Origin of the sequence: Thauera sedimentorum, assembly GCF_014489115.1 — a bacterium.
In the GTDB taxonomy this organism is placed as follows: domain Bacteria; phylum Pseudomonadota; class Gammaproteobacteria; order Burkholderiales; family Rhodocyclaceae; genus Pseudothauera; species Pseudothauera sedimentorum.
Map to the genome: position 1 here is coordinate 510,654 of NZ_JACTAH010000001.1, position 55,912 is coordinate 566,565.

54 protein-coding genes (2 of these 54 only partly in view) are annotated in these 55,912 nt (G+C 64.7%); 21 read left to right on the plus strand and 33 right to left on the minus strand.

What is annotated here, in order from left to right; genetic code table 11:
- Positions 1–415: the 5' portion of a flagellar basal body P-ring formation chaperone FlgA gene (flgA, locus tag IAI53_RS02305; protein ID WP_187716536.1), read on the minus strand. Its footprint begins 278 nt before the window's first position; 415 of the gene's 693 nt are visible here — the first part of the coding sequence; it begins with the start codon at positions 413–415; its stop codon lies off the left edge, out of view.
- A gap of 259 nt (positions 416–674) precedes the next feature.
- On the opposite strand from flgA, the gene flgB reads away from it, so the two are divergent.
- The 12 genes from flgB (at position 675) to IAI53_RS02365 (ending at position 11,883) form a co-directional block, all read left to right on the plus strand.
- Entirely contained in the window at positions 675–1,079 is a 405-nt protein-coding gene (gene flgB, locus IAI53_RS02310) for a flagellar basal body rod protein FlgB (protein ID WP_187716537.1), read from the plus strand.
- Between the two features lie 19 nt (positions 1,080–1,098).
- Complete coding sequence (gene flgC / locus IAI53_RS02315) at positions 1,099–1,512, plus strand: flagellar basal body rod protein FlgC (protein WP_187716538.1); 414 nt, start codon at positions 1,099–1,101, stop codon at positions 1,510–1,512.
- A gap of 57 nt (positions 1,513–1,569) precedes the next feature.
- Entirely contained in the window at positions 1,570–2,232 is a 663-nt protein-coding gene (locus tag IAI53_RS02320; protein ID WP_187716539.1) for a flagellar hook assembly protein FlgD, read from the plus strand.
- Positions 2,233–2,247: 15 nt separating this feature from the next.
- Positions 2,248–3,531 (plus strand): flagellar hook protein FlgE, encoded by a 1,284-nt coding sequence (flgE, locus tag IAI53_RS02325; protein ID WP_187716540.1) that lies wholly within the window; start codon positions 2,248–2,250, stop codon positions 3,529–3,531.
- Between the two features lie 50 nt (positions 3,532–3,581).
- A complete protein-coding gene (gene flgF / locus IAI53_RS02330; RefSeq protein ID WP_187716541.1) occupies positions 3,582–4,319 on the plus strand; it encodes a flagellar basal-body rod protein FlgF in 738 nt (245 codons plus the stop codon).
- Between the two features lie 159 nt (positions 4,320–4,478).
- Positions 4,479–5,261 carry a flagellar basal-body rod protein FlgG gene (gene flgG / locus IAI53_RS02335; protein WP_187716542.1) on the plus strand — a complete coding sequence of 261 codons (783 nt, stop codon included), beginning with the start codon at positions 4,479–4,481 and terminating at the stop codon, positions 5,259–5,261.
- A 12-nt stretch (positions 5,262–5,273) separates the two neighbouring features.
- Positions 5,274–5,948: a flagellar basal body L-ring protein FlgH gene (locus tag IAI53_RS02340; protein WP_187716543.1), complete on the plus strand. Its 675-nt coding sequence runs from the start codon at positions 5,274–5,276 to the stop codon at positions 5,946–5,948.
- A 31-nt stretch (positions 5,949–5,979) separates the two neighbouring features.
- Positions 5,980–7,098 (plus strand): flagellar basal body P-ring protein FlgI, encoded by a 1,119-nt coding sequence (locus IAI53_RS02345; RefSeq protein WP_187716544.1) that lies wholly within the window; start codon positions 5,980–5,982, stop codon positions 7,096–7,098.
- A 2-nt stretch (positions 7,099–7,100) separates the two neighbouring features.
- Positions 7,101–8,126, plus strand: a complete 1,026-nt coding sequence (gene flgJ / locus IAI53_RS02350; RefSeq protein ID WP_187716545.1) for a flagellar assembly peptidoglycan hydrolase FlgJ — start codon at positions 7,101–7,103, stop codon at positions 8,124–8,126.
- 75 nt (positions 8,127–8,201) lie between these two features.
- A complete protein-coding gene (gene flgK / locus IAI53_RS02355) occupies positions 8,202–10,127 on the plus strand; it encodes a flagellar hook-associated protein FlgK (protein WP_187716546.1) in 1,926 nt (641 codons plus the stop codon).
- A 17-nt stretch (positions 10,128–10,144) separates the two neighbouring features.
- Positions 10,145–11,332: a flagellar hook-associated protein FlgL gene (gene flgL, locus IAI53_RS02360; protein WP_187716547.1), complete on the plus strand. Its 1,188-nt coding sequence runs from the start codon at positions 10,145–10,147 to the stop codon at positions 11,330–11,332.
- Positions 11,333–11,337: 5 nt separating this feature from the next.
- Positions 11,338–11,883, plus strand: a complete 546-nt coding sequence (locus IAI53_RS02365; RefSeq protein ID WP_187716548.1) for a hypothetical protein — start codon at positions 11,338–11,340, stop codon at positions 11,881–11,883.
- A gap of 14 nt (positions 11,884–11,897) precedes the next feature.
- Here the strand turns inward: IAI53_RS02365 and fliR are convergent, their stop codons facing one another.
- From fliR to fliF, 13 genes are all read right to left on the minus strand, one after another.
- A complete protein-coding gene (gene fliR, locus IAI53_RS02370; protein WP_187716549.1) occupies positions 11,898–12,680 on the minus strand; it encodes a flagellar biosynthetic protein FliR in 783 nt (260 codons plus the stop codon).
- 9 nt (positions 12,681–12,689) lie between these two features.
- A complete protein-coding gene (gene fliQ, locus IAI53_RS02375) occupies positions 12,690–12,959 on the minus strand; it encodes a flagellar biosynthesis protein FliQ (RefSeq protein ID WP_187716550.1) in 270 nt (89 codons plus the stop codon).
- 16 nt (positions 12,960–12,975) lie between these two features.
- On the minus strand, positions 12,976–13,728 hold the full coding sequence (gene fliP, locus IAI53_RS02380; RefSeq protein WP_187716551.1) for a flagellar type III secretion system pore protein FliP: 753 nt from the start codon (positions 13,726–13,728) through the stop codon (positions 12,976–12,978).
- A complete protein-coding gene (fliO, locus tag IAI53_RS02385) occupies positions 13,718–14,134 on the minus strand; it encodes a flagellar biosynthetic protein FliO (RefSeq protein WP_349771879.1) in 417 nt (138 codons plus the stop codon). The genes fliP and fliO overlap by 11 nt, the downstream gene beginning before the upstream one ends.
- A 216-nt stretch (positions 14,135–14,350) precedes the next feature.
- Entirely contained in the window at positions 14,351–14,836 is a 486-nt protein-coding gene (fliN, locus tag IAI53_RS02390; protein WP_187716552.1) for a flagellar motor switch protein FliN, read from the minus strand.
- Entirely contained in the window at positions 14,829–15,842 is a 1,014-nt protein-coding gene (gene fliM / locus IAI53_RS02395; RefSeq protein WP_187716553.1) for a flagellar motor switch protein FliM, read from the minus strand. Before fliM ends, fliN begins: the two co-directional genes overlap by 8 nt.
- A 14-nt stretch (positions 15,843–15,856) precedes the next feature.
- Complete coding sequence (locus IAI53_RS02400) at positions 15,857–16,414, minus strand: flagellar basal body-associated FliL family protein (protein WP_187716554.1); 558 nt, start codon at positions 16,412–16,414, stop codon at positions 15,857–15,859.
- Positions 16,415–16,507: 93 nt separating this feature from the next.
- Positions 16,508–17,788 carry a flagellar hook-length control protein FliK gene (locus tag IAI53_RS02405; RefSeq protein ID WP_187716555.1) on the minus strand — a complete coding sequence of 427 codons (1,281 nt, stop codon included), beginning with the start codon at positions 17,786–17,788 and terminating at the stop codon, positions 16,508–16,510.
- Between the two features lie 67 nt (positions 17,789–17,855).
- Positions 17,856–18,302, minus strand: coding sequence for a flagellar export protein FliJ (fliJ, locus tag IAI53_RS02410; protein ID WP_187716556.1), 447 nt, complete (start codon positions 18,300–18,302; stop codon positions 17,856–17,858).
- Positions 18,303–18,395: 93 nt separating this feature from the next.
- On the minus strand, positions 18,396–19,802 hold the full coding sequence (fliI, locus tag IAI53_RS02415; protein WP_187716557.1) for a flagellar protein export ATPase FliI: 1,407 nt from the start codon (positions 19,800–19,802) through the stop codon (positions 18,396–18,398).
- On the minus strand, positions 19,799–20,515 hold the full coding sequence (locus IAI53_RS02420) for a flagellar assembly protein FliH (RefSeq protein ID WP_187716558.1): 717 nt from the start codon (positions 20,513–20,515) through the stop codon (positions 19,799–19,801). Before IAI53_RS02420 ends, fliI begins: the two co-directional genes overlap by 4 nt.
- Before the next feature lie 18 nt (positions 20,516–20,533).
- Entirely contained in the window at positions 20,534–21,538 is a 1,005-nt protein-coding gene (fliG, locus tag IAI53_RS02425) for a flagellar motor switch protein FliG (protein ID WP_187716559.1), read from the minus strand.
- Positions 21,535–23,193, minus strand: a complete 1,659-nt coding sequence (fliF, locus tag IAI53_RS02430) for a flagellar basal-body MS-ring/collar protein FliF (RefSeq protein ID WP_187716560.1) — start codon at positions 23,191–23,193, stop codon at positions 21,535–21,537. The genes fliG and fliF overlap by 4 nt, the downstream gene beginning before the upstream one ends.
- Before the next feature lie 167 nt (positions 23,194–23,360).
- Here fliF and IAI53_RS02435 point away from each other — a divergent pair, with 167 nt between their 5' ends.
- From IAI53_RS02435 to IAI53_RS02460, 6 genes are all read left to right on the plus strand, one after another.
- On the plus strand, positions 23,361–24,542 hold the full coding sequence (locus IAI53_RS02435; RefSeq protein WP_187716561.1) for a sensor histidine kinase: 1,182 nt from the start codon (positions 23,361–23,363) through the stop codon (positions 24,540–24,542).
- Positions 24,539–25,972 (plus strand): sigma-54-dependent transcriptional regulator, encoded by a 1,434-nt coding sequence (locus IAI53_RS02440; RefSeq protein ID WP_187716562.1) that lies wholly within the window; start codon positions 24,539–24,541, stop codon positions 25,970–25,972. Before IAI53_RS02435 ends, IAI53_RS02440 begins: the two co-directional genes overlap by 4 nt.
- A gap of 148 nt (positions 25,973–26,120) precedes the next feature.
- On the plus strand, positions 26,121–26,447 hold the full coding sequence (gene fliE / locus IAI53_RS02445; RefSeq protein ID WP_187717922.1) for a flagellar hook-basal body complex protein FliE: 327 nt from the start codon (positions 26,121–26,123) through the stop codon (positions 26,445–26,447).
- A gap of 161 nt (positions 26,448–26,608) precedes the next feature.
- Positions 26,609–27,910 carry a tyrosine-type recombinase/integrase gene (locus tag IAI53_RS02450; protein WP_187716563.1) on the plus strand — a complete coding sequence of 434 codons (1,302 nt, stop codon included), beginning with the start codon at positions 26,609–26,611 and terminating at the stop codon, positions 27,908–27,910.
- A 489-nt stretch (positions 27,911–28,399) separates the two neighbouring features.
- Positions 28,400–28,585 carry an AlpA family phage regulatory protein gene (locus IAI53_RS18765; protein ID WP_187716564.1) on the plus strand — a complete coding sequence of 62 codons (186 nt, stop codon included), beginning with the start codon at positions 28,400–28,402 and terminating at the stop codon, positions 28,583–28,585.
- A 297-nt stretch (positions 28,586–28,882) separates the two neighbouring features.
- Positions 28,883–29,395 carry a hypothetical protein gene (locus tag IAI53_RS02460; protein WP_187716565.1) on the plus strand — a complete coding sequence of 171 codons (513 nt, stop codon included), beginning with the start codon at positions 28,883–28,885 and terminating at the stop codon, positions 29,393–29,395.
- Between the two features lie 628 nt (positions 29,396–30,023).
- On the opposite strand, the gene IAI53_RS02465 is transcribed toward IAI53_RS02460, so the two are convergent.
- Genes IAI53_RS02465 through IAI53_RS02480 form a run of 4 tightly spaced genes read right to left on the minus strand, consistent with a single transcriptional unit; the run spans position 30,024 to position 32,000 of the window.
- A complete protein-coding gene (locus IAI53_RS02465) occupies positions 30,024–30,977 on the minus strand; it encodes a metallophosphoesterase (RefSeq protein ID WP_187716566.1) in 954 nt (317 codons plus the stop codon).
- 35 nt (positions 30,978–31,012) lie between these two features.
- On the minus strand, positions 31,013–31,255 hold the full coding sequence (locus IAI53_RS02470) for a hypothetical protein (protein WP_187716567.1): 243 nt from the start codon (positions 31,253–31,255) through the stop codon (positions 31,013–31,015).
- Positions 31,252–31,716, minus strand: coding sequence for a hypothetical protein (locus IAI53_RS02475; RefSeq protein ID WP_187716568.1), 465 nt, complete (start codon positions 31,714–31,716; stop codon positions 31,252–31,254). Before IAI53_RS02475 ends, IAI53_RS02470 begins: the two co-directional genes overlap by 4 nt.
- Before the next feature lie 26 nt (positions 31,717–31,742).
- Positions 31,743–32,000, minus strand: a complete 258-nt coding sequence (locus tag IAI53_RS02480; protein ID WP_187716569.1) for a hypothetical protein — start codon at positions 31,998–32,000, stop codon at positions 31,743–31,745.
- Between the two features lie 121 nt (positions 32,001–32,121).
- On the opposite strand from IAI53_RS02480, the gene IAI53_RS02485 reads away from it, so the two are divergent.
- The 3 genes from IAI53_RS02485 (at position 32,122) to IAI53_RS02495 (ending at position 38,984) form a co-directional block, all read left to right on the plus strand.
- Positions 32,122–33,165, plus strand: a complete 1,044-nt coding sequence (locus IAI53_RS02485) for a helix-turn-helix transcriptional regulator (RefSeq protein WP_222948138.1) — start codon at positions 32,122–32,124, stop codon at positions 33,163–33,165.
- Positions 33,166–33,293: 128 nt separating this feature from the next.
- Positions 33,294–38,234 carry a DEAD/DEAH box helicase gene (locus IAI53_RS02490; protein ID WP_187716571.1) on the plus strand — a complete coding sequence of 1,647 codons (4,941 nt, stop codon included), beginning with the start codon at positions 33,294–33,296 and terminating at the stop codon, positions 38,232–38,234.
- Positions 38,235–38,390: 156 nt separating this feature from the next.
- Positions 38,391–38,984, plus strand: coding sequence for a recombinase family protein (locus IAI53_RS02495; RefSeq protein ID WP_187716572.1), 594 nt, complete (start codon positions 38,391–38,393; stop codon positions 38,982–38,984).
- Between the two features lie 205 nt (positions 38,985–39,189).
- Here IAI53_RS02495 and IAI53_RS02500 read toward each other — a convergent pair whose 3' ends face one another.
- The 15 genes from IAI53_RS02500 to IAI53_RS02570 form a co-directional block, all read right to left on the minus strand.
- Positions 39,190–39,963: a flagellar brake protein gene (locus IAI53_RS02500; protein ID WP_187716573.1), complete on the minus strand. Its 774-nt coding sequence runs from the start codon at positions 39,961–39,963 to the stop codon at positions 39,190–39,192.
- 109 nt (positions 39,964–40,072) lie between these two features.
- Entirely contained in the window at positions 40,073–40,426 is a 354-nt protein-coding gene (locus IAI53_RS02505) for an EscU/YscU/HrcU family type III secretion system export apparatus switch protein (RefSeq protein WP_187716574.1), read from the minus strand.
- Positions 40,416–41,567: a flagellar hook-length control protein FliK gene (fliK, locus tag IAI53_RS02510; RefSeq protein WP_187716575.1), complete on the minus strand. Its 1,152-nt coding sequence runs from the start codon at positions 41,565–41,567 to the stop codon at positions 40,416–40,418. Before fliK ends, IAI53_RS02505 begins: the two co-directional genes overlap by 11 nt.
- 48 nt (positions 41,568–41,615) lie before the next feature.
- A complete protein-coding gene (gene fliT / locus IAI53_RS02515) occupies positions 41,616–41,963 on the minus strand; it encodes a flagellar protein FliT (RefSeq protein ID WP_187716576.1) in 348 nt (115 codons plus the stop codon).
- Positions 41,960–42,361, minus strand: coding sequence for a flagellar export chaperone FliS (fliS, locus tag IAI53_RS02520; RefSeq protein WP_187716577.1), 402 nt, complete (start codon positions 42,359–42,361; stop codon positions 41,960–41,962). Before fliS ends, fliT begins: the two co-directional genes overlap by 4 nt.
- Before the next feature lie 28 nt (positions 42,362–42,389).
- Positions 42,390–43,730 carry a flagellar filament capping protein FliD gene (gene fliD, locus IAI53_RS02525; RefSeq protein ID WP_187716578.1) on the minus strand — a complete coding sequence of 447 codons (1,341 nt, stop codon included), beginning with the start codon at positions 43,728–43,730 and terminating at the stop codon, positions 42,390–42,392.
- Between the two features lie 39 nt (positions 43,731–43,769).
- Positions 43,770–44,234: a flagellar protein FlaG gene (locus tag IAI53_RS02530; RefSeq protein ID WP_187716579.1), complete on the minus strand. Its 465-nt coding sequence runs from the start codon at positions 44,232–44,234 to the stop codon at positions 43,770–43,772.
- A gap of 93 nt (positions 44,235–44,327) precedes the next feature.
- Positions 44,328–45,119 carry a flagellin N-terminal helical domain-containing protein gene (locus IAI53_RS02535; RefSeq protein WP_187716580.1) on the minus strand — a complete coding sequence of 264 codons (792 nt, stop codon included), beginning with the start codon at positions 45,117–45,119 and terminating at the stop codon, positions 44,328–44,330.
- A 318-nt stretch (positions 45,120–45,437) separates the two neighbouring features.
- A complete protein-coding gene (locus IAI53_RS02540) occupies positions 45,438–46,229 on the minus strand; it encodes a flagellin N-terminal helical domain-containing protein (RefSeq protein ID WP_187716581.1) in 792 nt (263 codons plus the stop codon).
- 180 nt (positions 46,230–46,409) lie between these two features.
- Positions 46,410–47,204, minus strand: coding sequence for a flagellin N-terminal helical domain-containing protein (locus IAI53_RS02545; RefSeq protein WP_187716582.1), 795 nt, complete (start codon positions 47,202–47,204; stop codon positions 46,410–46,412).
- A 275-nt stretch (positions 47,205–47,479) separates the two neighbouring features.
- On the minus strand, positions 47,480–49,015 hold the full coding sequence (locus tag IAI53_RS02550) for a class I SAM-dependent methyltransferase (protein ID WP_187716583.1): 1,536 nt from the start codon (positions 49,013–49,015) through the stop codon (positions 47,480–47,482).
- Positions 49,016–49,163: 148 nt separating this feature from the next.
- Entirely contained in the window at positions 49,164–52,961 is a 3,798-nt protein-coding gene (locus IAI53_RS02555; protein ID WP_187716584.1) for a glycosyltransferase, read from the minus strand.
- 59 nt (positions 52,962–53,020) lie between these two features.
- Positions 53,021–54,226, minus strand: a complete 1,206-nt coding sequence (locus IAI53_RS02560; RefSeq protein ID WP_187716585.1) for a class I SAM-dependent methyltransferase — start codon at positions 54,224–54,226, stop codon at positions 53,021–53,023.
- Positions 54,226–55,437, minus strand: a complete 1,212-nt coding sequence (locus IAI53_RS02565; RefSeq protein ID WP_187716586.1) for a formyltransferase family protein — start codon at positions 55,435–55,437, stop codon at positions 54,226–54,228. The genes IAI53_RS02560 and IAI53_RS02565 overlap by 1 nt, the downstream gene beginning before the upstream one ends.
- Positions 55,438–55,443: 6 nt before the next feature.
- Positions 55,444–55,912 carry the 3' end of a DegT/DnrJ/EryC1/StrS family aminotransferase gene (locus IAI53_RS02570; protein ID WP_187716587.1) on the minus strand. It continues 662 nt past the right edge of the window, so only the last 469 of its 1,131 coding nucleotides appear in the window; the start codon falls outside the window, past its right edge — the gene reads right to left on this strand; the stop codon is at positions 55,444–55,446.

Sequence of the window (55,912 nt, forward strand, 5' to 3'; positions counted from 1 at the left end):
CCTCGGGCAGTGCGGCCAGGTCGCCCCGCTCGCGCTTCAGGTCGGCCAGGCCGACGATCTGTCCGGGGCGCAGCGGACGGGCCACCACCACGTAGTCGGTCAGCACCTCGACCCGGGCCGGCAGGTAGATGGTCCATTCGACCGGCGACTCACAGCGCACGCCCACGTTGGTCTGTCCCCAGGCACGCGCGCCGGCCGGGAAGAAGGGCACCAGCTCCGCACAGGCCGGCAGCTGGTTGAGCGGGTCCATCCGCCCCACGGTCACGCTGACTTCGCCCGGCAGCCCGGCCGCTTCGGCCGCGAGAAAGGCTCGCGCTGCTTCGTGCACCGGCTCGGGCGCCTGCTGGGCGGCAGCCGGCAGGACGAGCGTGAAGATGGCCAGCAGGCCGCTTGCGATACGGGTGACTGTAGACATTCCTTTCATGCGCCGATTGCACCACGCCCATCGGCGCAGCGGCAAGTCCACCGGGGGCGGCAAGGCTTGCCGCCCTGGACGGACGAGATTGCCGGCAGCAGCGGACAAGCGGACAAATTGGCCGGTATTTACCGGTCTTATCCACCCAAGGTGCTTGCCTGCACGCCACTAATATCGCTGGCATGGAAGGTGCAATGGAGTCGATGCCGATGCCTTTGCACCGTTTACGGCAGCCGGTACGAATACATGAGGTGATGCCATGAGAAACCTGCTCGACAACAGCCTGCGAGTGCACCAGGCGGCGCTCAATACCCAGGCCTACCGCCAACAGTTGCTGGCGTCGAACATCGCCAATGCCGACACCCCCAACTACAAAGCGCGCGACATCGATTTCCGCAGCACGCTGCAGGGCGTGCTAGGTAGCCGCGTCGGCCCGCTCGCGCTGGCGACCACCGCCGGCGGCCACATGGGTGTGGCGCAGTCGAATCCGCTGGAGCGCTTCGCCCAGTACCGCCAGGAGATCCAGTCCTCGGTCGATGGCAACACGGTGAACATGGATGTCGAGCGTGCGGCCTTTGCCGAGAACTCCATCCACTACGAAGCCAGCGTCACCTTCATCAATGGCCTGCTGAGCGGAATGCAGCGCGCGATCTCGGGCCAGTAAGGACAAGGGGAGCCGGATCATGAGCATGCTCAATGTCTTCAATATCGCGGGTTCGGCGCTCAACGCGCAGTCGGTGCGCCTGAACACCACCGCCTCCAACCTGGCCAACGCCGACAGCGTGGTCGGCGAGGACGGCCAGCCCTATCGTGCCAAGCAGGTGGTGTTCGCCGCCCGCCCGGTGCAGGGGGCCGGCAAGGACGCAGTCGGCGTGCAGGTCACCCAGGTGGTCGACAGCGCCGCGCCGATGCGCATGGTGTACGAGCCGAACAACCCGGCCGCCAACGCCGAGGGCTACGTGGAGATGCCCAATGTGAACGTGGTGGAGGAGATGGTGAACATGATCTCCGCCTCCCGCTCCTACCAGAACAATGCGGAAGTGATGAGCACCGCGCGGACCCTGCTGCAGCGCACGCTGCAGATTGGCGCGCAGTGAGCACGGTTCTTGCTGTGATGGCCTTGACCCAATCGGCAATGCCGTCCGGAGATTGAAATGAGCGTGGTAAGCGAAACCAAGAACGTCCTGTCCAGCCTGGCGCGCAACGAGTCGGCAGAGACCAAGGAAACCGAGGACATGCAGGGGCGCTTCCTCACCCTGCTGACCACCCAGCTGCGCAACCAGGATCCGATGAATCCGATGGAGAACGCCGAGGTCACCTCGCAGCTGGCGCAGATGAGCACGGTGGATGGCATCGAGCGGCTCAACCAGATGTTCCAGCAGTTCGTGTCCTCGCAGGAGTCCTCCGAGGCCATGCAGGCGGCGGCCCTGGTGGGGCGCGGCGTGCTGGTCGAGGGCAAGGGCCTGATCCTCACCGAGGCGGGTGCCGTGGGCGGTTTCGTGCTCGATACGCCGGCCGACAAGGTGGTGCTGACCATCCGCGACGCCAACGGGCTGGAGGTCGGCCAGATGGAGTTGGAGGACGTGGAGGCCGGCAGCCACAACTTCGTCTGGGACGGTGTGGCCATCGACGGCCAGCAGGCCGCCACCGGCCGCTACACGGTAGCCGTGGAAGCGACCCTGGGAGACGAGAAGGTGAGCGCCAAGACGCTGGAGTTCGGCCAGGTCACCGGCGTCATTCGCGGACCCAAGAGCACCGACCTGCAGGTCGGCTCGCTCGGCATCTTCCAGTTCGACGACATCAAGCAGATTCTCTGATCCGGAGCAAAGATCATGGCATTCCAACAAGGTTTGAGCGGCCTGGCCTCTTCGTCCAAGGCCATCGACGTGGTCAGCAACAACATCGCCAACGCCAGCACCGTGGGCTTCAAGGGGGCGACCGCGCAGTTCGCCGACGTGTTCGCCTCCTCGCTGACCGGCGCGGTCGGCACCATCCAGATCGGTATCGGCAGCACCGTCAATGCGGTGCGCCAGGCCTTCACCCAAGGCAACCTGACCACCACCAACAATCCGCTGGACATGGCGATCAACGGCAACGGTTTCTTCCGCGTGCAACTGCGCGACGGCACGACCGCGCTGACCCGCAACGGCCAGTTCAACATCGACAACGAAGGCTACGTGGTCAACGCCACCGGCGAGCGCCTGATGGGTTACCAGGAAACCGATCCGGTCAGTGGCGACGTGAGCGCGCCGCTCAACCCGAGCAACGCCAACTACACCACGCTGTTCATTCCGCCCACCGGCATCCGGGCCCGTGCCACCGACAACGTCTCGGTGGGCCTGAACCTCAATGCCAAGGCGGACGTGATCGCCACCAGCCCGCCCGACATCAACGATACCGACAGCTACAGCTACACCACCTCGGTGCGGGTGTACGACAGCCTGGGTATCGACCATGCCCTGTCGTTCTACTTCGTCAAGAGCGCGGTGAATACCTGGGATGTCTATACCAGTCTCGACGGCGCGGCACCGACCAACCCGCCGCTCGGCACGCTGGAGTTCAACGAGGACGGCACGCTGAACCAGACCCTGGATTCCGGCGGCGCCCCGGTGGCGACCAATCTGCTGTCGGCGGATTTCGGCGACCTGGGCAACGGTTCGACCAACCCCTTCGTTGTGTCCGGCATCAGCTTCGCCCGCGCCACCCAGTCGGGCAGCAGCGGTTCGGTGGTGAAGGAGCTGTCGCAGGACGGCTATGCCGACGGTGAGATCGCCGGCCTGTCGATCAGCCAGAACGGCGTGATCCAGGGGCGCTACACCAACGGACAGACCAAGGATATCGGCATCGTCGGCCTGGCCACGGTGCGCAACCCGAACGGTCTGACCTCGCTGGGCAACAACCTGTGGCGCGATTCGCCGGAATCCGGCGAGCCGGTGCTCGGACCCGCGGGCGAGGGCCTGAACGGGGTCATCTCCGCCGGCCAGGTCGAGGATTCCAACGTCGATCTGACCCAGGAACTGGTGCAGCTCATCATCCAGCAGCGCAACTACCAGGCCAACGCCCAGTCGATCCGCACCCAGGACCAGATCCTGCAGACGCTGGTGAACCTCAGGTAATGAACTAGGACGACGGCGGGGGAGACCCCGCCGGCGCGCAGGAGCACATCATGGACCGCCTGATCTATACCGCGATGACCGGCGCCAAGCACACGCTTGGCCAGCAGGCTGCGGTGTCGAACAACCTGGCCAACATCAACTCCACCGGCTTCCGCGCGGAGTTGCACAAGCTGCGCTCGGTGGAAGTGCAGACCGACGCGCTGCGCAGTCGCGCCTTCGTGGTCGATGCCAGTGTCGCCTCCGATTTTGCCACCGGACCGATCGCCTTCACCGGGCGCCAGTACGACGCCGCCATCGAGGGCAAGGGCTGGTTCGCGGTGCAGACGCCAGACGGGACCGAGGCCTACACCCGCGACGGCAGCTTCGAGGTCAGCCCCAACGGCGTGCTGCAGACCCGCAGCGGCCTGCCGGTGATCGGCGATGGCGGACCGATCACCATTCCACCGGACAGCGAGATCGTCATCGGCAAGGACGGTTCGATCTCCGCGTTCACCCCCGGTCAGGGCAATGTGGTGAACGTCGTGGCCCAGCTCAAGCTGGTCAATCCGCCCGAACAGGATCTGGTGCGCGGTGACGACGGCCTGTTCCGCCAGCGCAACGGCCAGCAGGCCGCGGTGGATGAGACCGTGCAGGTGGCCGGCGGCTACCTGGAAGGCAGCAATGTGAACGTGGTCGACCAGCTGGTGCAGATGATTTCCCTGTCCCGCCAGTTCGAGATGCAGACCCGCATGCTGCAGACCGCGGAAGCCAACGACCAGGCCGCCGCACGGGTGATCGGCAACCGCTGACCGGCGGCAAACGGGGCGGCAAATAGCGCCGGAAATCTGCCGGTAATCGGCAAAATGATCGGGTGCTGCGGGCGATAAGCTGGAACCATCGGCAAAAGGGGCACTGGCACAGCACTTGCTCCTTGATTGTCAGACAGACTATCGCTCAGGAGCTCCAAAATGATCCGCTCCCTCTGGACCGCCCGTACCGGCCTCGACGCCCAGCAGACCCAGCTGGACGTCATCTCCAACAACCTCGCCAACGTCGCCACCAACGGCCACAAGCGCCAGCGTGCGGTGTTCGAGGATCTCCTCTACCAGACCATCCGCCAGCCCGGCGCGCAATCGACCCAGCAGACCCAGATCTCCTCCGGCCTGCAGATCGGTACCGGTGCGCGCGTGGTGGCCACCGAACGCATCTTTACCCAGGGCAGCCTGCAGCAGACCGGCAATTCGCTGGATCTGGCCATCCAGGGCAATGGCTTCTTCCAGGTGCAGATGCCCGACGGCACCACCGCCTACACCCGCGACGGCGCCTTCCAGCTCGACAACCAGGGCAACGTCGTCACTGCCAGCGGCTACCCGCTGGCCGACGCGATCAACATCCCGGCCGATGCACGCTCGATCACCATCGGCAAGGACGGTACGGTGTCCGTGCTGGTGGCCGGCGATGTCAATCCGGTGGAGGTCGGCGCCATCCAGGTGGCCTCCTTCGTCAATCCGGGCGGCCTGCAGAGCGCGGGCGAGAACCTGTTCTACGAGACCGCCTCCAGCGGCGTGGCCAACCTCAACGTACCGGGGAGCAACGGTTCCGGGGTGATCAACCAGGGTTACGTGGAAACCTCCAACGTGAACGTGGCCGAGGAGCTGGTGAGCATGATCGTCACCCAGCGCGCCTACGAACTGAACTCGCGCGCCATCCAGACCTCCGACCAGATGCTCGGCCGGCTGACCCAGCTGTAAGGAGCGGCGATCATGAAACTCAGCGCATCGCTTGCCGCCGCCGCACTGGCGCTGCTGTCCGGCTGTGCGTCGATCTACGGTACGCCGCCGACCGCGGTGCACCAGCCGATGAGCGCACGCCCGGAGATGTACGCGCGGAACGTGCCGGCCACCGGCTCCATCTACCAGAACGCGCAGGTCCGTCCGCTGTTCGAGGACCGGCGCGCGCGCAACATCGGCGACACCATCACCATCAACCTGGTCGAACGCACTACCGCGCAGAAGAGCGCCAACGCCACGGCCGGGCGCAGCTCGGGTCTGAGTGGCGGCATCACGGCCACCTCGCGGCTGCCGCTTGGCGGGCTCAACGGGCTGAGCGCCGAAGCCGGCGTGGAGTCGGATTTCTCCGGCTCCGGGGCGGCAGCGGCGAACAACGCCTTCAACGGCACGATCACCGTGACCGTGATCGACGTCTATCCCAATGGCAACATGCTGGTATCCGGCGAGAAGCAGATCGCCATCAACCAGGGCAACGAGTTCATCCGCTTCTCCGGGGTGATCAACCCCAATGCGGTGACCGCGGCCAACACCGTGCAATCGACCCAGGTGGCCGATGCGCGCATCGAGTACAAGGGCAGCGGTTTCATCGACGAGCACAACACCATGGGCTGGCTGCACCGCTTCTTCGTCGCCATCCTGCCGTTCTGAGCGTCTTGCCGACCTGCGGAGCTGAAACATCATGAAGGCAACCCTCGCACGTATCGCAAGCTTTGCCCTGGCGGCCTGCCTGCTGGCGGCCGGGCCGGCGCAGGCCGCGCCCGAACGCATCAAGGAACTGGCGTCGATCGCCGGCGTGCGCGACAACCAGCTGGTGGGCTACGGTCTGGTGGTGGGCCTGGACGGCAGCGGCGACCAGACCACGCAGACGCCCTTCACCGTGCAGAGCATCATCAACATGCTGAGCAACATGGGGGTCACCCTGCCGCCGGGTACCAACCTGCAGCTCAAGAACGTGGCTGCGGTCATGGTTACCGCCACGCTGCCGCCGTTCTCCCGCCCGGGCCAGCGCATCGACGTCACCGTGTCCTCGATCGGCAACGCCAAGAGCCTGCGCGGCGGCACCCTGGTGATGACCCCGCTCAAGGGGGCCGACGGGCAGATCTACGCCATCGCCCAGGGCAACATGCTGGTGGGCGGCGCGGGCGCGCAGGGTGGCGGAGCGTCGGTGACGATCAACCACCTGTCGGCCGGGCGCATCCCCGGCGGCGCCACGGTCGAACGCGCGGTGCCCACGATGCTGGGGCAGGGCGATCACGTGGTACTGGAACTCAACGACACCGACTTCGGCACCGCCCGCCGCGTGGTGGATGCGATCAACCTCGCCACCTCCGCGGGGACTGCCCAGGCGGTTGACGGGCGCACCATCCGCGTCCGTGCGCCGCTCGACCCCTCCGACCGGGTGGCCTTCCTCGGCCAGCTCGAAAATCTCACCGTGACTCCGGTGCAGCAGGCGGCCAAGGTCATCGTCAACTCGCGTACCGGCTCGGTGGTGATGAACCAGAAGGTGATGCTGCAGAACGTCGCGGTGGCGCATGGCAATCTCACCGTGAATGTCGTCACCGAGCAGCAGGCGAACCAGCCGCTGCCGTTCTCGCAAGGGCAGACGGTGATCACCGAGCGCGGCGAGGTGACCATCGAGCAGGTGCCTGGCAAACTGGTGAACGTGCAGGCCGGCAGCAACCTCGCCGACGTGGTCAAGGCGCTCAATGCGCTGGGCGCCACGCCGATGGACCTGGTCAGCATCCTGCAGGCGATGAAGTCCGCCGGTGCGCTGCGCGCGGATCTCGAGGTGATCTGATCATGGTCGGCAGCGGGCAGATCAACGTCCTCGATCCGAACTCGATGGCCAGCCTCAAGCGGCTGGCGCGCGAGGACAACTCGCCCGAGGCGCTGCGCGGGGCGGCCAAGCAGTTCGAGGGCATGTTCCTGCAGATGGTGCTCAAGTCGATGCGCGACGCCATGCCCACCGACAGCCTGTTCGGCACCGAGCAGAGCCGCATGTACCAGCAGCTGCTCGACCAGCAGATGGCGGTGAACCTCGCCCAGGGGCGGGGCGTCGGTCTGGCGGACGTGATCTACCGCCAGCTCGGCGGCAAGGACGAGGCCGCGGGTGGCAGCGCCATCGACGCGCTCGAGGCCGCCGGGGGCGGCGTGTTCCCGATCGATGCCCGCCGTAGCGGCGGCGCGGCGGACGTCGACCCGATCTTCACCCTGATCAATGCCCAGCGCCGGGCGGCAAGTCTTGCCGGTCGGGTGCCGCAGCGGGACGAAGCGGGCGTCGAAGCGGCAGCGCTTGCCGCCCGGCTGAGCGCCGCGATCGACGGTGCGCGCGACGCGCAGGGCAAGATCCCCGAGAGCGCGCGCGAGTTCGTCAGCGCGGTGTGGCCGCATGCGGTGCAGGCCAGCCGCAAGACCGGCATCCCGCCGCAGTTCATGGTGGCCCAGGCCGCCCTGGAAACCGGCTGGGGCGCCAAGATGCTGCGCCACGCGGACGGCACGCCCAGCTACAACCTGTTCAACATCAAGGCCGGCAGCGGCTGGAAGGGCGCCACGGTGGATCTGCCGGTGACCGAGTATGCCGCCGATGGCCGGACCTACAAGGAAAACGCCCGCTTCCGCTCCTACGGCTCCTACGCCGAGGCCTTCGCCGACTACGCGTCGCTGATGGCCGACAGCCCGCGCTACGCCGGGGTGCTCGGCCAGCGCGACGCCGCCGGCTTTGCCCGCGGGCTCCAGCAGGCGGGCTATGCCACCGATCCGATGTACGCCGACAAGCTCACCCGCATCATCGGCGGCAGCACCCTGCGTACTGCGCTGGCCGGCTGAACGCCACCGGCAAGAGTGAGCTGGCAAGGAACTTGCTGAGATAGGTCACAGGCACAGGGAATCGAAGGAAGGATCATGGCCGGACTGCTCAACATCGGCTTGACGGGCCTCAACGCCGCACAACTCCAGCTCAACACCACCTCGCACAACATCGCGAATGCGGCCACGCCCGGTTATAGCCGGCAGACCGTGGTGCAGACCACCAACGAGCCGATGTTCTCGGGCGTGGGCTTCTTCGGCCAGGGGGTGCGGGTCGCTGCGGTCAACCGGCAGTACAGCCAGTTCCTCGAGAACCAGGTGCTGTCGGCCGACAACCGGCGTGCCGAATATTCCGCGTACAGCGGGCAGATCGCCCAGCTCAACAACATGCTGGCCGACTCCGATGTCGGCCTGTCGCCGGTGCTGCAGGCCTTCTTCGCGGGCGTGCAGGACGTGGCGGCCAACCCGTCCAGCGTGCCGGCACGTCAGGCGATGATCTCGGCCGGTGAGGCGCTGGCCGCGCAGTTCCGCGCGCTGGATTCGCGCATGGCCGAAATCCGCCAGGGCACCGAGGGCGAGATCGGCGCCACCATCGACACCATCAACTCGCTGGCCAAGCAGGTCGCCGAGCTCAACCAGCGCATCGCGGTGGCCCAGGCGGCCGGTGCGGGCGTGGCGCCCAACGATCTGCTCGATCAGCGCAACAACGTGGTGTCCGAGCTGAACAAGCTGGTCAAGACCAGCACCGTGCTGGAAAGCGACGGCCAGCTCAGCGTGTTCATCGGCTCCGGGCAGAACCTGGTGCTGGGCAATTCGGTGACCCAGCTCGGCACCGCGCCGAATGCGCTGGACCCGGAACGCCAGGACATCGTGCTGATCGCCCCCAACGGCGCGCAGATCGCCATGCCCGAGTCGCTCGTCCAGGGCGGCGCCCTGGGCGGTCTGCTGGCCTTCCGCCGCGACGCGCTCGACCCCTCGCAGAACCGTCTTAACCTGCTGGCTCGTTCCATTACCGAGGCCTTCAACGCACAGCACACCCTGGGCGTCGACCTGGACGGCAACCTGGGGCAGGACTTCTTCAACTCCTCCCTGGTGCAGCGCGAGAGCGGCACCAGCGCCGCGCCGCAGGTGAGCATTGCCGACGACAACGTCCTCACCAGCGACCGCTACCGGCTCACCTACACCGACGCCACCGGCGGCTACTCGCTGGTGCGCCTGCCCGACAACGCGCCGGTGGCGCTGCCCTCGGACATCGGGCTGTCGATCACGCCGCCGGCCACGTCCACCCCGGGCGACAGCTTCATCATCGAGCCGTTGCGCAATGCGGCGCGCGACATGGGCCTGGCATTCACCGATCCGCGGCTGATCGCCGCCGGCAGTCCGGTGTCGGTCAATGTGCCGGCAACCAATGCCGGTACCGGCAAGATCGACCAGATCGATGTCGGCAGCGTGGACGGGATGGCCAGCGGCTATCCGCAGTTTGCCGACTTCAACGTCAGCTTCGCCGCCAACACGCTCACCGTGCCGGCCGGCTACACGATCACCCCGGCGGCCTACGACCCGGCAGCGGAATCGGCCGGCAAGAGCTTTACGGTCACCGGTCCGGGCGGGTACGAGTTTTCCTTCCGCCTCGCCGGCCTGCCGCAGAATGGTGATACCTTCACCTTCCAACCGACCGCCGAAGGCGTGTCCGACAACCGCAACGCGGTGGCACTGGGGGCGCTGCAGACCGCCCGGACCATGCTCACCTCGGCGGCGGGCGAGCCGACCACCAACTTCCAGTCGGCCTACTCGCAGCTGGTGACCCTGGTCGGCAACAAGGCGCGCGAGGCGCAGGTGGGCGAGGCGGCGCAGGAAACGCTGCTGCAGCAGGCTTCCGATGCACGCGACGCCTTGTCGGGTGTGAACCTCGACGAGGAAGCCGCCAACCTGATTCGTTACCAGCTCGCGTACCAGGCCTCCGGACGCGTGATGTCGATCGCCCAGCGGCTGTTCGACGAACTGCTGTCCATCGGCCGCTAAGCGCAGGAGAAACGGTCATGAGAATCTCGAGCAACATGATCTACCAGAAGGGCGTGGGCGCGATGCAGCTGCAGACCGCCAACCTTCTGCACACCCAGCAGCAGGTGTCGACCGGCCGGCGCATCCTGACCCCGGCGGACGATCCGATCGCCTCGGCGCGCGCGCTCGAACTCGGCCAGTCGCGCTCGATCAACCAGCAGTTCCAGCAGAACATCGCCTACGCTGGCGACAATCTGCGCCTGCTCGAGGGCAAGCTCGCCGGCATCGAGGACATGATCCAGTACAACCGCGAGCGCATCATCCAGGCCGGCAACGATGCGCTGAGCGACACCGACCTGGGCTTCATCGCCTCCGACCTGCGTGCCCAGTTCGACTCGCTGCTCGCCATCGGCAACACGCGCGACGGCCAGGGCGAGTACCTGTTCGCCGGATACAAGTCGCAGCAACAGCCCTTCGTCGGCGGACTCAATGGGGTGAGCTACGCGGGCGACCAGGGCGAACGCAGCATCCAGGTCAGCGCGTCGCGCTTCATGCCGATCAGCGCGCCGGGCGAGAAGCTGTTCAACAGCGTCAGCCTGGCCAACGGCGGCCTGTACGGCTTCAACGGGCAGGACAACACCGGCACCGGCTCGGTGTCGCTGAGCTACAACCCGGCACCGCCGGACCCGGCCACGCTGGGGCGCCGCTACGAGGTGAGCTTCGACGGCGCCAACTACACGGTCACCGAGCTGCAGCGCGGCAACCCCACGCCGGTGGCGGTGACCACCGGCCCCGGGCCGACGCTGTCCCTGCCGGGCGTAGACCTGACCGTCGCGGGTGCGCCTGCGGCGGGCGACAGTTTCGAGGTGATGGTGGCCTCGACCAACGTGTTCGACAATGCCGCGATGTTCGTCGACGCCCTGGAGCGCCCGGGCAGCGCGAGCATGACCGACATGGTCGCCTTCGGCCTCAACACCACCGATGCGTTCCAGGATGCCACGCTGACCTTCCGTGCGCAGGTCGGCGCGCAACTGGGCGAACTCGACCAGCTCAACAGCCTCGGCGAAGACCTCGACCTGCAGTACGCCGACACCATCTCCCGGCTGGAGGACCTCGACTACGTCGAGGCGATCTCGCGCCTGACCCAGCAGCAGACCTATCTGCAGGCGGCGCAGCAGTCCTTCATGCGCGTGTCCAACCTGTCGCTGTTCAACTTCCTCAACTGATCCCCATGAAACGCTCCCGCCTGATCCTGCTCGCCGTGCTGCCGGTGCTCGCCGGCTGTGCCACCTCCGGCGGCTCGTCCAGTTCGGCGGCCCGCATCGGCGGCGAGGTGGCCCGTGACCATCACGCCACGGTGGTCGGCGCGCTCGGCGTGCGCGAGCTGCTCAAGGGGCTGGCGATGTGGACCGGTGAGTACCGTCACGCGGCGATGGTCGCCTATGCGATCTACGACCCCTTCGCGCCCACCTGGCGGATCAGCGCCACGGTGGCCTCGGCCGACACCGTGGCGCTGCAGCTGAGCATGAAGCGTCTGATCAGCGGCGGCGAGGGCGAGGCGCGCCAGGTTTTCCTGCGCGCGGCACGCCAGATGGTGGAAGAGGGGGGCTATGCCGGGTTCGACGTGCTGCGCTACGAGGAAGGCATCGAATCCACGCGACCGTTCGCGCACCGCACCGCCATGGGCGAGATCCGCCTGGTCGGTTCGCGGCAGTTTCCCACCCTGAACGAGCCCGCGACGCTAGCACCGGTCCGCGCCGACGCCGCCGCGCAGTGAGCAGTGCCCGCGGCTCAGGCCAGCGCGGCGAGCATCGATTCGATCGCCGCGAAACCCTGTTCGAAGAAGCTGAGGATCACCGGGCCGAGGAAGTGCATGGCCAGCATCAGCACCATCATGCCCATCGCCAGTGACACCGGGAAACCGATGGCGAACAGGTTGAGCTGCGGCGAGGCGCGGGTGAGGATGCCCAGGGCGATGTTGGTGACCAGCAGCGCGGTGAGCATGGGCAGCGACAACAGCAGTCCGGTGGCGAAGACCACCGTGGCGTAGCGCACGATGAAGCTCCAGCCGCCCGACGACAGCGGGGCGGTGGTGATCGGCAGCCACTCGAAGCTGCGCACCAGCACGTCGATCATCAGCAGATGGCCGTTGATCGCCAGGAACAGCAGGGTGGCGACCAGGCCGAGGAATTCCGACAGCACCGCGGTCTGCCCGCCGGTGCCGGGGCTGAAGAAGATGGCGAAGGACAGGCCCATCTGCATGCCCACCAGCGAACCCGCCATGTCTATCGCCGCGAACACCAGGCGCATCATGAAGCCGATGGCCACGCCGATGGCGATCTGCCAGAACAGCGCCAGCAGGCCCATGTAGGAGCCCGGGTCGATGGCCGGAATCGGCGGCAGCGCGGGAACGATGGCGATGGAGATGCCCAGGCCGATGCCCAGGCGCGCGCGCGTGGGAACGGCGCGGTTGGAAAACACCGGGGCACTGGCGAACATGCCGAGCAGGCGCGCCAGCGGGTACATGAAGGCGGTCAGCCAGCCGGCGAGCTGATCGTAGGTGACGCTCAGCATGAGCGAACCCTAGCCGATCATGGTCGGGATGGACTCGAACAGCCGGCGGATGAAGTCGGTCATCACGGTGAGCAGCCAGGGGCCGGCCACCACCAGAGTGACGAACATGGCCACCACCTTCGGCACGAAGGACAGGGTCATCTCGTTGATCTGCGTGGCAGCCTGGAAGATGCTGACCACCAGGCCGGTGACCACCGCGGCCAGCAGCATCGGCGCGGACACCATCAGCGCCACCTCCACGGCCTGGCGGCCGAGATCGACGACGGCGGTAGGGGTCATGACAGCACTCCTCGGGTCAAATCGCGAAGCTCCGCACCAGCGAACCGACCAGCAGCGTCCAGCCATCCACCAGGACGAAGAGCATCAGCTTGAAGGGCAGGGAGACGATCACCGGACTCATCATCATCATGCCCATGGACATCAGCACCGAGGCGACCACCATGTCGATGATGATGAAGGGGATGAAGATGATGAAGCCGATCTGGAAGGCGGTCTTGAGCTCCGAGGTGACGAAAGCCGGCACCACCACCCGCATCGGCAGGTCTTCCGCCTTTTCCACCGGCGGCACCTTGGCCAGTTGGGCGAACAGCGACAGGTCCGGCTCGCGCACCTGGGCGAGCATGAAGGTCTTCATCGGCACCGAGGCGCGCTCCAGGGCGACGTCGAAGCCTATCGTCCCTTCGGCCATCGGCTGGTAGGCCTCCACGTAAACCTTCTCGGCCACCGGCGCCATGATGAAGAAGCTGAGGAACAGGGCCAGGCCGATCAGCACCTGGTTGGGCGGCGAGGTCTGCGTGCCCATGGCCATGCGCAGCAGCGAGAGCACGATGACGATGCGGGTGAAGCTGGTCATCATCAGCACCACCGCCGGCAGGAAGGACAGCGAGGTGAGCAGCAGCAGGGTCTGCACGCTCAGGCTGTAGCTGGTGCCGCCGCCCGGCGCCGGGGTGGCGGTGACCGCCGGCATCACCTGGGCGAAGGCGAGGGCCGGCCCGGCCAGCAACAGCAGGCCGAGCAGGGTGCGGAGGATGCGGGGTTCAGCTGCCATGCTTGCGGCGTTCGACGGATTGCCTGAGCCAGGCGGAAAAATCCCGTCCCGCGGGCGTCTGCGGGGCGGCGGCAGGGAGTTGGTCGGCGTCGAGCACATGCAGGGTCTGCACGCTGCTCTGGGTGACGCCGAGCACCAGCACCTTGCCGGCCAGCTCCACCAGCACGACGCGCTCGCGCGGGCCGACCGCGGTGGCGCCGAGGACGTTGAGCGGAACGCTGCCGCCGCGCGGCGCCGACAGGCGCTTGATGGCCCACAGGGTGGCGAACAGGATGGCGATCACCACCGCGAGGCCGAAGAGCATCTGGCCGAGTCCGCTGCCGAGCTCGGGCATGGGTTCGGCCGTGGCCTGCGCATGCGCGGCGACGGGCAGGAACGGCAGGAGCAGGGCGGAGACGCGGTACACGGGGACGGTGGCGAGTTTCGACGCCCCAAGCATAAACGCCGGCCGCGCGCGGACGCGGCCGGAACAGGCGGGGAAAAGCCGGGTTATTCGGCTGTTTGGGTGCGCCGGACGGCTGGCCGCACCGGGCGATGCCCCCCGCAGGAGCGGCCTTGGCCGCGATGCAGCGTACGGAGAAACCAAGGGTGCATCGCGGCCAAGGACCGCCGGGGGTGGGCCCTAACTGCGGATCTTCCGCATCCGTTCGGCCGGCGTGATGATGTCGGTCAGGCGGATGCCGAACTTGTCGTTGACCACCACGACCTCACCCTGGGCGATCAGCGTGCCGTTGACCAGCACGTCCATCGGCTCGCCGGCCAGGCCGTCGAGTTCGACCACCGAGCCGTGGGCGAGCTGCAGCAGGTTGCGGATCGACAGCTTGGTGCGGCCGAGCTCGACGGTGAGCTGGACCGGGATGTCCAGGATCATGTCGAAGTCGTTCATGCCGCCGCCGTGTGCCGCCGGGGCGCCAAAGTCCGGAAAGAGGTGGCTGGCGGGCTTGGCCTGGTAGGGCGACTCGCCTTCCGCCGCGGCGGCTGCGAGGTCTGCCGCCACCTGCGCGGCTTCGGCGTCGCCGCTGCCGGTTTCCGCAGCTGCCTGCTCCATCATCGCGGCAGCCCAGTCGTCCTCGGTGATCTGGTCTTCTTCGGTTTCGTTCTCAGCCATGTTGGGCTCCCGGTATCGGTGTGGATTCTGGATCCTCGGCGGCGAGGAAGCGCTCCACCTTGATCGCGTACTGGCCGTTGAGCACGCCGTAACGGCCTTCGAGGACCGGCACGCCGTCCGCTTCGATCTGCACCAGCTCGGAGACATGCAGCGGAATCACGTCGCCGGCACGCATGTTGACGATGTCGCGCAGGGTCACGCGCGACTGGCCCAGGTTGCAGACCAGCTCCACCTCGGCGGTCTGCAGCTGGCGGGTGAGCAGGTTGATCCAGCGCTTGTCCTGGGTGAGGTGGTCGCTCTGCATGGTCGAGTAGAGCATCTCGCGGATCGGCTCGACCATGGAGTAGGGGAAGCAGATGTGCATCTCCGCCTGCGCACCGCCCATCTCCAGCGAGAAGCTCGTCGACACGACGATCTCGGAAGGTGTGGCAATGTTGGCGAACTGCGAGTTCATTTCCGAGCGGACATACTCCATCTCGATCTTGTAGACCGGCGCCCAGGCCTTGCAGTATTCGGCGAACACCACGCCCAGCATGCCCTGGATGATGCGCTGCTCGGTGGGGGTGAAGTCGCGCCCCTCGACCCGGGTGTGGAAGCGCCCGTCGCCGCCGAACATGTTGTCCACGACGAGGAACACCAGGTTGGGGTCGAACACCACCAGGCCGGTGCCGCGCAGCGGCTTGGCGGTGACCAGGTTGAGGTTGGTGGGCACCACCAGGTTGCGCACGAATTCGCCGTACTTCTGCACCTTGATCGGCCCCACCGAGACCTCGGTGTTGCGGTGCATGTAGTTGAACAGGCCGATGCGCAGGTAGCGCGCGAAGCGTTCGTTGATGAGCTCCATGGTGGGCATGCGCCCACGCACGATGCGCTCCTGGGTGGCCAGGTTGTACGGCTTTACGCCACCGGCCCCTTCGCTCTCGTCGGCCTCGGGTTCGTCGGACTCCCCGCTGACGCCGCGCAGCAGGGCGTCAACTTCATCCTGGGAAAGAAAGTCCGAAGACATGATCGATGGCCTCGTTACTGGATGATGAACGAGTTGAACAGCACGCCCTGCACCGGCCCGACGGCCGTGCCCGGCGCGGCGCCCGCAGGCGGGTTGAAGCCCAGTGCGCTGTTCACCTGGGTGAGGATCTCCTGCGCGAGCTTCTCGCGCCCTTCCATGGTAGACACCTCGGACGGCATCTTGCTCGACAGCAGCAGGTTGATGCGGTGGCGGATCTCGGGCATGAAGCCGTTGAGCTGGGCGCCGATCGTGGCGTCGGCCACCCGCAGCACGATCACCGCCTGCAGGTAATGGTCGGTTTCCTCGCGCGTCAGATTGACCGTGAAGGTGTCGAGCTGCACGAACACCGGCGGCTTGGACAGATCCACCGTGGGGGCGGCCTGTACCGCCGGGGTGGCTTCCGCGCTGTCGCCGCTGTTCTTGCCCTTCACCAGCAGCAGCACGCCGACCAGCGCCGCGGCAATCAGCAGCAGGAGCACCACGATCACCACGATGATGATCATGAGCTTGCTCTTCTTGGGGGCGGGTGCGTCAGTTGCTGCCACTTCCGGTTTTGCCGGCGCCTTGGCCATGCCATTCTCCTTTTTCCACGCTTCGATTATCGGCGAGGCCGATCAAGCCCGAAGCGCGAAAAAGTGGGGCAGAGCGGCCCCTATTCCCGTGCTTCAGGCGAAGATGTCGACCAGGCCCTCGCCTTGTTTCGTCCATGTCGCAGCACCGCTCGCGGTGCTGCCGCCTGTTTCATTCACCCCGCCGACCGCATCGCGCCCGTGGCGACCGCGCGGCGAAGCGTCTTCCTGCCCGGTGCGCTGGTCACCCGAGGTGTTCACACTGGTCTGACCCAGGTTTACCCCGGACTGCGCCATCAGCTCGCGCAGGCGCGGCAAGGCCTGTTCCAGTGCTTCCTTGGCTTCGCGGGTGCTGGCCAGGAACTGGGCGGTGGCCTGGTCGCCGTTCATGTTGATCGACACCTCCACCTTGCCGAGGTTGGGCGGCGTGATCACCAGTTCCGCCTTGGACTCGCCTCGGCTGGTCATCCAGATCACCTTGCTGCCGACATCCTCCGCCCAGCCGTTCTGCCCGACCGGCGTTGCCACCTGCAGTTGCGGCCCCGGCTGCAGCGGGTTGTTGGCGCGGGGCGCGAACACGCTCTGCAGCGAGGTCGGCGGCTCGCCCTGCAGGGCCTGCATGGCCTTTGCGGGACTCTCCGTAAATGCGGTAACGGCACCGCTGCCGCGCGACTGAAGCTGCGCGACCAGCGAAGCGATACGGGTGGCGTTGGTCGATGGCTCGGCGAGGGTCGGGCTCTTGTCGGCGAGCGCATTCTGCAGAGATTTGCCCTTGCTGTCATCCGCACCCGCCAGAAGGTTCGAAGCGGTCTTCTGCTTGCCGCCGCGCAGTACGTCTGCCAGCGGGTCGGTCTCCGTGCTCGTCGCGTCGGCAGCTGCCCCGGTGCCGCCGGCGGCGCCGGCAAGCGCGGGGATCAGGGCGGCAATGGCTGCCGGCAGGGCGGCAGTTGCCGCCGTGCTTGCCGGTGCCTTGCCGGCTTCGGCGCCGTCCTGCGGCCGGGCGTCCCCGCCGCCCGCGGCCTGTTCGGCAGCGGCGGCTTCCTCGCTGGCCGGTGCATCGTCCTTTGCGGAGGCATCGGTGCGTTCGGTGCTGCGCTCCGTGCCTTCCGCGCGGCGTCCGTGTTCGGAACGCCGGCCGTGCTCGGTGTTGCGCGGGCGTTCGGCCTGCGGCCGTTCGCGCTGTGCGGTGGCTTCGGCCGGGCGTTCGGCAGCGCGCTCCGGGTTGCGTTCGCGCGGCGCGTCCATACGGTTCTGCAGGGTGCGGGAGAAGTCGTCGCCCGCCTGGCTGCCGCGCTCCGGCTGGCTTGCCATGAAGGGCGGCAAGCCGGACTGGGCGCTGGCGCCGTATTGGGGCTGGGCGGTGATCGGTGACGACATGGTTGCTTACCTCTCTGGCTTTGTCTGCCAGATCATGAGCAAGCTGTGTGCCAGTCGTGCGTGGAATTCAGTCGTCGATCTTGCCGTTGAAGCGGCGGGCGGCGTGTTCGTCGGACAGGCGCTGTTCCCGCCGCGCTTCGGTGCGCAGTTCGGCGGCGCGCTGGCGCTGCGTCAGCGTGTCGATGGCCTTGACCTTGTTGCGGTGGTTCATCCACACCTGCTGTCCCTGCACGGTGCGCAGGCGCGACTGCTCCACCATGCTGCGCTGCGCCGCGATGGCCTCGTCGATCTTCACCAGGAAGGCGCTGTAGTTGCGCCAGGCGTCCGGACCGATGCCGCTGGCGGCGGCCTGCAGGAAGCGCTGCTGATACTCGTCGCGATACTCCTGGAGCATGTCGAGCTTGCGCTTGCCTTCGGTTTCGCTGGCGATCAACTCGCCCAGCCGGCGCGCGGCGTCGTCCATGCGCGACTGCATCAGTTCGAGCAGGGGTTGCAGCGGAGATGGTCTGTTCAACGTGGCCCCCTCGCAAGTCGGGACCGAACGGCGTTTCGGTTCATGGGCATGTCGGGTGGCGGGCAGCGCCACGCCCGCGCTTCAGCGGTGTCGTCAGCCGGCCTGGGCGAAGAGCTGGTGCAGCTTGGCGGCGGCGTTGCGGTAGGCCTCGCGTTCGTCGATGCGCTGCTGCAGGAATGCCTCAAGTTTAGGATAAAGCGCGACGGCCGTGTCGAGCAGCGGGTCGGCGCCCGGCTGATAGGCGCCCACCGCGATCAGGTCGCGCGAGCGCTGGTAGCGCGAGAACAACTGCTTGAAGCGGCGCACCAGGTCGAAGTGCTCGTCGCCCACCAGGTTGTGCATGGCGCGCGAGATGGACTGTTCGATGTCGATGGCCGGGTAGTGCCCCTGGTCGGCCAGCGCACGGGAGAGCACGAAGTGGCCGTCGAGGATGGCGCGTGCGGCATCGGCGATCGGGTCCTGCTGGTCGTCGCCTTCGGCCAGCACGGTGTAGAAGGCGGTGATCGAACCGCCGCCGTCCGGGCCATTGCCGGCGCGCTCGACCAGCGCCGGCAGGCGGGCGAACACCGAGGGCGGGTAGCCGCGGGTGACCGGCGGTTCGCCGATCGCGAGCGCGATCTCGCGCTGGGCCATGGCATAGCGGGTCAGCGAATCCATGATCAGCAGCACCTGCTTGCCCTGGTCGCGGAAGTGTTCGGCGATGGTGGTGGCGTAGGCGGCGCCCTGCAGGCGCATCAGCGGGCTGGTGTCGGCCGGGGCGGCCACCACCACCGAGCGGGCGAGACCTTGCGGGCCGAGGCTGTGCTCGATGAACTCCTTCACCTCGCGCCCCCGTTCGCCGATCAGCCCGACGACGATCACGTCCGCCGAGGTGTAGCGCGCCATCATGCCGATCAGCACCGACTTGCCCACCCCAGAGCCGGCGAACAGGCCCAGGCGTTGGCCGCGACCGACGGTGAGCAGACTGTTGATCGCGCGGATGCCCACGTCCAGGGGGGCGGAGATCGGCGCCCGTTGCAGCGGGTTGAAGGGGCGGCTCTGCAGTGAGCGGGCGAGGGAGGTGTCGAGGGGGCCGAGGCCGTCCAGCGGCCGGCCCGCGCCATCGACCACCCGGCCGAGCAGTCCGTCGCCCACCGGCAGGTGCTTGGCACGGTCGGCGGCGCGGCGGTTGCGCGGGGCGTCCTGGCCGGGCTGCAGGCGGTTGGGCGGTGTTTCCAGCGGCAGGACCAGGGCGCCCGGCGCCAGGCCGAAGACGTCCTCGGTGGGCATCATGTAGAGCTTCTCGCCGTGGAAGCCGACGACCTCGGCTTCCACCGAGCCGCCGCCGGGCACCATGATGCGGCAGCCCGAACCGAGCGGCAGCTTGAGGCCGGCCGCTTCCATGACCAGGCCGTTGATGCGCGTGAGGCGGCCGGAGAGTTCGTACGGACGGGCGTCGTCCACCATCGCGCGGTTGCCGGCGAGGTAGGTGCGCCAGGTGTCGGCCAGCTGCATGCTCATGCGTCGTCCGCGTCCCAGGCGGTTTCGTCGCGTCCAAGGCTCTCGATGATGCGCCGCCAGCGGGTTTCCACCGTGGCGTCGACCTGGGTGCCGCCGGCTTCCACCAGGCAGCCGCCGCGGGTCAGGCTGTCGTCCTCGATCAGGCGGTGCTCGCCGTGCGCGAACTGTTCGCCGAGCAGCTCGCGCACCAGTGCGGCGTCTTCCGGATGCAGGCGGACGCGGGCGTGGTTCTGCGGCAGTTCCTGCAGGGCGCTGCGCAGGGTGTCGGCGATGGCTTCAGGCCGGGCGACGAGCGTGTCGCGCACCATCTTGCGTGCGAGCGCGAGCGCCAGGCCCATCAGTTCCTCGGTGACCTGGGAGTCGAGTTCGTCGAAGGAGCGCTCCAGCGCCTGCACCATGTTGCCCAGCTTTTGCGCTTCGGCGCGCGCCTGTTCGCGGCCCTCGCGGTAGCCGGCCTCGCGGCCTTCGGCAAAACCGCTCTGGTAGCCTTCGCGGTGTGCCTCGGCGCGCGTCTCTTCCTGCATGCGCTCGAGCTCTTCCGCAGTCGGAAAGCGGAAATCCGCCAGCGGGGCCTCTTCCGGTTCGGCTTCGGACGGCGGCAGGGCTTCCTCCGGCGCGGGGTCGGCTGCAGCCGGCTGTTCGGGGCGCTCGTCGAAGGATGGCGGCTCCCAGCGCCGGTAGGCGCCCGCGGCCTGGTGGCGTTCGATCGCCATCACATGCTCCGTTCAGGCTCACACGAAGGCATCGTCGCCTCCCTTGCCGCCGAGCATGACCTGGCCTTCCTCGGCCAGGCGGCGGACGATCTTGAGGATCTCCTTCTGCTCGGCCTCGACCTCGGACAGGCGCACCGGACCCTTGGCCTCCAGGTCCTCGCGCAGCATCTCCGCCGCACGGCTGGACATGTTCTTGAAGATCTTCTCGCGCAGCTCGGGCGCCGCACCCTTGAGGGCGACGATCAGCGAGTCGGACTGCACCTCTCGCAGGATGGTCTGGATGCCGCGGTCGTCGATGTCCATCAGGTTCTCGAACACGAACATCTCGTCGAGAATCTTCTGGGCGAGGTCCGGGTCGTACTCGCGCACGTTGTCGATCACCGAGGTTTCCGCCGCGGAGCCGACGAAGTTGAGGATCTCCGCCGCGTGGCGCACGCCGCCCATCGCCGCCTTCTTAACCGTGGAGGCGCCCGACAGCATGCGGGTCAGCGCGTCGTTGAGCTCCTTGAGTGCGGCCGGCTGCACGCCGTCGAGCGTGGCGATGCGCAGGATCACGTCGTTGCGCAGGCGTTCCGGGAAATGCTTGAGGATCTCGCCGGCCTGGTCGAACTCCAGGTGCACCAGGATGGTGGCGATGATCTGCGGGTGTTCGTTCTTGATCAGGTCGGCGGCGGTGGGGGCGTCCATCCACTTCAGGCTCTCGATGCCCGCGGTGTCCGAGCCGCTCAGCACGCGCGACAGCAGATGGGCGGCACGTTCGTCGCCCAGCGCCTTGGTGAGCATCTCGCGGATCTGCTCTTCGTCGGCCTGGATGGCCGCACCCTTGCCGGAATGCTCGTCCAGCTCGTCGAGCAGCGGCTCCACCTTGCTGCGCGGCTGCGCCGGCATGCTGGCCATCTTCATGCCGAGTTTCTGCACTTCGCGGGGCCCCAGGTGCTTGAGCACCTCGGCGGCTTCGTTCGGTCCCAGCGTGAGCAGCAGCAGCGCGGCCTTCTCCAGGCCTTCTTCCGGGGACGTGCTCACTTGCGGCCCTCCTCATTCACACCCATCCACTCCTTGATCAGCCCGGCGACGATCTTGGGATCGTTCTTCGCCAGTTCGCGGGCACGCGCCAGGCGGGTCTCGTAGGAGCCGGCCATGGCCGCGGCCGACAGGGTGACCTCGGCGCCTTCCTCGCCTTCTTCCATCGCTTCTTCCTCTTCCTCCCGCTCTGCCGGCGCCACGGTGCGCAGCAAGGGGCGGATGATTGCAAGATAGACGAACAGCACCACCAGCAGGATCACCAGATAGCGGGCGGCTTCCTTGCCCATGTCGAGCACTTCCGGGTCCTTCCACAGCGGCACTTCCGGACCGGCCTCGGCGGCGGCGAAGGCGCTGCCCACCACGTTGAGGCTGTCGCCGCGATCCTGGTTGTAGCCCATCGCCTCGCGGACCAGACTGGTGATCTGGGCGATCTCCTGCTCGGTGAGCGGCACATTCACCGTTTCGCCCGCCTCGTTGACCTGGGTACGGTGGTTCAGCACCACCGCGACCGACAGGCGCTTGACCTGGCCCATGGCCTGGCGCACATGCTGGATGGTGCGGTCGAGTTCGTAGTTGGTCACCGCGCTGCGGCTGCCGTTGAAGGTGGCGGCGTTGGTGCCGTTGTTGCCGTTGCCCACCGGCGGATTGGTGATCGGCGCGGTCGCCGGTGCCGGCGGCTGGTTGGACAGCGCGCCGGGCACGCCTTGCGGGCCGGGCTCGCCGATGCGGTTCTCGTTGATCTGCTGGCTGCGGATCGCCTGGTCGGGTGTGGGGTTGGGCTTGTAGGTCTCCGCGGTCTGCTCGACCTGGTTGAAATCGATGTCGGCGGTGACCTGGGCGCGGAAGTTGCCGTTGCCGAGGATGGGCGACAGGATGGTTTCGATGCGGCGGATGTAGCCGGTTTCGACGTCGCGCACGTACTGCAGCTGGCTGGAATCGAGCCCGGCCTGACGCAGCGCGCTGGCGCCGCCGGTGAGCAGGTTGCCGCTCTGGTCGATGACGCTCACGCCGGCCTCGCCCATGCGCGGCACGCTGGAAGACACCAGGTGCACGATACCGGCCAGCTGCGCCGGCTCGAGGATGCGGCCCGGGCGCAGGGCGACCATCACCGAGGCGGTGGGCTTCTGGTCGTCACGCAGGAAGGCGGTCTGCTTCGGAATCGCCAGATGCACCCGTGCGCTGGCCACCGAGGCGATCGACTGTATGGTGCGCGACAGCTCGCCTTCCAGCGCACGCTGGTAGTTCACCTGTTCATGGAACTGCGAGACGCCGAGCTTCTGGGTCTCCATGATCTCGAAGCCCACCAGGCCGCCCTTGGGCAGGCCCTCGGCGGCCAGCCGCAGGCGTACGTCGTGCACCTGCGCCTCAGGCACCAGGATGGCATTGCCGGTTGGCGACAGGCGGTAGGGCACGTTCTGCTGTTGCAGCGCCGTGACGATGGCGCCGCCATCGCGTTCGTCGAAGTTGGAGAACAGCACCGCGTAGGCGGGGGCGCGCTGCCACAGCAGTACGCCCACGACCAGCGCGATCGCCAGTGCCAGGGCGACGCCGCCGGCCAGCTTCTGACGCTGGTCCAGTGCGCGGATGTTCTCGATGACCTGCTGCAGCTGCGAGCGGGGCGGCTGTGCGGCAGCGGCGGTATCTGCGGTTGCCATGCTGGATTCCTGTTGCAGTCCCTTTGACGGATGGCGGCATTGTCCGCCGGCAAACGCAACTTCAATGTTCGGATAAGCGGCATTTTTTGCCGCCTGTTTGCCGGTTACCATACACCGCAGCGCAGCTAGACTGCCAGTCGTGAAAAACTGCCGGGAGCCCGAGCCCGATGCCGAATCCGCCCACCTCCGCCAGTCCCGCCCAGCCGGTGCCGCCCACGGTACCCGATGGCGGCGTGGCGCGACTGGATGCCGCGCAGCTCGCCGAAGCCTTCCAGCTGTTCAGCCGGGCGTCGGAAGAACTCTCGCACGCCTATAACGCCCTGCAGGGCCGGGTCGAGCAGCTCACCGAACGGCTCACCGTGCTGATGGGCGCGCTGCCAGCCGGTGTGGTGGTGCTGGACCGCGCCGGCACGCTGGTGCAGGTCAACCGCGCGGCCGAGGAGCTGTTCGGCGCCGGCATCACCGGGCGGCAATGGCAGCAGGTGGGCGCCGCGCTGCAGGCGACCGAGACCCCGGGCGAGATGAGCGTGGAGCTGGCTGATGGCCCGCGCCGCCTGTCGGTGTCGGAGACCGCGCTGGAATCCGGCGACGAGCGCATCCTGCTGCTGCACGACATCACCGAAACCCACCGCATGCGCCTGGCCGCCGAGCGCAATGAGCGCCTCGCGGCGATGGGCGAGATGGTTGCCGGCCTGGCCCACCAGCTGCGTACCCCTTTGGCCGCGGCCCTGCTGTATACCGGCAACCTGCGCCAGCCCGAACTCGGCCCGGCCGAACGCCTCAAGGTGGCCGACCGCGCCATCGAGCGCATGCGCTACCTGGAGCGCCTGATCCGCGACATGCTGCTGTTCGCCCGCGGCGACAGCCTGGGGCGCCAGTTCTTCGGCGTCTGCGAGCTGAGTGCCGAACTGGCCCACACCCTGGAGCCGGTGGCGCGTGCGCGGCAGATCGAGTTCAGCAGCCAGTGCGACTGCGGCGAACTGCAACTGCATGGTGACCGCAAGGCGCTCGCCGGTGCGCTCACCAACCTGCTGGAGAACGGCATCCAGGCCACCGAACCGGGCGGCAGCGTCGACTGCCAGGTGCGCCAGGTGGGCCAGGACATCGTGTTCACCGTGCGCGACAGCGGGCGCGGCATCGACCCCGCCATGCAGGAGCGCCTGTTCGAACCCTTCTTTACCACCCGGGCCGAAGGCACCGGCCTGGGGCTGGCGATCGCGCGCGGCGTGGCGCGCGCCCACGGCGGCGAGATCACCCTGGATTCCGCGCCCGGCAAGGGCTCCACTTTCATGCTCACCGTCCCGCTGCCGACCGAGGGCGGAGACGCAGACGGCAAGGCCGAATCATGATCGAACAACTCAACATCCTGGTCGTCGAGGACGACGACGCGCTGCGCGACGCGGTGTGTTTCACCCTGGAGATGGCCGGCCACGGCGTCACCGGCGTCGATGGCGGACCGGCGGCGCTGGCCGAACTGGAACGCCAGTCCTTTAACCTGGTGGTCACCGACTTGCGCATGCAGCCGATGGACGGCCTGCAGGTGCTGGGCGAGGTGCGCAGCCGCCAGCCGCAGTTGCCGGTGCTGCTGATGACCGCCTACGGCGACGTGGACAAGGCGGTGGCGGCGATGCGCGGCGGCGCCTGCGACTTCCTGATGAAACCCTTCGAGCCCGAGGTGCTGCTCGAGCACGTGCGCCGTTACGCCGCGGTGCCGCCCACCGCGGACGACACCATCGCCGAGGACCCGCACACCCGCAACCTGCTGGCGCTGGCCGCGCGGGTGGCGGAAACCGACGCCACCGTGTTGCTGACCGGCGAGTCTGGCACCGGCAAGGAAGTGTTCGCGCGCTACATCCACCACCACTCGGCCCGCGCGCGCGGGCCCTTCGTGGCGATCAACTGCGCGGCCATCCCCGAAAACCTGCTGGAAGCCACCCTGTTCGGCTACGAGAAGGGCGCCTTCACCGGCGCGCAGAGCGCCCAGCCGGGCAAGTTCGAACAGGCCCAGGACGGCACCATCCTGCTCGACGAAATCTCCGAGATGCCGCTCGGCCTGCAGGCCAAGCTGCTGCGCGTGCTGCAGGAGCGCGAGGTGGAGCGGGTGGGCGGCAAGAAGCCGGTGGCGCTCGATATCCGCGTGCTCGCGACCAGCAACCGCGACATGCTGCGCGAGATCGCCGCCGGACGCTTCCGCGAGGACTTGTACTACCGCCTCAACGTGTTCCCGCTGGCGATTCCCTCGCTGCGAGAGCGTCCGGGCGACGTGCTGCCGCTGGCGCGTCACTTCCTCGCCCGTCATGGCGAGCGGCTCAAGCGCCAGGCGCACATCTCGCCCGCGGCGGAAGCCCTGCTGCAGGCCTACCACTGGCCCGGCAACGTGCGCGAGCTGGAGAACACCATGCACCGCGTGCTGATCCTGACTGCGGGCGACAGCGTGCTGCCCGAGACCGTCCGTCTGTGCCTGCCGCACTGGAACGGCGAAGCCATGGCCGTGCCGCCGCAGACCGTCGTGCAGACCCCTGTGCCGCCGGTGCAGACGGCAGCGCCGCCGGCTGCTGCGGCAAGCCAGCCGGCAAGTTTTGCCGCCTCCGTCCCGCCCGCTCCGCCAGTGCCGCCTGCCCGGCCGGCCAACATGAAGGATCTCGAGCGCGAGCACATCCTGGCGACGCTGCGCGAGTTCGGCGGTTCGCGCAAGAAAACCGTTGAAAAGCTTGGTATTTCCGAGCGTACGCTGCGCTACAAGCTGCAGCAGTATCGCGACGAGGGATACGAGGTCTGAAGCCTCCGCAGATTCGGGCCCTGTTCTTGCTAAGTATTCGCAGGGCGCCCGCGTGCGCCGGACAGGGCTGCATGCCGAGCGTGGTGGTGGCATGCGGGTTGCTCTGCTAGACTGGAAACCAAGCTAACCCGGACGCCGGGGGAAGATGATGGATACCCGCGGAATTGACCAAGTACTGAATGAGCTGCGCTCGGTGTCGCAGGCTGCCTCCGGCAAGCCCGCGGCAGGCGCGGGCGCGCAGGGTGCCGAGGGCGTGGATTTCGCCCAGGTGCTGCAGAATGCGCTGGTGGATGTGAGCTCGGCGCAGAAGGAAGCGCGTGCCATGGCCGAGAGCTTCTCTGCCGGCGACCCGAACGTGAACCTGCAGGACGTGATGGTCGATCTGCAGAAGGCCAGCCTGTCCTTCCAGCAGATGGTGCAGGTGCGCAACCGCCTGGTCACCGCCTACCAGGACATCATGAACATGCCGGTCTGACGGCGTTTGGCGAAGTCCACGATAGTCCAGGCTTACGAAGTAACCATCTGAAAAACAACAAATTATTTGGATATGGCGTCCGCCGTTGTCCAAGTTTGTTCGTTGCAATCCAGTGCATTTGTGGGTAGGGTTGTGGGTAAAGACCCATAACTTACTTCCCTATGCCCACACCTACGGCACTGACGATCCTTCTCGAAGTTGCAGACCAGAACCGGCTGACATCAGACGAGTTCAAGCGATCCCTAAACGCACGCAAGGTCCTGAATGCGAAGGCAGGGGATGGAGCGACGAAACTGGCTGACGGAGGAGGGCTAACGCTCTACATCCCGCCCTCAGGGGCTAAGGCGTGGCGCTACCGCTACCGGCTGCAAGGGAAGGAGCAGACGCTCACCATTGGTGCTTACCCGGAGGTTTCATTGGAGTGCGCGCGGATTGCGCATCGGGGGGCGCGTTGGCTCGTCGCGCGGGGTGTGCATCCGCGAAGCTATATTGAGGATGAGGTCGCGGCGCGCACGGCGCGAGAGCAGGCGGCCAACGAGCACACCTTTAAGGCGGTCGCTAAGAGGTGGATGGCTGCAACTGCCTCACACCTTGCGCCGCGAACCGCAAGGCATCGTGAGGCGATGCTCGAAAAGCATGTTCTTGGGGCGCTGGGCGATAGGGCAGTACATGAGATTACCCGCAAAGAGCTTCACGGTCTCTTGACAGCGCTCGACCCGAGGGCTCCGGTCACGGCGCGATATTGCCGAGGCTACATCAATCAAATTTTCGAGTACGCGGTGGATGGGGAGCTTGTACAGGCCAATCCGACGCCTCGCTCCCGTGTGCTCGCTAATGCGTCGACGCGAAAAGAGAAGCCGCGTAAGGCTTTGCCTGTCGGTCGCTTAGGTGAATTCCTGATGGCGGTGGAAGATGCACCATCAACGGCTCAAGAAACAAAATCGGCGCTACGTCTTCTCGTGATGACATGGTGCCGCACATCAGAGGTAACGGGAGCTCGGTGGGAAGAGTTCAGCTTGGACGATGCAGTTTGGCTGATTCCCGCCGCCAGAATGAAAGGCGGTGAAGAGCATCGCGTCTTCTTAAGTAGGCAGGTAGTCGAGTTGCTTAGAGCCTTGGGGCCGAAAACAGAAGGCCCTGTCTTTCGAAACCGCAAGAATCCAAACGAGCCAATGCATCGTATGACTCTGACGAACTGGCGCAAACGTTGGGGATTCGGGGATGTTATGGACATTCACGGTTTGCGGGCTACGGCTTCTACTTGGGCTAATGAGTCGGGAAGGTATAGGCCGGATGTGATCGAGGTCGCTCTTGCGCACAAGGAGGCAGATCGCGTGCGCGCTGCTTACAACCGGGCAGAGTTCAGTGAAGGGTTGCGCGCACTATGGCAAGACTGGTCAGACTTGTGCGATAGAAAGTTGGCCGAGGCCCGCGAGAAGAGCAAAGGGCGGTCAACTTCGTAGCATGCTAGTGCATGTCGATCTACTTTTCTTACCATGGAACTTAGATCATTTTTGACAAACAGTTTGCGAATTATTCTGGAAAATTCACACTCAGATTCGACGTGGATCAATTAATTGATTGACAGAGGTGAGTGTATTCAATATAATGCTCGCCACTAGATTTAATATCTAGTTGATTCACTGCTAGCTAACTCCCAGTTGGCCTATATTATGAATGTACTCATCGCGTTGCGATGAGGTTCAATCGCAACGCACACTGTTGCGTCTGAAAGGGTCTGCAGATTATTTCGCTCCGATTCTGAGCGTTGTGCTGTGTGGCCTACCCGTGAAATCCGACTGTTACCACAATGTGGTAGGCGTCTGCTCGGACAAGTCACGCACTTTTCCCGTCAAACGATTCCGAAGTGGCTAGCGCTTGTGGCATTGCGCTACGGCGTCAGTCGTCGCATCTGCTCATCTACGGAGTTCGTAAACAATAGGGGAAAATGTATGAAAGCACTCAGAATCAAGCAAGTTATTGAAAAGACGGGCCTTGGGCGTAGCAGTATCTATGCTCTTCTGGCGAAGGGAATGTTTCCGAAGCAGACGTTGCTCGCAGCTAGAGTTGCTGTGTGGGCGGAAGAGGAGGTAGATGGCTGGCTTCGGGACCGGTTCTCAAGCCGAAGTGCATGCTGATTGTAGTCATGTGTGAGCATCAAGCATCAAATGATGTGTAGATGCCAATAATCCGATGCCGTGTCACTTCGCTTCAACGTATTTATTCAGATACTTAACGGAGCGAGTGGCGGCATCGGTGACGACTAGCCCATGGTAGGCACGGTCAGCCAATGTGCCTCAACTTTGGTACATAAATAATCACTGCTAAGCGAGACTCGCTAGCAAGCTGGACGCATCCCTAAGCTACTGGTTTTCATTCCTAGCCCTTTGGAGCATTAGTCGAGGTGCGTCTATAAGATATAGGTTCAAAGCTAAATGAATACTGCAACAAGTCAAGAGAGTTTCTACGAAAACAAACACGAAGAGCGGCAGAAATTAAAACAAGGTTACTCAGAATTTATTGAGCGCCAGAACTTTACGTGGCACCTAACCGCAAACTTCAACAGAGACACAACGCACGTTCAGGGCTGGAAAATCCTGAAGAATTGGTCTGCGCGAGTTGATAGACGGCTTCACGGGAGAAACTTCCACAGGAAATCTATCGACGAAAGGCTTTTCTTTATTGCCGTACCAGAGATCGGTGGAAGTAGTGGGTACTTGCACTACCACATCGTTGCGAAGATGCCTATTCACTCAGAGGCTTGCTTCGAACTTGTGGCGGCTTCAGTTTGGGAAGAGCTGGTGCGAACAGGTGATTTATTCTGTCAAAAAATCCAGAATTCTGCCGAGGATGTTAGTAGGGTGGTGAGCTACGACATCAAGGATATATGGAAAAATAACGGTTTAGAGCAAATAATCATTTCCACAGAATTTGCGCCAAATAATTAATTGATCCATCGCGCCGTCGTGGTGGTTCAAACGTGTTCGACAACGTGAAGCACTAGAGCGCCACGACTAACAATATATTCGATGCGCGACACGAAATACGGATGATCATCAAAAAATACGGGGGTATCAGGGTGCCCCCGTAGCCACTCAATGAACTCGCCGATCTGCTCTGAAGTGGCACGTCTTTCACTAACGCAACCCTGCCTCTTAGCGAACTTTACAGATACGTTTATTGGTCCGCCAGAAAAATACTCAAGATACTCGATTCGTTCCAACTGAGACACGGTGTATCCCTCAAGACTTATGGCCTCGAAGTTCTCGCTTCGGGGCCTTTTCTATTAATTCAACAACGGACACCAACCCGGTCTGTTCGTATCCTCGTGCAGATGGTGGGGCCGACATGACTGAGCGACGCACCGATAGGGGTTCCGGTCGGAGAGCCAGCGGGATTCAGGGTCTTGCTCCGGGTTTTGCACCTTGGTACAGACCACCGCGAGGTCAGTGGCACAGAACCAGTCTTCCGGCTCCGGATCGGGGATTACACGGTGATTAGGACAGTCGAGGCAGTTTGCCGCTGGTCCTGTGGGGCTCTTGCCCTTCTTTGACTTGCCCATAGAAATACCTCCATTCAAGTCTGTCCGTTCTGCACGTAGTGGAAGCCTTCGTTCGAGAGTTGCTGCTCCCCGTTCCAACGATATGCGACAAGCTTGCCCTGCTTGGCCACAGAAAAGTCCGTACAGGCCGCTAATGGGCTCTGAATGGTTGGATGGCCACTCATCCAGTAATGGCCGAAAAAGACCGGTTTCTGCGGCTGGTAGCGGTATCGCGCGGATTCAGGAATCTCGACCGGTGGGAACTTCGCACGGATGTGATCATCGATCACCGCTGCGTCTGGGAACAGAATCGCACTCTCATCCCACCATCGAACACGCACTTCGCTGCGCGCATGCCCCCCTTTGTCTTCGAAAGTTACGCCGGCTGGGAGCGATGTTTCAAGGCCTTTGAGCCACACTTCTATGGCGTTGAACAAAGTTTCCTCTTCACCTGGTGCAGGTTTGCTCGCTGCTTCATTCATCAGTTCTGGTGTCAGGCGATTACCCGGCGCGAGGCGTCCTGCGAACCGGTCCATATACCCGGTGTGCCAGCAGGCGTGAATCACATTGATCCCGTCCAGTTCGAGCCACAGCGGCAGGGTCAGAAACCAGTCGACAACGTCCTTGTGTAGCTCTGAGTTCCCACTCACTGCAGCAAGAAAGGCGGCGTGCTGATCCTCATTCTTCTTGGAGTGCTCGCGAAGGGGCCTGCCATGCTCGTCGAGGGTTCGCCACGCGATGGCGTTGAACTCATGATTTCCCATCGTGGCCTGCGCATGGCCCGCGTCGACCATCCTGCGAACGATGTCGACGACCTCCAGTTGCTTCGGTCCTCGGTCGATAAGGTCGCCGACGAACACAGCTTTGCGTTCAGGATGACGCCAAGTTCCAACCTGTTTGCGGTAGTCCAGCTTTTGAAGCAGTGCTTCCAGTTCATCGGCGTGACCATGAATGTCTCCAATCACGTCGTACCCAGCAACTTCCGCCATGAGTGCTCCCGTTCTGTCTGTTTCTTGATTGATGGTCAGACCCCAACGCCGACGATCTCGGCGTAGCTCTTTTTTAAATCCTCGCCAGAGAGCGCGTCTTCAAAGAACGCGTCGACGAGAACGGCGCGAAAGGCTTCGAAGCTGAGTTGCGCCAACGGGATTTCCGCAATCGCGCTAGCGATCCTGTCGTATTCGTCTTCCATGTCCTCGCACACGTTGCAGCCCGTGTTCGCGGGGTCATGGCGATAGAGAATTGCACTGATGCGATCAGGCGTCATTTGCTGTTCCTGTCTTCGGTAAGAACTTCCATACGAACCTGCGGCGAGACAAAGCCGTCCTGCCAGAGCAGCACGCGTCCGTGGGCACCGCCCTTGTCTGCGCAATGAAACTGCAGGACGCCCGACACTGCGCTGGCGACCGTGATGGTCGAAGCGATGTAAAGATCGCAGTCGAATAGATCGTCGAAGACGTCGATCAGCACTCCTTCCCCCGGCAGAACCTGCTCATAGCGGGTCTGGGCATCGGTGGTCGCCACCGGGTCGCCGTCCGCGTCGATGAAGCCGCCTACCGAGCCATTCGCGACCCAGTCGAGCGTCTCATCCGTGTGGTTCACGAAGAACAGTTCGCCATTGCTGCGGTAGAGGCAGAATCGCGGGCGCAACGCCCTGTCTGTGCGCGAGTGTGGGTAGTTGAGCAGCGCCGCATCCCTTCGTCGCTTTGCTTGCATTTCGTGGTCCATCGGAGTGTTGAGGATTCGCCTGGCCGTCAGAAGCTGCGCTTGACCGCCCCTGTCTTGATGTCGATGACCTTCACGCGGCCAGTCTTGTCCGTGACCTGGACCATGTCGCCGAGAACCTGCGCAGAGACGATGCCGCCGCTCACCGTCCGTTTAACTGCGCCTGTCTTGACTTCGACGACTCTCGCGAACCCTCCTTGCACCTTCACGGCATAGGCAGTCATTGAATTGTCTCCTGGATACGCAAAGTTGTTGGGCATCGTGCCGTAGACGATGACAATGGTCACCACGGCATGCGATAGACGTAGAATAATGGCGTAGTGCGACGCAGCTTGTCGCAGCGTGCAAGGAAAGTGGCCCATCGCAAGCGGGGAATCGACAGGCAATGCAACTATGGGACGGACACGAGTGACCATCCGAGCGACCATCCTTCGCCACTGGCAGCTTCTCAGGCTCTTACCCCGCTATCCGCAGAAGATCACCGCTCAAGAACTCAAGCAGGCGCTCGCGGTGCACGGCTTCGACACCACGGAACGGACTGTCCAGCGCGATCTGATGGACCTGTCGAGTGCCTTCCCCTTGGTGGTCGATGAGCGTGCCAAACCCTATGGCTGGAGTTGGCAGCGCGAAGCCCGTAGTTTCGATCTGCCGGGGCTGTCGGTTGCCGAGGCACTGACTTGGGTTCTCGCGGAACAGCATCTGCGGAGCCTGCTCCCGGCCGGTATCGTCGAACACCTTCAGCCCCAGTTCCAAGCCGCCCGAAGCCGGCTGTCTGCCGAACAACAGCCCACGCCAGCGCGATCCTGGTTGGACAAGGTTCGCACCGTGCCACCCGCACAACCACTGACGCCGCCCCAAGTCGCCCACGAGGTTCAGCGCACCGTCTCCGATGCGCTCATGCGCGAGCGCCAGTTGGACATCAGCTATCGCAAGAAAGGCAGCAAGTCCGCGGAGAGCTACCGAATACATCCGCTGGCCATTATCCAACGTGGCTGGGTGATCTACCTGCATGCCCGCATTGGCGACTACCCCAACGCGCAGAACTTCGCTTTGCACCGCGTCGAGGCGGCAACGCTACGCGAAGAACCAGCCGTTGCACCACCGGGCTACGATCTCGACGCCGGTATCGAGCGGGGTATCTGGGCTTTCGGCAAGGGCCAGCTATTACAAGTCGCGCTGCGCTTCTCGCGCGAGGCCGGAGAGCACCTGCTCGAAACACCCCTATCTACCGATCAGTCGGTAAGCGACGAAGGTGGCACGCTCCTCGTCCATGCAACTGTGGCCGACACCCCGCAGCTCAGATGGTGGCTGCTCGGCTTTGGCGATACGGTCGAGGTTCTGAGCCCGACTGCCCTGCGACGGGAGATGTCGGATGTCGCCGCTAGAATGGCCCGAAAGTACGCCTCTGGTGCGATGATGGACTCCTCAGCGGCGCTTGCGCAAAGGGCCTAGCGCACGCATCCGTAAGCCGCTACCTGCGGGTCAGTGACCGTCTTCGCCCTTCGACCATCACCTTACAGTCTGAGATAGTTAACGTTGCTGTGCGGACAGCTTGTCCTGCACAGGTTCTTGAGGCTCCTATGTCTTCACTTAAAGTCTTGCTTGACACCTTTCGCTCCGCATCCGTCTCCGAGCGGGAGAAAGGTACCTATTTCGAAGAGTTGATCCTCTGCTATCTACGGAATGAAGCAACGTACCGTGATCTCTATGCGCAGGTTTGGACGTATGCGGATTGGGCGCAGCTGCGACAAATCGATGCCCGTGACGTCGGTATCGACCTTGTGGCCCAAACAGCTACCGGTGAGTACCACGCCATCCAATGCAAGCTGTACGCGGAAGACTATCGCCTGCAGAAAGGTGACATCGACAGCTTCTTCACGGCATCAGGCAAGAAACCGTTCACGCACCGCATCATTGTCAGCACGACCAATCACTGGAGCGAGCACGCAGAAGATGCGCTGCGTGATCAGCAGCCTCCGGTCAGCAAGATAGACCTTCACGATCTGGAAAACAGCCAGATCGAGTGGGCCAGCTACGCGCCAAAATCGGCTCCCGTGCTCAAAAGCAAGAAGCAACTGCGTGAGCATCAACAAGCCGCCCTAGCAAAGACTCAAGCAGGCTTGGCATCGGCTGACCGTGGCAAGCTCATCATGGCTTGCGGTACTGGAAAAACCTTCACCGCCCTCAAAATCGCAGAGACGCTGGCCGGCAAAGGCAAACGGGTGCTCTTCCTTGTCCCGAGCCTCAATCTACTGTCACAAACCCTCACTGAATGGACGCAGGAAAGCGAAACGCCGCTACACAGTTTTGCAGTCTGCTCTGATAGCGACGTGGGCAAGAAGCGGAAGAAGGATGACGATACCGTTCAAACCTTCACCCATGAATTGCGCTACCCCGCGACGACCGAGCCTGGCCGGCTGGCAACGGAAATGGGCAAGCGTCACGATACCGGACACATGAGCGTGGTGTTCAGTACCTACCACTCCATCGATGTGATCAGCCGTGCCCAGCTTGAGCATGGTCTGGCGGACTTCGATCTGATCATCTGTGACGAAGCCCACCGCACCACCGGCGCCACCTTCGAGAGCGAAGACGAGAGCGCCTTTGTTCGCGTTCATGACAACGCCTACATCCGCTCCGCCAAGCGGCTGTACATGACTGCTACGCCACGCATTTATGGCGAGCTTGCCAAGGCCAGCGCGGAAAAAGACAACGTGGCCCTGTGTTCCATGGATGACGAAGCCCTCTATGGCAAGGAGCTTTTCGTCATCACCTTCTCGGAAGCGGTACGCCGGAAGCTACTGTGCGACTACAAGGTGATCGTGTTGGCCATCGAAGAGGCCCACGTCAGCCGCCGTATCCAGAATCTGCTGAAAGACCCGGACAACCAGCTCAAGGTAGATGACGCAGCCAAGATCATCGGCTGCTGGAAAGCGCTATCCAAGCAGGGGCTGGCAGATGACCTGATAGGTGATGGTCAGGCCATGCAACGCGCCGTGGCCTTCTGTCAGGTGATTGAAATCGCAAAGGCAGGCAAGACGCACAAGGTCAGCTCGAAGCAGATTGCCTCCATGTTCCAGTCCGTCGTCGAGGCGTACCAGGAGGCAGAAGAATTCGAGCAGGTGGCGAACCTCCACTGCGAAGCCGACCATGTGGATGGCAGCATGAACGCCAGCGAAAAAGAAGCCAAACTCGCCTGGCTCAAGGAAGCCCCCCCGGAAAACACCTGCCGGATTCTCTCCAATGTGCGTTGCCTGTCCGAAGGCGTCGACGTGCCCGCCCTGGATGCTGTGCTGTTCCTGACGCCGCGCAATTCGCAAGTGGATGTGGTGCAGTCGGTCGGCCGCGTCATGCGGACAGTCAAAGACCCGGTAACGAATGAAGACCTGAAGAAACGCGGCTATGTGATCCTGCCTGTGGTCATCCCGGCCGGCGTAGAGCCTCACGAAGCGTTGAACGACAACCAGACCTACAAGGTGGTCTGGCAGGTGCTGCAAGCCCTGCGCTCACACGATGACCGCTTCGATGCGATGGTGAACAAGCTCGATCTGATCGGCAGGGACCCCAGCAAGATGGAAGTCATTGCCGTCACCGACAAGGTAGCCAAAAAACAAGAAAAGCCCAAGGGCAAGAGCAAGGGCCAGACCGGCCAGGGTGGCTTCAGTATTGGCACTTCGGTCACGCAGAACAAGCCGGTTCAGCAGCCCCTGGAGTTCGAGATTGGCGAAATCGAGCGCGCCATTTACGCGAAACTGGTGCAGAAGGTAGGCAACCGCCACCACTGGGAGGACTGGGCCAACGACATTGCCAAGATCGCCCGCACCCACGTCGACCGTATCACTGGCATTCTGGAAAACAAGGCGAACACCCAAGAGCGTGAAGCCTTCAATGCTTTTGCAGAAGAACTGCGCGACGACCTTAACGATAGCATCACCGATTGTGAAATCATCGAAATGCTGGCCCAGCACCTGATTACCAAGCCGGTTTTTGATGCGCTTTTTGAAAGCTACAGCTTCGCCCAGCACAACCCTATGTCGCAGGCCATGCAGGCGGTCCTGGATTTACTGCAAGAGCATCACCTGAGCAAGGAAGTGGATACCCTTCAGTCTTTCTACGACAGCGTGAAACTGCGGGCTGAAGGCATTGAGAGCGCCACCGGCAAGCAGAAGATCGTGGTGGAGCTGTATGACAAGTTCTTCCGCAATGCCTTCCCCAAGATGACGGAACGGCTGGGCATCGTCTATACCCCTGTGGAAGTGGTGGATTTCATCATCCACAGCGTCAATCACATCCTGCGGACGGAGTTTGGGCAGACACTGGGCAGTGAGGGCGTTCACATCATTGACCCCTTCACCGGCACCGGTACCTTCATCACCCGCCTGATGCAAAGTGGTCTGATCACGCCGGAGCAGTTGCCCTACAAGTACAAAAACGAAATCCACGCCAACGAGATCATCTTGCTGGCCTACTACATAGCCGCCATCAATATCGAAGCGGTGTATCACAGCATTGTTGGCGGCGAATACCGACCTTTTGACGGCATTTGTCTGACTGACACCTTCCAGATGTACGAGAAGGATGATCTGGTGGACGCATTGCTAGTACAGAACAGCACAAGGCGCAAGCGGCAGAAAGCACTGGACATTCGCGTCATCATTGGAAATCCGCCGTATTCAATCGGCCAAGCCAGCCAAAATGACGACAACCAAAACACTCAGTACAAGAGGTTGGATGAGAGCATAAGAAACTCATATGTTGCTCGCTCAACTGCAACGGCGAGTCGAGCAATGTACGATAGTTACATTCGTGCTATCCGCTGGGCCAGTGATCGCATTGGTGATAGTGGCGTCATCGGTTTTGTCACCAATGCAAGCTTTGTCGAGGCCAACACTGCAGACGGCCTACGCCAGTGTCTGGCAGATGAATTCTCTAGCCTGTATATCTTCCATCTGCGCGGAAACCAGCGCACCAGCGGCGAAGCCTCACGCAGGGAGGGTGGTAAGATTTTTGGCAGTGGCAGCCGTGCGCCCATTGCCATTTCGCTGCTTGTAAAGAACCCACAGACTGAAGAGCAAGGCCGCATCTATTTCCACGATATTGGCGACTATCTGAGTAGAGAAGATAAGCTGGAGCGAATCAGTATCTTGGCTAGTGTAGCTGGCATCGCCGCAGAACAGGGCTGGCAGTCCATCACGCCAAATGAGCATGGAGACTGGTTGAAGCAGCGGGATGACAGCTTCAACACGCACTTGGCTATTGGAAGCAAAAGAGGGCACGAAAAGTCACTATTCAGCAACTACTCTCAGGGCGTACTTACCGCTCGTGACGCTTGGTGCTACAACTTTAGCAAGAATGCTCTTGCGAACAATGTTCGACGGACAATTTCCTCCTACAACCAGCTTCTGACAGGAGTAGATATTGCCGACAAGAGCAGCATTAGCTGGACTCGTTCACTGAAGAAACAGTTTCAAAAAGGGCGGCCGCTGGAGTTCGATAGTTCGTGCTTAACCGTAAGCAGCTATCGGCCATTCACAAAGCAGCACCTCTACTTCAACAGAAGACTTAATGAATACATCTATCAGATGAGCGCAGTGTTTCCAAGAGGTGCAAGAAACTGCGTCATCGTGATAACGGGAACCGGCGAGACAAAGGACTTCTCCGCGTTGATCACGGATTGCATTCCGGACTTCAAGCATCACTACAATAGCCAATGCTTCCCGCTATACCTTTTCGATGACGCAACAGGAACCAATGAGCAGCCACAGTCTGGGCTGTTTGATACCCCGTCCAACACAATGCGCCAACAGCGTGATGCCATCACAGATGAAGGGCTGTCGCACTTCCAAAGGGCTTACCCCGGTGAGCTTATCTGTAAAGAGGATGTCTTCTATTACGTCTATGGCCTCCTGCATTCGTCAGATTACCGCGAACGCTACGCTGATAACCTGAATAAGGAGTTGCCGCGCATCCCATGCGTTATCACCGCAGCCGACTTCTGGGCCTTCTCCAAAGCCGGACGCAAACTGGCCGACCTCCACCTAAATTACGAAACCGTGGCGCCGTACCCGCTCAAGACTGAATCAGTCGGCAAACTGACTGATGCTGACTACCGCGTCGTGAAGATGAAGTACGGCAAGAAGGGAAAGGACAAAGACCTAACCACGCTGCATTACAACGATAAGATCACTTTGACCAGCATCCCGCTGGAAGCGTACGACTACGAGGTCAATGGCAAACCGGCGTTGGATTGGGTGGTGGAGCGTCAATGCGCAAAGCCCGACAACGTCAGTGGTATCGTCAATGACGCTAATGATTGGGCTATCGAGACTATGAGCAACCCACGCTATCCACTGGAGTTGTTTGCGCGCGTGGTAACGGTCAGCTTGGAAACGATGAAGATCGTGAAGAGCCTTCCTAGGCTCCAGATCATGACAGGCCTAGCTCCTGGCGCACTCAATGACGAATTTCAATCTGGCGTGGCAGTCGCGGGCGGGACGCTCCAGGTTGTATCAGCGGGTTAGCTATTGAGAGAGTCCGGCCGCTCATTCTCTTCCCGCGTCAACAAGTGGTCACTTCTTGGCACCCATCCGAGAAATGTCAAAAACATAGGCGTACACAGTAACTGGCATGGTGCGATATACTGACAGCAGTTTCTGACACTTTTAGGAGCCGCTGTCATGTCCCGCGTCTTTGCCTACGCCCGTGTCTCGACGGTAGACCAGCTCACTGAGAACCAAGCCGAACAGATCGCTCAGGCCGGCTACTCGATCCAGCCGAATCGGTACATTGAAGAGAAGGTATCGGGATCGGTGCCCACTTCGCAGCGCCAAGGCTTCCAGAAGCTCATGGATCGCATGGAGGAAGGCGACACGCTCGTGGTCACCAAGCTGGACCGGATCGGTCGCGACTCCATCGATGTTCAACAGACGGTCAAGCTCTGCGCTGAGCGGGGCATCCGGCTAGTTGTGCTTCAGCTTGGCAACCTCGATCTGACTTCATCGGCTGGTGAACTCATGGTCAAGGTGCTTGCGGTAGTCGCGGACTTCGAGCGCGATCTGATCATTGAGCGTACTCAGGCGGGGCAGGCGCGTGCGCGAGCCGAAGGAAAGCACATGGGGCGTCCGAGCAAGACGACTGAGGAGCAGCGCAGAGCGATTCTTCAGAGGCTGACTGGCGGAGAGTCAGTGTCGTCGCTCGCGAGGGCCTATAGGCTCTCTCGGGGCACGGTCATCAACATTCGCGATGCTTGCAGGTCTGCGAGCCAAGCATAGGCGAGGGGGTGGGTATCCTGCATAAGTGTGGGTAAAGATGTGGGTACGGACGATGTGGTATTCTGAGCAAGTCTTGTAAATAAAGGCTTATAAGGCTTAAGAAGCATTACAGGACATCATGAACATGCCGGTCTGACACGTTCCGGCCCTGAAACGACAACGCCGCCCGATGGGCGGCGTTGTCGTTTCAGGGCGGGGTTTCGACTCAGAGGCCGCGCTCGCGGGCGCTGCGGTCGCGTTCGACCTTGAAGATGTAGCGCTGGATCAGGTTGTTGGCGCTGTTGGGCAGGTTCACGAATTCGCAGCCGGCCCGCAGCACTTCGACGCCGTTGCGGTTGGTCAGGCGGAACAGGTTGCGTACCCGCATGCGGACCGTGACCGGGCCGAAATCCGGCAGGTTCACGCGGCAGCCGTCGAACTCCATGCCGGGCACGAAATCCGCGTCGTCGGGCGGCACGACCACGGCCATGCCGCCACCGGAGATGTCCAGCACCCGCGCTTCGATGGTGCGCGGTTCTTCGTCCTTCTGCGGAACCGGGATGGTGCAGTTCAGCGCGTGGGTGATCGGCGCGACCAGCCGGTAGAACTCGCGGCGCTGCAGGCGCAGCAGGCGCTCCGGGCGGTCGGCCACGAAGGCGTCGCGCCCCTGGTAGGTGACTTCCTGGATGCCGCTCAGGGGAAACTGGATCTTGATGCCTTCGAGCTGGGTGGCGCAGATCAACTCGTCGATGGACGCCACCCGGCGGTTCACCGCTTCGTCCGGGCTGGCGTCGAAGACCAGGCGTTCCTCGTCGTCGATCAGCGTGAGGATGGCGGTGAGGAAGGACTGATTGCCGGAGGGCAGGTAGGTGGTGATCAACGCGCGGTTTTCCACCAGCGAGCGGAGGATCTGCTTGATTTGCCGGGCGTCGTGCAGCAGGTACTGGGCAAAGTCGTCGGAGCGAAGCAGTTCGACTCGAGTGGTGTTTTCGGTGCTCATGCGGGGGGCCGGCTGGTGGCGGTGCGCAGTTGGGTGAGGGCCGATTCTATAGCATCGAACCGGACTGCGTCGCCGACATTAGGGGGTGCGAAGCCTGCCTGTTCCGCTTTCACAGCGCGGGACCGCCCTTGTCCGGGCCGGTCGGGGCGCCGGGCAGGGTGGCGCTCGGCGGCGGTGGCGCACTCATGTCGCCTTGTTCCACCCGATACAGCCAGGCGAGCAGCTCGGCCACGGCCAGATAGAGCTGGGGTGGAATGCGCTCGTCCAGATCCACCTGCATCAGCAGCGCGACGAGTTCGGGCGATTCGTGAACATATACGCCCGCCTCGCGGGCACGCGAGATGATTTCCTGGGCGATCAGTCCGCGGCCCTTGGCCACCACGCGCGGTGCGGCCTCGCCCGCGGTGTAGGTCAGCGCAACGGCTTCGCCGCGGGTGGCGAGCGGGTTGTCGTCAGGCTGCATCCGGGACCTCCACCACCATGCCGGTCAGTGGCACGCCGATGGCTTCCAGTGCGCTTTCCAGCGCAGGCCGGCCGTCCTGCAGGGCTTGGGCGGCATCGGGGTCGTCGGCCTGCATGCGCAGCGCCAGGCCGCTTGCGCCGAGGTAGAGATGGGCGTCCACGCCGCCGAGGCGCGGGAGCGTGAGGTGCAGGGAGGTGTGCCACTCGCGTGCGTCGCCGCTGCCGTCGCCTTCACCGTCGCCCGGGTCCTCGATGCGCCATTCGATGTGCTGTCCCGGCCAGGCCTGGCCGTGCCAGACGTACTGTTGCGTGGCCAGGGCGTCGAGCTGCTGGTGCACCACCGGAAGGATGCGCTCGGGCACCGCGGGGACCCGCCCCGCGGCAGTGGCTTCCGCCTGCGGTGCGGCGCTTGCCGCCCGCTCGGCGCCGCCGGCCGGCATCGCGGCCGCGGCAGCGCGCGCGCCCGCCGCCTGGGCTGGCGTGCCGGCGGCAGCGGCTTGCTGTGCTTGTGCCTGTGCTGGTGCGCCCGTGGCCTGCGGTGAAGCGCCGCGCGCTGCGGCCTGCTGGCCTTGCGGCTCGCCCAGCAGCGATGCGGTATCGACCTTGCCGGCCAGCCATCTGGACTGGTGCGCTTCGTAGAACATGCCGCTCTGCGCCAGCGCCTGACGCAGGATCGGCGCCAGCGCGGCACCGTTTGCCGGGGGGGCGGAAAGCAGGGGTTTGCCGCCCGCCAGCGCCGCGGGTTCGGCCGCCGGCTGGCCGGTCAGCAGAAAGCTGATCAGGCGTCCGGCGGGGCTGAGTTCGGGCCGGGTGATGTTCGCGCCGGCTGTGGCGGGCGGATCGGCCAGTTGGGCAAACACTGCGCGCGGGGTGGTCTGGGTGACGACGAGTTCCAGGGTGTCGCCGGCATTGGCCGCGTGGGGCAGCGCCAGGGTGATCTGACGCCCGGCGACGATGGCCTGGAAGCTGCCGTCGGGCAGGGCGCGCTGCAGGGCGGCGGTAAAGCGCTGGCCGGGCAGCAGTTCGGGCAGCTGCGCCTGGATCTCACGTGCACGCTGCAGGCCCGGGACCGGGGGTTCGGTCTCGAAGAAGCTGGCTTCGGTCAGCAGGCGAAGACGGGCAGCGAGGTCGGCGGGGATCATTGTTCGCCTCCAGTGCGGACGTCGTGCCGCCTTCTGGCGCCGTCCGCGTCAGGCGCCGCCGGTGCGTTGCGGCATGCCGTAGGCGGTGTTGACCTTGGAACGCACCTGGGCGCTGGAGAGATCTTCGCCCAGCTTGCTGCGGGCGGGCTCGATGATCTGCGTGATCGACCCGATCCCGGCAAGCAGGCGCTCGAGCACGAGGCGTCGCCGTTCGAGTGCCGCAGGGTCGTCGGGCAGGGCGCTGCGCCCCAGTTCCGAGGCGATCGACAGGGCGCGCTGGCCGAGCTCGGGCAGGGCTTCCCATTCGCCGGCCCGCGAGCGGGAATCAAGCTCGGCCAGTATGGCCTGAAGCTCTTCGCCGAGGCCGTCCGCGTCGGGTTTGGCCTGTGGGTTCATTGGCCGACCCGGTCGCCGATCTGCGCCCACGCGTCGCCCAATTCGGTCAGCAGCCGGCTGGCCTCGTCGAGGCAGGCCGGATCGTTCTGCATCTGGCCTTTCAGCACCTGCAGCGCGATGTACTCGTACAGGTCGTCCAGCGATTTCGCCAGCTGCCCGCCGGCTTCGAGGTCGAGGCTCGCACGAAGTCCGCGCGAGATGATGTCGATCGCGCGGGTGATCGCTTCCGACTTGGCCTGGACGTTGTTGTCCAGCATGTGCTGGCGGGCCTTGGCGATGTAGGCGAGCGCGCCGTCGAACAGCAGTTTGATCAGCCTGTGCGGGCTCGATCCGAGAATCTCTGCGTCAACGCCCGCCGAGCGGTAGGCGTTCTGTACGTTCATCGCGTGTGAGAACATGGTGCGCGTTCCTCTATCGGGCGTCTGGTCAGCTGCTGCGCGATGCGTTGAGGCTGGCTAGTTGCTGCGTCAGGTAGGACGAGGTGGTGTTCAACTGGCCCATCAGTGTATCAAGGGCCACGTACTGTGCCCGGATCCGTTTCTCGGTCAGTTCGAGCTGGTATTCCAGGCGGGTGCGCTGGTCGTCGAGACGGTCGACCGACTGGTTGAGACCGTCGGTGCGGTTGGCGAGCAGGCCATCGAAGGAGGTGACCTCGTCGGCCAGCGTTTCCATCGACGCGCCGATGGTGTTGAGCGTAGAGGTGACCGCGCCGAAGTCGGTGTCGATCGCGTTCTTCAGCTTGGTCTCGTCCAGGGCCAGCGTGCCGTCGCGCTGGAAGGACACACCCAGCGAGGAGAGGTTGGCGAAGGCCGTGCCGGCCAGTTCCGCCGGGGAGGCGCCGGCGGTCGAGCGCAGCAGGCCCTGCAGGGTGCGTACGGTCCCGTCGCCGTTGAGCACGCCCGCGGAACCGGACTCGGCGTTGTAGGCACTGCTGGTCTTCAGCTCGTTCACCGCAGCGTTGTAGGCGGTGACGAACTCCTTGACGGTATCGAGGACGTTGGCGTCGGTACGGGCGATGTCCACCGTCGAGCTGCCCACGGTCTTGGCGGTGATGGTCACGCCCGAGATCACCGTGGAAAACTCGTTGCTCTGCGAGGTGACGGTTTCGCCATCGACCTCGATGATTGCGTTCTGCGCCGTCCGGGCGTTGGGGTTGGCGACATCGAAGGTCGCCAGGCTCGCCAGGTTGGCGTCGCCGCCGCTCACCGAGAGGCTGAATGCGGCGTCGGTGCCGGTTTCGGTCGAGGTCAGTATGAGGCGTGAGCCGGCATCGCCGGTGACCGTCGTCGCGGTCACACCGATGCCGGCGTCGTTGATCGCGGAGCGCAGGTCGTTGATGTTGCCACCGCCGAAGGCGACGTCGACGTCCTCGCCGTTGATGGAGAAGGTGAGGGTTCCTGCCGCGAAGGTGGTGCCCGAGGCGTACAGGTTGGACAGCGATTTCTGCGACTGGGCCACCTGGACGACATTGACGTTGTAGCTGCCGCCGCTGGCGAATGCGCCAGGCGCCACGCTCAGCACGTCCTCGTCCCCCAGGCTTGCCGTGAAGCCGGCAAGCTTTGCCGGGTCGGCAAGTTTGTCCGCTGCCGTCTGGAGCGCGTCGAAGCGCGTCTTGATGGTGCCGAACGCGGAGATCTTGGCCTGGTAGGAGGCTTCACGCCGGTTCAGCGCGGTAAGCGGTGCGCGCTCGATGGCCATCAGCTTCTCGACGATGCTGTTGGCGTCGAGGCCAGAACCGATACCGAGAGAAGAGATGGACCCTGCCATGATGTACTCCGTTTGTTCCGTGTTGCGCCCTGGCGCCGCTCAGGCCTCCTGCCTGAGAAGCAGACCGGGCGCCGTGCTGTTCGAGCCGAGTTCCTCGATCCGCTCGGCGATGCGCAGAAGCTCTTCGGACGGAATCTGTCGAATGACTTCCTGCGACTCGCGATCGACCACCTTCACCACCACGTCGCCGGTCCTGTCGTGGATGCTGAACGAGATGTCCCGCACCACCGGTTCAAGGGCTTTCTCGATCCGCGCGATGGCGTTCGACAGCTGCTCCTCGCTCGCGTTTTCCTTGCCGTCTGCTTGCGACTGAGCGTCCGCCGGGCGCAAGTTGCCGCCCGTTGCATTCTGAGCAGGATTCGTGCCCGGAGTGCCGGAGACCGCAAGCGGCGAAACCCCGCCCTGCGTGTTTGCAGTCGGGGGCTGCGGCGTTGTGTCTGCCGGGCCTAGCTTGAAACTGGCTTGAGGAGCCGGAAGCCCGCTCTGCACAGGTTGGATGGCCATGATGCCCTCCAGTTCAAGACCGGCGGAGGCGCTTGCGCGCCCTCCCGCCGGTTATTCTTTTTAGGATTGAAGCGCATTCTAGCGCTCAATCGATCAGCGCAGCAGCGAGAGCACGTTCTGCGGCACGGCGTTGGCCTGGGCGACCATGGCCACACCGGACTGCTGCAGGATCTGCGAGCGCGACAGGGAGGCGGTTTCCGCGGCGAAGTCGGCGTCCATGATGCGGCTGCGTGCGGCGTACTGGTTCTCGCGCGCGGTTTCGATCTGCTGGATGCGGAACTGCAGCGAGGACATCGTGGCGCCGATGCTGGAGCGGTTGGAGGCCACCGAGTTCAGCGCGGTGTCGATCGCACCGAGGGCGGTCGTCGCCGCGGCGCTGGAACCGATGCCGCCGCCGGGGGCCGCCACGCTGGTGAAGGTGCCGGCGATGGTCTGGCCGGAGGCCGCACCCGTCTGGAAGGTGAAGGAGCCGAAAACCGACTGGTTGTTCAGCTTGGCTGCACCTTGCAGCGCGCCGACTTCGGTGTTCAGGGCGGTGTACTCGTTGTTCAGGTAGCCGCGCTCGGTGTCGGAGATGGTGCCGTTGAGCGACTGCACGGCCAGCTCGCGCATGCGCTGCAGGATCTCGCCCACGGTGCCGAGCGCGCCGTCGGCGGTCTGCCCGAAGGAGATGCCGTCGGCGGCGTTACGCATGGCGACGGTCAGGCCGCGTGCGTCGGACTCCATGCGCTGGGCGACGGCCAGGCCGGCGGCGTCGTCCTTGGCGGAGTTGACCCGCAGGCCGGAGGACAGGCGCTCGAGCGCGGTCGAGAGGCCCAGCGAGTTCTTGTTCAGGTGCCGTTGCGCATTGAACGAGTAGGTGTTGGTGTTGATTACTTGTGCCATTTTGGGCCTCCAGGGAGCCAAGATTGATCAGACGGCAGATCGGTGTTCGGTTTGCTGCCACGTCATCTTTGCCGTTCAAGTGAATTAACGGCGGGCCGGTGCAGAACTTTAGGGCATTTTTTGCCGGGCATCCGTCCGGTAGGAGCGGCCTTGGCCGCGATGTGGCGGTGGTTTCCTCGTAGGTCGCATCGTGGCCAAGGCCGCTCCTACGGGGCGATCAGGGCCTTTCGGTGCAGAGCCCGGACGCAAGGACGGCGGACGCATCCGGGGATGCGTCCGCCGTCGGGAAGAGGCGAGCGCCCGCGGGCGCTCAATCGATCAGCGCAGCAGCGAGAGCACGTTCTGCGGCACGGCGTTGGCCTGGGCGACCATGGCCACACCGGACTGCTGCAGGATCTGCGAGCGCGACAGGGAGGCGGTTTCCGCGGCGAAGTCGGCGTCCATGATGCGGCTACGTGCGGCGTACTGGTTCTCGCGCGCGGTTTCGATCTGCTGGATGCGGAACTGCAGCGAGGACATCGTGGCGCCGATGCTGGAGCGGTTGGAGGCCACCGAGTTCAGTGCGGTGTCGATATTGGTCAGGGCGGTCGATGCGTTGCCGCTGGTGTTGATCGTGCCGACCGGCGTGGTCACGCTGGTGAAGGTGCCGGCGATGGTCTGGCCGGAGGCCGCACCGGTCTGGAAGGTGAAGGAGCCGAAGACCGACTGGTTGTTCAGCTTGGCTGCACCCTGCAGCGCGGTGACTTCGGTCTGCAGTGCGGTGAACTCGTTGTTCAGGTAGCCGCGCTCGGTGTCGGAGATGGTGCCGTTGAGCGACTGCACGGCCAGCTCGCGCATGCGCTGCAGGATCTCGCCCACGGTGCCGAGCGCGCCGTCGGCGGTCTGGCCGAAGGAGATGCCGTCGGCGGCGTTACGCATGGCGACGGTCAGGCCGCGTGCGTCGGACTCCATGCGCTGGGCGACGGCCAAGCCGGCGGCGTCGTCCTTGGCGGAGTTGACCCGCAGGCCGGAGGACAGGCGCTCGAGCGCGGTCGAGAGGCCCAGCGAGTTCTTGTTCAGGTGCCGTTGCGCATTGAACGAGTAGGTGTTGGTGTTGATTACTTGTGCCATTTTGGGCCTCCAGCGAATCAGGTTCGATTACACGGCAAGCGTTTGATCCTGCTTACTGCATTGGTGATTCGTGCCGTTCAGATGCTGTAACGGCCGCTGGTGCACGAACTTGAGAGCAATGGCACGAAAAAAATGAAAAACCCCGCCGGGGCGGGGTTTGCGTTTGCCGGGGAGTGGCGCTCAGCCTTGCAGCAGCGAGAGCACGTTCTGCGGCACCGCGTTGGCCTGGGCGACCATGGCCACGCCGGATTGCTGCAGGATCTGGGCGCGGGACAGCGCGGCGGTCTCGGCGGCGAAGTCGGCGTCCATGATGCGGCTGCGCGCAGCCCACTGGTTCTCGCGAGCGGTTTCGATCTGCTGGATGCGGAACTGCAGGGCCGACATCGTGGCGCCGACCGTCGCGCGGTTGGCGGCAACCGAGTCGAGGGCGGTGTCGATATTGGTCAGTGCCGTCGCTGCGCCCGCGCTGGTGCCGATGGCGCCGGCCGGCGTGGCGACGCTGGTGAAGGTGCCGGTGATGGTCTGGCCGGCGGCTGCGCCGGTCTGGAAGTTGAAGGTACCGAAGACCGACTGGTTGTTCAGCTTGGCCGCACCCTGCAGATCGGTGACCTGGGTCTGCAGTGCGGTGAATTCGTTGTTGAGGTAGCCGCGTTCGGTATCGGAGATGGTGCCGTTGAGCGATTGCACCGCCAGTTCGCGCATGCGCTGGAGAATCTCGGCCACGGTGCCGAGCGCGCCGTCGGCGGTCTGCCCGAAGGAGATGCCGTCCGAGGCGTTGCGCATGGCTACGGTCAGGCCGCGCGCATCGGATTCCATGCGCTGGGCAACCGCCAGGCCGGCCGCATCGTCCTTGGACGAGTTCACGCGCAGGCCCGAGGACAGCCGCTCCAGCGCGGTGGAGAGCCCGAGCGAGTTCTTGTTCAGATTGCGCTGGGCATTCAGGGAGTAGATGTTGGTATTGATGACCTGCGGCATTTTGGGCCTCCGGTAAGTTCGTTATCCGTTCCGTGGTGGCGCCGGTATCTGCCGAAGCGCCGTTCCTTTGCGTCTTGGTTCAATCTAAGCAGAATGCGTGCCAGCAAACTGTTCAGGGCGAATTGACTGATTTATTTCGTTTTTTTCCCTCTTTCGCGTGCTGGCAGGCGCGAGAAAGGGGCTGTGATTCTTGCCGGTCGCGAGCCGGCGATCTTTGTTGCCGGCCACTGCTTGCCGGGCGGCAATCCTTGCCGTCCGGCAAGCGGCAGGCCGTGTCAGCCGACCACGCCGAGCAGCCGGGCCTGCGTAAGTGCGCCGCTGGCTTCCAGGTCGTCGGACAGGTCCATCGCCAGATTGGCCAGCGCCTCCTCGTCCAGGGCGCGGCCATCCTCTTCCATGCTGAGACCGCAGTGCTTCATCAGCTCGGCGAGCGTCGCGCCCGCTTCTCCGGCAGCCGGATCGGCCAGGACGGCGAGTGCCAGCGCCTGGGTCTTGTCGAACCAGAATGCGGACCCGTAGCAGGGTGAGAGCAGCAAGGCGCCGTCCCGGTCGCCGGCGGCGAAGGCCTCGGCGAGCAGGGCGCGGTTCGTTGCGGCGATCACCGGGTGTGACGGGGGCAGCGGTGCCGGAAGGGTCGGGCGCACCTGGCCGGACAGCACCCACTGGGTCAGCGCGGCGACGAGGTCGTCGCGGCCGTGGCCGGCAAGCGCCGGCTGGGCCGCGAGATCGGCGAAAGTGCGTGCCTGGTCCTGCAGCAGGGCGAAGACGGTTCGGTGAAGCGGGGTGTTGAGACTGAGCTGATTGGCCCCGGCGAGCGGAGCGAACTGCACGTCAGTGGCCGGTACGGCGGCACGGAAGCACATCGCGGCCAGGGTTTCCGTGCGCGGCAAGGGCGCCGCATCGGCGGGTGCCGCCACATAAAGGTCGGTGCGAAAGACGGTGTTGTAGAGGAAGTCCTTGTGGACCTCGCGGGTGACGCGCTCGGTCTGGGCATTGAACAGGCCCGAGACATTGGCCGGCACGTCGATGTCGGCGTGGTTCTGCCACAGCGGGAGCGTGCCGGCGAACGCCAGGCCGGAGTTCTGCATGGCGCCCGCCACCTCGTCGACGCCGAAGATGTGCCAGTCGTCGTGGAAGAACTCGTGGGCGATGTAGTGGGGATCCTTGTCGAACAGGGATTCGGCGTACTTCGCGAGTTCGGGGTTGAGGCGGAAGAACGGCACCTGGGCGTTGAGCATCAGGCGCAGGTAGGAAAGGCCGAGATGGGCGCGCTCCAGCGGGTTGGTCGACAGCGGGGTGGCGAAGCGGCGCATGATGTTGCGCAGCGGCTCCCGGGCCGAGAAGCCCGGTTTGGCGTTGTAGCTCACCAGCACCAGGCCGCCGGGCTTGAGCCGGCGCTCGATGAAGCGGTGGATGTCCGCGCGCACCGCGTCCGAGACCCAGGTGTATAGCCCGTGCATCGCGATGAAGTCGAACTTCTGGCCGTCATCCCGCGCCACCCAGTCGGCGATGGAGTCGGCGTACAGGGCCAGGTTGGTCAGGCCGGCGGCATCGGCCAGCCCGCGTGCGCGGGCGATGTGGTCCGGGATGACGTCGATGCCGGTGAAGCGTCCGCCGGGGTGGGTGGCGGCGTGCACCACCAGTGAGAGTCCGTTGCCGCAACCCAGCTCGCAGTAGTCGAAGTCGTCGGGGTTGCGGGGCAGGTGGCCGTTCAGGGCGGCCAGATAGTTGATCGCCAGCGGGCTGAGCTGCTCGTAGTAGTTGTCGATGTAGGCGACGTCGGTGATGTAGCCGTCGTGGGTCGAATCCATTTTCCTGCCCTTGCTTGAAGACGAAACTGCCGATGACTCGACATTAGTCCCATTTGCTCAATGGGCAAGCACGGAAGTGAATGAAAAATCGACGCTATTTCCGCGCCTATGGCGCGCAGGGCGGGGCGGCGGGCATCTCGACGGGGCCTCAGCCGGGCAGATGCGCGGCCAGCCACTCGTCGAGGTGATCCTCAAGGATGTAGTGGTCGAGCACCCATTGCCGCATTGCCTGTCCTTCACGCTCCGCCGCGTTCGGGTCGTGGATGCGGGCGCGGATGGCGTCCAGCCAGTCGCGGGGCCGGTTGCTGACCTTGCAGGCTGGTGAGTCGCGATAGGGATCGATGTCGGTGCACACCACCGGAATGCCCAGGGCGCCGTATTCCAGCAGGCGCAGGTTGCTCTTGCCGCGGTTGAAAGGAATCTGCTCGAGCGGGGCGACGGCCAGGTCGAGGTTCAGGGACGCGAGACGTGCCGGGTAGCTGTCGAAGTTCTCGAACGGATGGAACTCCCTGATCATCGGGCGCATGTGGTCCGGGCACATGCCCATGAATACCCAGTCCACCTCGTGCGCGGTTGCGGCGATCACCTCGGCGATCAGCGAGAGGTCGCCGGCGTGGGCCGTGCCGCCGGCCCAGCCGACGCGCGGGCGGGCCGTGGTGCGGCGGGCGCTGTGCAGGGGTAGCCAGACGTCGCGCTGCAGGCGGTTGGGCACGATGCGGATATCGTCGATCATGTGCCGGTACGCTTGCGCAAGGTAGGGCGTGCTGACCACCAGGCGGTGGCAGTGGCTCAGCGCCTCGGCGAGGCGCGAGCGCGCATCCACCGGTACGCCGGCGCGCAGCGAGCTGGCCTTCGGCATGTCGGTCAGCAGGTCGTCGAGCGCATAGACGATGAAGCTGCGCGGCAGGGCGGCCCGCCATGCCCGCAGATTGGCGAGTCCCGCGTCGAGCAGCGCCTGCTGGACCAGCAGCACGTCGGGTGCATGGCGCGCGAACTGCTCGGCCGGCAGGTCGGCGGCGTCGCCCGGGCGTGGCCGGTAGCGACAGGACAAGACCTTGCCGGCGCGCTGCAGTGCTTCGAGCGGGCGGCTGACCCGGTAGTCGCCCTGGGCGTTGCCGAGCGGAAAACTGATGAACCGGGGAACCGGTGCCGGGAGCGCGTTCCACGGCGGTACGCAGCGTACCTCGACGGTGCTGCCCGGCGCCCGCTGGTCCAGGTGGCAACTCCAGAATCGGTTGCCGGCGAACTCTTCGAACCAGCGCGTGCGCAGCAGCGTCCTTGCCCGGGCGCGGCCCAGGGCGAGCAGCGCCGCCTCCTCGGCGGAGGCCGAGGGCTCTTCCAGGCAGGAGCCACCCACGCGCGCCAGGACCACGCCGGCGGCCACCTGGCAGCGTCGTCCAGTGTGCCGGCGCAGTCGAAGGGTCAGGTCGGCGTCGCACCAGACTTGCGGAAACTGCGCCTCGTCGGCGCCGCCGGCGGCGATGAAGTCCTTGCGGGCAAGCAGCAGGCAGGCACCGGGCAGGGCCGCGGCGCTGCGGTCGACCGCAAGGACGCCCAGGTAGCCGGCGAAGTCGGGGTCGGCGCTGGCCGCGCGGTCCGGCGTGCCCATGCACTCGTCCAGGCCGGGTATGTAGCCGACCTGGTCCGCCCGCCCGTCCGGCGGGGTCGCCAGCCGGGGCGCGACGGCACAGACGTCCGCACGCGAGGCGTGGGCCAGCAGGTCCGACAGCCAGCTCGCCTGCAGTGCGCGGACATCGTCCTGCATCAGCAGCAGGTAGTCGCCGCGTGCTTCGCGCGCCGCGATGTTGGCGAAACGGGCGAAGCTCAGCCGGCCGTCGTGACGGTGGATGCGCAGCGGCGCTTCACGGCGTGCCTGCAGGCGGGCGTAGTAGGCTTCGGTGTCGGGTGACTGCGATGCGCCGTCGACGATCAGGATCTCGTAGGAGGCGTAGGCGGTCAGCGACAGGATGCTCTCGATGCAGTGTTCGATGACCTCCGGCTTGTCCTGGCTGGGAACCGCAATGGTGACCGTCGGCAGGCCGTTGAGCGGATGATGGACCCGCCAGGTGTCGGGGGATGCGGGCCGTACCGGGGCGTTGATCCCCTGGCGCTGCAGATGACGCTGCAGGGTCCGGCGGCATGCCTGTGCCGCAAGGCGCGCGGACTCAGGCGTGGGCTCGGGCAGGCTGATCAGCGGTGCGTCGATGTGGGCGAAGGCCGCCGGCCCGAACCGCGCGTTCAGCCGCAATGCCATGTCGTACCAGGGGGCCACGCGATCCGTGCTCGCGCCGTCGATCGCCCTCCATGCCTCGTGACGCACGAACAGCGGCCCCAGCAGGTCGGCACTGTTGAGCCACTCCGGGTCGAAATCCGGCTTGAACCGGGGGCGGTAGCGTTCGCCGGCGGCGCTCATCGCGTCGTCGTCCAGGTACACCGCGTTCGCAGGTGATTCGCGACCCGCGTCGGAGCGCGCCAGCAGTGCGACGCGGAGCAGGCAGAGCGGATCGAGCCGGGCGCCCGGCGGCAGTTCGACGATCCAGTCGCATGCGGCAGCGTCCGTGGCCGCGTCGATGGCGGTCTTGAACGCGCTGCTGCCCGCTGCCGTGTGCCAGGTGAGCGAGGAATTCGACAAGGGCAGTGCTTCGGGATACGGCTGGTCGCTGACCACGTCAACGCGCCAGTGCGGATAGTGCTGGGCGGCCAGGCTGCTTAACGTGGCGGCGAGCGGAACGCTGGCGTCCCGGGAATGCCGCACGATGATCTGGAACGTGGGCCTGCCGCCGAGTGCGGCCGGGTGCAGCATGGCAAAGCGCGGCAAGTCGGCGGCCGCGCGCTGGTACTCGTCGAGCCACTGGCGATAGCGCCGCTCGGGTGAGTCGGCGGCCTCCTGTGGCCCAGGTGCCTCCGTCCGGCCGGAGGATGATTCGAGCGCGGCGGCCGCCGCCAGTTCGGGATCGAAGCCTTCCTCCAGCAGGCGCTCCAGATCGCGCTTGATCGTCGGATCGGTGTCCGGCGCCAGCCGGCTGGCCTCGAGTATCAGTTGATACGCGTACGCGCAGCCGAGCTGCGGTTTGTGCAGGTAGTGCAGGTCGACCTTCTGCAGCAGGGCGGCAAGGCGGAGCATGGCCTGTGCGCGATCGGCATCGGTTTCCAGCGTTTCTTCCAGGATGCGCTCGTGCGGCCAGCTGCGGACGAACTCGACGATGGTCGCCACGATCTCGCAGCGCACCCGGAAGGGGGCGCCAGCCTCGCCGAAGACGCTCAGGTTGGCGCCGTGAATCCGGTATTCGGTGAGGCGTTCCGGCAGCTTGCCCAGTTCGCCCCTGAGCAGCAGCCGGCCCCACAGATCGAAGTCGTGCAGGTAGCGTAGGGCGACGTTGTAACCACCGGCGGCCAGGAAGTCGGCGCGACGCAGGGTGGCCGAGGGCGCGTTGAGGAAGTTTCCGCTCAGCAACTGCCGGCGCAGGTTGCTGAAAGGCCGGTTGAAGATCTCCTCGATGTGGGCGCGATGCGGGGAGGGGGCGCCCTTGGCGTCGATGGCGTCGATGTCGGAGAACACCCCGACGAAGTCCGGGTTGGCCTGCAGGAAGGCGATCTGGCGGGCGAGGCGGGCGGGGCGCATGCGGTCGTCGGAGCCGAGTATGGCGGCGAACTCCCCGCGTGCTTCGTGGAACGCGCGGTTCTGTGCCGCCGGTGCGCCGATGTTCGTTTCCAGCAGCACGGCGCGCACCCGGTCGGGAAAGCGCGCGGCAAAGTCGCGCACGATGGCGGCCGTGCCGTCCTGCGATGCGTCATCGACCACCACGATCTCGATGTTCCGGTAAGTCTGCGCCAGCGCCGATTCGATGGCCTCGCCGATGTAGGCTTCGTGGTTGTAGGAGGCGATGCAGACGCTGACGAGCGGTTCGCCATGATGAAACTGCTGTGCTGGATCGGACGGCGTCATGAACGGCACTTTCTCAGTTGATACGCGTGACGGACTGCTGAATGGTGGTGCGTCGGCCGTCACGGGCGCCCGGGCAGGGAGCGGTAACGGGTGATGGCCTTGGCGAGCGAGAATGTGCGGACGGCGTCCGCAAGGTAGGTGGGGCGGCGGCGCAGTTTCACGAACAGCTTGTCGATGTCGTGGGCAGGCACGAAGCTGCGGTGCATCGTTGAATCGACGCACTCGAAGTATCGCTCGATGATGTCGAACTTCGCGTCCAGATCCCCGTCGTCCCCTGGGGCGCCGGTACCAGGGCCGAAGACGTTATGGCTCTCAAAGAAAAGCCAGCCACCTGGTTTGATGAGCGAGAAGAGCCGGGCGACATAGTTCTCGAAATCCATGCTCATCCGTCCGTCGATCGTGCAGTGGTTCGCGAGCGAGAACACGGCGTCGTAGATCGTGTCGGGACGCCAGGACTCGATGTCGGCGATGGTGAACCGGACGTTCTTTTGTCCGAGGAAGTCCGCAGCGCTGCGGCCGATTTCGACGAGGAACGGGTTCAGTTCGACCGCGTCGACGTGCGCGACATGGCGGCCTACGGCAAGTGCGAGAAAGCCGCTATTGGCGCCGACGTCCAGTACCCGGTCGGACGGCGACAGCAGCGGCGTGATGTTGTATGCACCAAGTCGTGCGTCGGTTGGTTTGATGCCTGCCAGCCCCAGGGCTTCCCAGCCTTGGTAGAGGTAGCCGTTGCAGTAGCTCTGAGGCCACTGGTTGCGCTGGAGGTGGAGAATGGCAAATATGCGTTCGTGCAGCGGGCGCAGCGCGTCCGCGACAAGGTACGCCTGCAGGAGATCCAAGTACGCGTAGTAGCGACTCAGGAAAAGGAAAGCAGGGCCTTCATGCGGGTGTCCGTACTGCAAGTCATCGAGCAGGCGTCCCATCAGTCCGTCCGACAGCGACACGTCGCCCTGCTCGATGACCCAGGTATTGAGGTTCTCGTTTGCGCCCCGAGCGCGCTGATCGGGCAGATCTCTGGCGTTGTCGAGCGAACGGATCAGCGGCAGCAGGTTCGGGAACTCGGCACACGCTTGGGGAAAGAGGGCTGCGATCCAGTGGGGCCGGGTTAGCGCCTGCTCCACGAGTTCTGTCCAACGCCGCTCGAATTCGATCTGGTCGGTGCCGTTGCACCAGACCTGAAGTCGCTCGCGCAACCGGTGGATGCCCGGGTCGGTGTCGCGCCCGAAGCGATTGACGATTTCGAGAAGCCGGGGCGGGAGCGTCATCAGGTATCACCTCGTGCTGGAGACTGGTCACTGCGTATGGTGGCGAGCACGCCGTGGCGGTCGACGTCGAGCGGCGAGGTACCGAATGCGTCGGGTCTCCGAGCATCCGCTCCCGAGCGACAAAGCAGCTGACTGATGAGCGTCGCGGTGGACGACTCTGGCAGTCCGACTGCGTACATCAACGCCGTTCGGCCGTCCTGGTCGTGCTGGTCGGCTGCGGCGCCGGCGGCAAGCAGCAGTTCGACTGCCGCGGGCTCGCCGTTCCGGCAGGCGCGCAGCAGCGGCGTCAGTCCGTCGCGGTCGCTCGCGGCGGGGTTGGCGCCGAGCGTCAGGGCGGCACGCATGCCCGCGGTGTCGCCGGCACGGCTGCAATCGAGCAAGGCGGCGTCCCGGTCGGCGTGGCACAGCAGCTCGTAATCTATGGTCGAGACGACCACGCGGTCCGCTGCGATGCGGCGTACCGTGCCGGGCGGCGCGCTGCTGCGCTGGGGCAGGATCTCGGTGCGCCCAACGCACAGATCGTCGATGCGGACCGACTGGAACTCGTGGAACGAGAACGCGCGGATCTGGTTGCGCACGCCGAACGCGGTCTGGCGGAAATCGATGCTCAGCGCGCCGTAGTCGATGCTGCGCTGCGAGTAATAGGTGGAACCGTATGCGGGCTGCGGCGTGGCCGCTGGAGCGGGCGTAGCGCACAGCGCGTCGAGGTGTTGGCGCAGCAGCGCGATGCCGCTGTCCATGCAGGCGAAGTAGAGATCGCGCGCGGTGTCGTCAAGGCCGATGGGGATTTCCCGCTGATCGATGATGTCGCCGGTGTCTATGCCCGCGTCGATGCAGTGGAGGGTGACACCGGAACGGGTTTCGCCGTTCAGGATCGGCCAGGCCGCGGTGTAGACGCCCTTGTAGGCCGGCAGCAGCGAGAAATGGAAGTTGTACAGGCGCTTCGAGGCAAACTGCTCCGGGTCGATGATGCGATCGAACTCCAGGGAGATGAAGACCAGCCCGGGATGGGCGCGGATCTCGTCCACGGTGACCACGGGCACGCCGAGGCGGGTGGCGTGGTGGCGCAGCGAGGGTTGCCAGCGGCTTACCCCGTCGTCGTTGCGATTGACGCATGCGACCACTGCTTCCTTGCCGAAGCGGCCGACCGCCAGGTGCAGCCCTTCGACCGCGATGCGATTCTTGCCGGCAATGCAGATCAACGCGGACATCGGCCGTCAGCCCGCCTGCCCGGGGAAGGCATTGCAGGCCTCGATGACCCGGTCCTGTTCGGCGTCGGTCAGGCCGGGGAACAGCGGCAGGCTGAGGATCTCGCCACAGAGCGCTTCGGTGTGAGGCAGCGGGCGCGTGGCGGTGTCGCGATAGGCGTCCTGGCGGTGGATCGGTCGCGGGTAGTGGATCTGGCTGCCGATGCCGTGGCCGGCGAGCCAGGCCTGCAGTGCGTCGCGTCGCGGGCTGCGGACCACGAACAGGTGCCAGGCGTGCGACTCCGGCTTGTCCGTGCGCAGCGCCAGGGGCTGGAGCAGTGGATGGTGCAGCCCCTCGCGGTAGCGCGCGGCGAGGCGGCGGCGTTCCGCCAGCTCGGCCTCGAAGCGTTGCAGGCGTACGAGCAGCAAGGCCGCCTGCAGTTCGTCTAGACGGCTGTTCAGGCCTCGTTCGGTGTGGATGTACTTCTCGGTCGATCCA

Excerpts from the sequence above, each read along its gene's own strand:
- flgB (WP_187716537.1), top strand. The coding sequence starts at position 675 with ATGAGAAACCTGCTCGACAACAGCCTGCGAGTGCACCAGGCGGCGCTC.
- flgC (WP_187716538.1), top strand. The coding sequence starts at position 1,099 with ATGAGCATGCTCAATGTCTTCAATATCGCGGGTTCGGCGCTCAACGCG.
- IAI53_RS02320 (WP_187716539.1), top strand. The coding sequence starts at position 1,570 with ATGAGCGTGGTAAGCGAAACCAAGAACGTCCTGTCCAGCCTGGCGCGC.
- flgE (WP_187716540.1), top strand. The coding sequence starts at position 2,248 with ATGGCATTCCAACAAGGTTTGAGCGGCCTGGCCTCTTCGTCCAAGGCC.
- flgF (WP_187716541.1), top strand. The coding sequence starts at position 3,582 with ATGGACCGCCTGATCTATACCGCGATGACCGGCGCCAAGCACACGCTT.
- flgG (WP_187716542.1), top strand. The coding sequence starts at position 4,479 with ATGATCCGCTCCCTCTGGACCGCCCGTACCGGCCTCGACGCCCAGCAG.
- IAI53_RS02340 (WP_187716543.1), top strand. The coding sequence starts at position 5,274 with ATGAAACTCAGCGCATCGCTTGCCGCCGCCGCACTGGCGCTGCTGTCC.
- IAI53_RS02345 (WP_187716544.1), top strand. The coding sequence starts at position 5,980 with ATGAAGGCAACCCTCGCACGTATCGCAAGCTTTGCCCTGGCGGCCTGC.
- flgJ (WP_187716545.1), top strand. The coding sequence starts at position 7,101 with ATGGTCGGCAGCGGGCAGATCAACGTCCTCGATCCGAACTCGATGGCC.
- flgK (WP_187716546.1), top strand. The coding sequence starts at position 8,202 with ATGGCCGGACTGCTCAACATCGGCTTGACGGGCCTCAACGCCGCACAA.
- flgL (WP_187716547.1), top strand. The coding sequence starts at position 10,145 with ATGAGAATCTCGAGCAACATGATCTACCAGAAGGGCGTGGGCGCGATG.
- IAI53_RS02365 (WP_187716548.1), top strand. The coding sequence starts at position 11,338 with ATGAAACGCTCCCGCCTGATCCTGCTCGCCGTGCTGCCGGTGCTCGCC.
- fliR (WP_187716549.1), bottom strand. The coding sequence starts at position 12,680 with ATGCTGAGCGTCACCTACGATCAGCTCGCCGGCTGGCTGACCGCCTTC.
- fliQ (WP_187716550.1), bottom strand. The coding sequence starts at position 12,959 with ATGACCCCTACCGCCGTCGTCGATCTCGGCCGCCAGGCCGTGGAGGTG.
- fliP (WP_187716551.1), bottom strand. The coding sequence starts at position 13,728 with ATGGCAGCTGAACCCCGCATCCTCCGCACCCTGCTCGGCCTGCTGTTG.
- fliN (WP_187716552.1), bottom strand. The coding sequence starts at position 14,836 with ATGGCTGAGAACGAAACCGAAGAAGACCAGATCACCGAGGACGACTGG.
- fliM (WP_187716553.1), bottom strand. The coding sequence starts at position 15,842 with ATGTCTTCGGACTTTCTTTCCCAGGATGAAGTTGACGCCCTGCTGCGC.
- IAI53_RS02400 (WP_187716554.1), bottom strand. The coding sequence starts at position 16,414 with ATGGCCAAGGCGCCGGCAAAACCGGAAGTGGCAGCAACTGACGCACCC.
- IAI53_RS02405 (WP_187716555.1), bottom strand. The coding sequence starts at position 17,788 with ATGTCGTCACCGATCACCGCCCAGCCCCAATACGGCGCCAGCGCCCAG.
- fliI (WP_187716557.1), bottom strand. The coding sequence starts at position 19,802 with ATGAGCATGCAGCTGGCCGACACCTGGCGCACCTACCTCGCCGGCAAC.
- IAI53_RS02420 (WP_187716558.1), bottom strand. The coding sequence starts at position 20,515 with ATGGCGATCGAACGCCACCAGGCCGCGGGCGCCTACCGGCGCTGGGAG.
- fliF (WP_187716560.1), bottom strand. The coding sequence starts at position 23,193 with ATGGCAACCGCAGATACCGCCGCTGCCGCACAGCCGCCCCGCTCGCAG.
- IAI53_RS02435 (WP_187716561.1), top strand. The coding sequence starts at position 23,361 with ATGCCGAATCCGCCCACCTCCGCCAGTCCCGCCCAGCCGGTGCCGCCC.
- IAI53_RS02440 (WP_187716562.1), top strand. The coding sequence starts at position 24,539 with ATGATCGAACAACTCAACATCCTGGTCGTCGAGGACGACGACGCGCTG.
- fliE (WP_187717922.1), top strand. The coding sequence starts at position 26,121 with ATGGATACCCGCGGAATTGACCAAGTACTGAATGAGCTGCGCTCGGTG.
- IAI53_RS02450 (WP_187716563.1), top strand. The coding sequence starts at position 26,609 with ATGCCCACACCTACGGCACTGACGATCCTTCTCGAAGTTGCAGACCAG.
- IAI53_RS18765 (WP_187716564.1), top strand. The coding sequence starts at position 28,400 with ATGAAAGCACTCAGAATCAAGCAAGTTATTGAAAAGACGGGCCTTGGG.
- IAI53_RS02460 (WP_187716565.1), top strand. The coding sequence starts at position 28,883 with ATGAATACTGCAACAAGTCAAGAGAGTTTCTACGAAAACAAACACGAA.
- IAI53_RS02465 (WP_187716566.1), bottom strand. The coding sequence starts at position 30,977 with ATGGCGGAAGTTGCTGGGTACGACGTGATTGGAGACATTCATGGTCAC.
- IAI53_RS02470 (WP_187716567.1), bottom strand. The coding sequence starts at position 31,255 with ATGACGCCTGATCGCATCAGTGCAATTCTCTATCGCCATGACCCCGCG.
- IAI53_RS02475 (WP_187716568.1), bottom strand. The coding sequence starts at position 31,716 with ATGGACCACGAAATGCAAGCAAAGCGACGAAGGGATGCGGCGCTGCTC.
- IAI53_RS02490 (WP_187716571.1), top strand. The coding sequence starts at position 33,294 with ATGTCTTCACTTAAAGTCTTGCTTGACACCTTTCGCTCCGCATCCGTC.
- IAI53_RS02495 (WP_187716572.1), top strand. The coding sequence starts at position 38,391 with ATGTCCCGCGTCTTTGCCTACGCCCGTGTCTCGACGGTAGACCAGCTC.
- IAI53_RS02500 (WP_187716573.1), bottom strand. The coding sequence starts at position 39,963 with ATGAGCACCGAAAACACCACTCGAGTCGAACTGCTTCGCTCCGACGAC.
- IAI53_RS02505 (WP_187716574.1), bottom strand. The coding sequence starts at position 40,426 with ATGCAGCCTGACGACAACCCGCTCGCCACCCGCGGCGAAGCCGTTGCG.
- fliK (WP_187716575.1), bottom strand. The coding sequence starts at position 41,567 with ATGATCCCCGCCGACCTCGCTGCCCGTCTTCGCCTGCTGACCGAAGCC.
- fliT (WP_187716576.1), bottom strand. The coding sequence starts at position 41,963 with ATGAACCCACAGGCCAAACCCGACGCGGACGGCCTCGGCGAAGAGCTT.
- fliS (WP_187716577.1), bottom strand. The coding sequence starts at position 42,361 with ATGTTCTCACACGCGATGAACGTACAGAACGCCTACCGCTCGGCGGGC.
- fliD (WP_187716578.1), bottom strand. The coding sequence starts at position 43,730 with ATGGCAGGGTCCATCTCTTCTCTCGGTATCGGTTCTGGCCTCGACGCC.
- IAI53_RS02530 (WP_187716579.1), bottom strand. The coding sequence starts at position 44,234 with ATGGCCATCCAACCTGTGCAGAGCGGGCTTCCGGCTCCTCAAGCCAGT.
- IAI53_RS02535 (WP_187716580.1), bottom strand. The coding sequence starts at position 45,119 with ATGGCACAAGTAATCAACACCAACACCTACTCGTTCAATGCGCAACGG.
- IAI53_RS02540 (WP_187716581.1), bottom strand. The coding sequence starts at position 46,229 with ATGGCACAAGTAATCAACACCAACACCTACTCGTTCAATGCGCAACGG.
- IAI53_RS02545 (WP_187716582.1), bottom strand. The coding sequence starts at position 47,204 with ATGCCGCAGGTCATCAATACCAACATCTACTCCCTGAATGCCCAGCGC.
- IAI53_RS02550 (WP_187716583.1), bottom strand. The coding sequence starts at position 49,015 with ATGGATTCGACCCACGACGGCTACATCACCGACGTCGCCTACATCGAC.
- IAI53_RS02555 (WP_187716584.1), bottom strand. The coding sequence starts at position 52,961 with ATGACGCCGTCCGATCCAGCACAGCAGTTTCATCATGGCGAACCGCTC.
- IAI53_RS02560 (WP_187716585.1), bottom strand. The coding sequence starts at position 54,226 with ATGACGCTCCCGCCCCGGCTTCTCGAAATCGTCAATCGCTTCGGGCGC.
- IAI53_RS02565 (WP_187716586.1), bottom strand. The coding sequence starts at position 55,437 with ATGTCCGCGTTGATCTGCATTGCCGGCAAGAATCGCATCGCGGTCGAA.